At 42.9% G+C, this 57,671-nt stretch carries 58 protein-coding genes (1 of these 58 running past the window's edge); 26 read left to right on the forward strand and 32 right to left on the reverse strand.

The annotated features are described in order from the left end of the window. Positions 1-367: 367 nt before the first annotated feature. The 5 genes from FTT73_RS11370 to rplM all read right to left on the reverse strand — a co-directional run bounded on the left by FTT73_RS11370 (position 368) and on the right by rplM (position 3,292). Positions 368-1,015 carry a hypothetical protein gene (locus tag FTT73_RS11370; RefSeq protein ID WP_180078668.1) on the reverse strand — a complete coding sequence of 216 codons (648 nt, stop codon included), beginning with the start codon at positions 1,013-1,015 and terminating at the stop codon, positions 368-370. A gap of 19 nt (positions 1,016-1,034) precedes the next feature. Next, a complete protein-coding gene (locus tag FTT73_RS11375; protein ID WP_005098047.1) occupies positions 1,035-1,463 on the reverse strand; it encodes a ClpXP protease specificity-enhancing factor in 429 nt (142 codons plus the stop codon). Positions 1,464-1,472: 9 nt separating this feature from the next. Then, positions 1,473-2,126: a glutathione S-transferase N-terminal domain-containing protein gene (locus FTT73_RS11380; RefSeq protein ID WP_005098044.1), complete on the reverse strand. Its 654-nt coding sequence runs from the start codon at positions 2,124-2,126 to the stop codon at positions 1,473-1,475. Positions 2,127-2,463: 337 nt separating this feature from the next. Further along, entirely contained in the window at positions 2,464-2,850 is a 387-nt protein-coding gene (gene rpsI, locus FTT73_RS11385; RefSeq protein WP_005007735.1) for a 30S ribosomal protein S9, read from the reverse strand. 13 nt (positions 2,851-2,863) lie between these two features. After that, a complete protein-coding gene (gene rplM / locus FTT73_RS11390) occupies positions 2,864-3,292 on the reverse strand; it encodes a 50S ribosomal protein L13 (protein WP_004281682.1) in 429 nt (142 codons plus the stop codon). A 305-nt stretch (positions 3,293-3,597) separates the two neighbouring features. Between rplM and pdxA the strand changes: the two genes are divergently transcribed. From pdxA to FTT73_RS11405, 3 genes are read left to right on the forward strand one after another with little or no spacing between them, the layout of a single operon-like run. Continuing rightward, positions 3,598-4,566 carry a 4-hydroxythreonine-4-phosphate dehydrogenase PdxA gene (gene pdxA / locus FTT73_RS11395; RefSeq protein WP_180191451.1) on the forward strand — a complete coding sequence of 323 codons (969 nt, stop codon included), beginning with the start codon at positions 3,598-3,600 and terminating at the stop codon, positions 4,564-4,566. 33 nt (positions 4,567-4,599) lie between these two features. Continuing rightward, a complete protein-coding gene (gene rsmA, locus FTT73_RS11400; RefSeq protein WP_005169455.1) occupies positions 4,600-5,412 on the forward strand; it encodes a 16S rRNA (adenine(1518)-N(6)/adenine(1519)-N(6))-dimethyltransferase RsmA in 813 nt (270 codons plus the stop codon). 6 nt (positions 5,413-5,418) lie between these two features. Next, a complete protein-coding gene (locus FTT73_RS11405; protein WP_005169457.1) occupies positions 5,419-6,264 on the forward strand; it encodes a symmetrical bis(5'-nucleosyl)-tetraphosphatase in 846 nt (281 codons plus the stop codon). 52 nt (positions 6,265-6,316) lie between these two features. On the opposite strand, the gene FTT73_RS11410 is transcribed toward FTT73_RS11405, so the two are convergent. The 8 genes from FTT73_RS11410 to FTT73_RS16385 all read right to left on the reverse strand — a co-directional run bounded on the left by FTT73_RS11410 (position 6,317) and on the right by FTT73_RS16385 (position 11,229). Beyond that, complete coding sequence (locus tag FTT73_RS11410) at positions 6,317-6,763, reverse strand: DUF2147 domain-containing protein (protein ID WP_005098035.1); 447 nt, start codon at positions 6,761-6,763, stop codon at positions 6,317-6,319. A 148-nt stretch (positions 6,764-6,911) separates the two neighbouring features. Beyond that, positions 6,912-7,361 carry a DUF2147 domain-containing protein gene (locus tag FTT73_RS11415; protein WP_005098033.1) on the reverse strand — a complete coding sequence of 150 codons (450 nt, stop codon included), beginning with the start codon at positions 7,359-7,361 and terminating at the stop codon, positions 6,912-6,914. A 61-nt stretch (positions 7,362-7,422) separates the two neighbouring features. After that, on the reverse strand, positions 7,423-7,872 hold the full coding sequence (locus tag FTT73_RS11420) for a DUF2147 domain-containing protein (RefSeq protein ID WP_005098031.1): 450 nt from the start codon (positions 7,870-7,872) through the stop codon (positions 7,423-7,425). A gap of 183 nt (positions 7,873-8,055) precedes the next feature. Beyond that, entirely contained in the window at positions 8,056-8,502 is a 447-nt protein-coding gene (locus tag FTT73_RS11425; RefSeq protein WP_005098029.1) for a DUF2147 domain-containing protein, read from the reverse strand. 86 nt (positions 8,503-8,588) lie between these two features. Further along, a complete protein-coding gene (locus tag FTT73_RS11430; RefSeq protein WP_005098028.1) occupies positions 8,589-9,263 on the reverse strand; it encodes an LrgB family protein in 675 nt (224 codons plus the stop codon). Positions 9,264-9,272: 9 nt separating this feature from the next. Continuing rightward, complete coding sequence (locus tag FTT73_RS11435; protein ID WP_005098027.1) at positions 9,273-9,644, reverse strand: hypothetical protein; 372 nt, start codon at positions 9,642-9,644, stop codon at positions 9,273-9,275. Positions 9,645-9,679: 35 nt separating this feature from the next. Beyond that, on the reverse strand, positions 9,680-11,020 hold the full coding sequence (gene hflX, locus FTT73_RS11440; RefSeq protein ID WP_180191452.1) for a ribosome rescue GTPase HflX: 1,341 nt from the start codon (positions 11,018-11,020) through the stop codon (positions 9,680-9,682). 77 nt (positions 11,021-11,097) lie between these two features. Beyond that, on the reverse strand, positions 11,098-11,229 hold the full coding sequence (locus FTT73_RS16385; protein ID WP_005098021.1) for a hypothetical protein: 132 nt from the start codon (positions 11,227-11,229) through the stop codon (positions 11,098-11,100). A 189-nt stretch (positions 11,230-11,418) separates the two neighbouring features. On the opposite strand from FTT73_RS16385, the gene FTT73_RS11445 reads away from it, so the two are divergent. Beyond that, entirely contained in the window at positions 11,419-12,225 is an 807-nt protein-coding gene (locus FTT73_RS11445; RefSeq protein WP_100329182.1) for a 1-acyl-sn-glycerol-3-phosphate acyltransferase, read from the forward strand. 294 nt (positions 12,226-12,519) lie between these two features. Here the strand turns inward: FTT73_RS11445 and FTT73_RS11450 are convergent, their stop codons facing one another. Then, the gene (locus FTT73_RS11450) at positions 12,520-14,154 is read right to left on the reverse strand and encodes a phospholipase D family protein (RefSeq protein WP_100535391.1); all 1,635 of its coding nucleotides are present in this window, start codon (positions 14,152-14,154) and stop codon (positions 12,520-12,522) included. A 101-nt stretch (positions 14,155-14,255) separates the two neighbouring features. Between FTT73_RS11450 and FTT73_RS11455 the strand changes: the two genes are divergently transcribed. Then, complete coding sequence (locus FTT73_RS11455) at positions 14,256-15,266, forward strand: metallophosphoesterase (protein WP_159138925.1); 1,011 nt, start codon at positions 14,256-14,258, stop codon at positions 15,264-15,266. 24 nt (positions 15,267-15,290) lie between these two features. Here FTT73_RS11455 and FTT73_RS11460 read toward each other — a convergent pair whose 3' ends face one another. The 3 genes from FTT73_RS11460 to FTT73_RS11470 form a co-directional block, all read right to left on the reverse strand. Next, the gene (locus FTT73_RS11460) at positions 15,291-15,692 is read right to left on the reverse strand and encodes a hypothetical protein (RefSeq protein ID WP_100357973.1); all 402 of its coding nucleotides are present in this window, start codon (positions 15,690-15,692) and stop codon (positions 15,291-15,293) included. A gap of 130 nt (positions 15,693-15,822) precedes the next feature. Then, the gene (locus FTT73_RS11465; RefSeq protein WP_074383499.1) at positions 15,823-17,130 is read right to left on the reverse strand and encodes an MFS transporter; all 1,308 of its coding nucleotides are present in this window, start codon (positions 17,128-17,130) and stop codon (positions 15,823-15,825) included. Between the two features lie 142 nt (positions 17,131-17,272). Beyond that, complete coding sequence (locus tag FTT73_RS11470) at positions 17,273-17,917, reverse strand: hemolysin III family protein (RefSeq protein ID WP_180191453.1); 645 nt, start codon at positions 17,915-17,917, stop codon at positions 17,273-17,275. 103 nt (positions 17,918-18,020) lie between these two features. Here FTT73_RS11470 and FTT73_RS11475 point away from each other — a divergent pair, with 103 nt between their 5' ends. Together FTT73_RS11475 and FTT73_RS11480 are read left to right on the forward strand one after the other, a co-directional pair. Beyond that, entirely contained in the window at positions 18,021-19,244 is a 1,224-nt protein-coding gene (locus FTT73_RS11475; RefSeq protein ID WP_100329179.1) for an SAM-dependent methyltransferase, read from the forward strand. Beyond that, the gene (locus FTT73_RS11480) at positions 19,238-19,669 is read left to right on the forward strand and encodes a GNAT family N-acetyltransferase (RefSeq protein WP_005098012.1); all 432 of its coding nucleotides are present in this window, start codon (positions 19,238-19,240) and stop codon (positions 19,667-19,669) included. Before FTT73_RS11475 ends, FTT73_RS11480 begins: the two co-directional genes overlap by 7 nt. A gap of 70 nt (positions 19,670-19,739) precedes the next feature. Here the strand turns inward: FTT73_RS11480 and FTT73_RS11485 are convergent, their stop codons facing one another. The 4 genes from FTT73_RS11485 to FTT73_RS11500 form a co-directional block, all read right to left on the reverse strand. Further along, positions 19,740-20,081 carry a hypothetical protein gene (locus FTT73_RS11485; RefSeq protein WP_034608399.1) on the reverse strand — a complete coding sequence of 114 codons (342 nt, stop codon included), beginning with the start codon at positions 20,079-20,081 and terminating at the stop codon, positions 19,740-19,742. A 160-nt stretch (positions 20,082-20,241) separates the two neighbouring features. After that, a complete protein-coding gene (locus FTT73_RS11490; protein WP_180191454.1) occupies positions 20,242-22,377 on the reverse strand; it encodes a 3-hydroxyacyl-CoA dehydrogenase NAD-binding domain-containing protein in 2,136 nt (711 codons plus the stop codon). Positions 22,378-22,673: 296 nt separating this feature from the next. Beyond that, the gene (locus FTT73_RS11495; RefSeq protein WP_180191455.1) at positions 22,674-23,879 is read right to left on the reverse strand and encodes an acetyl-CoA C-acetyltransferase; all 1,206 of its coding nucleotides are present in this window, start codon (positions 23,877-23,879) and stop codon (positions 22,674-22,676) included. Positions 23,880-24,049: 170 nt separating this feature from the next. After that, positions 24,050-25,060, reverse strand: coding sequence for an AraC family transcriptional regulator (locus FTT73_RS11500; RefSeq protein WP_005169495.1), 1,011 nt, complete (start codon positions 25,058-25,060; stop codon positions 24,050-24,052). Between the two features lie 213 nt (positions 25,061-25,273). Between FTT73_RS11500 and FTT73_RS11505 the strand changes: the two genes are divergently transcribed. The 4 genes from FTT73_RS11505 to FTT73_RS11520 all read left to right on the forward strand — a co-directional run bounded on the left by FTT73_RS11505 (position 25,274) and on the right by FTT73_RS11520 (position 30,048). Further along, complete coding sequence (locus FTT73_RS11505; protein WP_180049519.1) at positions 25,274-26,395, forward strand: CaiB/BaiF CoA-transferase family protein; 1,122 nt, start codon at positions 25,274-25,276, stop codon at positions 26,393-26,395. A gap of 257 nt (positions 26,396-26,652) precedes the next feature. Next, complete coding sequence (locus FTT73_RS11510) at positions 26,653-28,296, forward strand: nitrite/sulfite reductase (RefSeq protein WP_005098006.1); 1,644 nt, start codon at positions 26,653-26,655, stop codon at positions 28,294-28,296. Further along, positions 28,289-28,774 (forward strand): DUF934 domain-containing protein, encoded by a 486-nt coding sequence (locus FTT73_RS11515; protein WP_005098005.1) that lies wholly within the window; start codon positions 28,289-28,291, stop codon positions 28,772-28,774. The genes FTT73_RS11510 and FTT73_RS11515 overlap by 8 nt, the downstream gene beginning before the upstream one ends. 287 nt (positions 28,775-29,061) lie before the next feature. Further along, positions 29,062-30,048 (forward strand): diaminopimelate dehydrogenase, encoded by a 987-nt coding sequence (locus FTT73_RS11520; protein ID WP_100535384.1) that lies wholly within the window; start codon positions 29,062-29,064, stop codon positions 30,046-30,048. Positions 30,049-30,222: 174 nt separating this feature from the next. On the opposite strand, the gene FTT73_RS11525 is transcribed toward FTT73_RS11520, so the two are convergent. Further along, positions 30,223-31,398 carry a thiolase family protein gene (locus FTT73_RS11525; RefSeq protein WP_159516686.1) on the reverse strand — a complete coding sequence of 392 codons (1,176 nt, stop codon included), beginning with the start codon at positions 31,396-31,398 and terminating at the stop codon, positions 30,223-30,225. 110 nt (positions 31,399-31,508) lie between these two features. Further along, entirely contained in the window at positions 31,509-32,030 is a 522-nt protein-coding gene (locus FTT73_RS11530; protein WP_180191456.1) for a GspH/FimT family pseudopilin, read from the reverse strand. Positions 32,031-32,405: 375 nt separating this feature from the next. Here FTT73_RS11530 and omp38 point away from each other — a divergent pair, with 375 nt between their 5' ends. Both omp38 and FTT73_RS11540 read left to right on the forward strand, forming a co-directional pair. Further along, entirely contained in the window at positions 32,406-33,464 is a 1,059-nt protein-coding gene (gene omp38, locus FTT73_RS11535; RefSeq protein WP_180078651.1) for an outer membrane protein Omp38, read from the forward strand. A gap of 100 nt (positions 33,465-33,564) precedes the next feature. Next, positions 33,565-34,098, forward strand: a complete 534-nt coding sequence (locus FTT73_RS11540) for a peptidase C39 (RefSeq protein WP_180078649.1) — start codon at positions 33,565-33,567, stop codon at positions 34,096-34,098. Between the two features lie 52 nt (positions 34,099-34,150). Here FTT73_RS11540 and FTT73_RS11545 read toward each other — a convergent pair whose 3' ends face one another. From FTT73_RS11545 to FTT73_RS11555, 3 genes are all read right to left on the reverse strand, one after another. Further along, entirely contained in the window at positions 34,151-35,614 is a 1,464-nt protein-coding gene (locus FTT73_RS11545) for an amino acid permease (protein ID WP_005097999.1), read from the reverse strand. Further along, positions 35,614-36,648, reverse strand: coding sequence for a methyltransferase (locus tag FTT73_RS11550; protein ID WP_180078647.1), 1,035 nt, complete (start codon positions 36,646-36,648; stop codon positions 35,614-35,616). Before FTT73_RS11550 ends, FTT73_RS11545 begins: the two co-directional genes overlap by 1 nt. A gap of 66 nt (positions 36,649-36,714) precedes the next feature. Then, positions 36,715-38,085 (reverse strand): uracil-xanthine permease family protein, encoded by a 1,371-nt coding sequence (locus FTT73_RS11555; RefSeq protein WP_005097996.1) that lies wholly within the window; start codon positions 38,083-38,085, stop codon positions 36,715-36,717. 174 nt (positions 38,086-38,259) lie between these two features. On the opposite strand from FTT73_RS11555, the gene typA reads away from it, so the two are divergent. Beyond that, positions 38,260-40,098 carry a translational GTPase TypA gene (typA, locus tag FTT73_RS11560; RefSeq protein WP_005097994.1) on the forward strand — a complete coding sequence of 613 codons (1,839 nt, stop codon included), beginning with the start codon at positions 38,260-38,262 and terminating at the stop codon, positions 40,096-40,098. Positions 40,099-40,281: 183 nt separating this feature from the next. After that, positions 40,282-40,722, forward strand: a complete 441-nt coding sequence (mscL, locus tag FTT73_RS11565) for a large conductance mechanosensitive channel protein MscL (RefSeq protein WP_005097993.1) — start codon at positions 40,282-40,284, stop codon at positions 40,720-40,722. A 100-nt stretch (positions 40,723-40,822) separates the two neighbouring features. Here the strand turns inward: mscL and FTT73_RS11570 are convergent, their stop codons facing one another. Both FTT73_RS11570 and mutM read right to left on the reverse strand, forming a co-directional pair. Continuing rightward, on the reverse strand, positions 40,823-41,107 hold the full coding sequence (locus tag FTT73_RS11570; protein ID WP_004281718.1) for a peptidylprolyl isomerase: 285 nt from the start codon (positions 41,105-41,107) through the stop codon (positions 40,823-40,825). Further along, positions 41,104-41,964 (reverse strand): bifunctional DNA-formamidopyrimidine glycosylase/DNA-(apurinic or apyrimidinic site) lyase, encoded by an 861-nt coding sequence (gene mutM, locus FTT73_RS11575; protein ID WP_159516689.1) that lies wholly within the window; start codon positions 41,962-41,964, stop codon positions 41,104-41,106. The genes FTT73_RS11570 and mutM overlap by 4 nt, the downstream gene beginning before the upstream one ends. Before the next feature lie 397 nt (positions 41,965-42,361). Between mutM and FTT73_RS11580 the strand changes: the two genes are divergently transcribed. The 3 genes from FTT73_RS11580 to FTT73_RS11590 all read left to right on the forward strand — a co-directional run bounded on the left by FTT73_RS11580 (position 42,362) and on the right by FTT73_RS11590 (position 45,819). Continuing rightward, positions 42,362-43,627, forward strand: a complete 1,266-nt coding sequence (locus FTT73_RS11580; protein WP_180075564.1) for a carbohydrate porin — start codon at positions 42,362-42,364, stop codon at positions 43,625-43,627. A 93-nt stretch (positions 43,628-43,720) separates the two neighbouring features. Further along, entirely contained in the window at positions 43,721-44,830 is a 1,110-nt protein-coding gene (locus FTT73_RS11585) for an NADH:flavin oxidoreductase/NADH oxidase (RefSeq protein ID WP_180191457.1), read from the forward strand. 62 nt (positions 44,831-44,892) lie between these two features. Next, on the forward strand, positions 44,893-45,819 hold the full coding sequence (locus tag FTT73_RS11590) for an AEC family transporter (protein ID WP_005097988.1): 927 nt from the start codon (positions 44,893-44,895) through the stop codon (positions 45,817-45,819). 1 nt (position 45,820) lies between these two features. On the opposite strand, the gene FTT73_RS11595 is transcribed toward FTT73_RS11590, so the two are convergent. Next, on the reverse strand, positions 45,821-46,063 hold the full coding sequence (locus FTT73_RS11595) for a hypothetical protein (RefSeq protein WP_180191458.1): 243 nt from the start codon (positions 46,061-46,063) through the stop codon (positions 45,821-45,823). Positions 46,064-46,078: 15 nt separating this feature from the next. Next, entirely contained in the window at positions 46,079-46,876 is a 798-nt protein-coding gene (locus FTT73_RS11600; RefSeq protein WP_005097985.1) for a tetratricopeptide repeat protein, read from the reverse strand. 434 nt (positions 46,877-47,310) lie between these two features. Here FTT73_RS11600 and FTT73_RS11605 point away from each other — a divergent pair, with 434 nt between their 5' ends. Then, positions 47,311-47,556 (forward strand): hypothetical protein, encoded by a 246-nt coding sequence (locus FTT73_RS11605; RefSeq protein ID WP_005169535.1) that lies wholly within the window; start codon positions 47,311-47,313, stop codon positions 47,554-47,556. A 52-nt stretch (positions 47,557-47,608) separates the two neighbouring features. On the opposite strand, the gene FTT73_RS11610 is transcribed toward FTT73_RS11605, so the two are convergent. Both FTT73_RS11610 and FTT73_RS11615 read right to left on the reverse strand, forming a co-directional pair. Beyond that, positions 47,609-48,334 carry a folate-binding protein YgfZ gene (locus FTT73_RS11610; protein ID WP_100357960.1) on the reverse strand — a complete coding sequence of 242 codons (726 nt, stop codon included), beginning with the start codon at positions 48,332-48,334 and terminating at the stop codon, positions 47,609-47,611. Positions 48,335-48,450: 116 nt separating this feature from the next. Further along, the gene (locus tag FTT73_RS11615) at positions 48,451-50,568 is read right to left on the reverse strand and encodes a multicopper oxidase family protein (RefSeq protein WP_180191459.1); all 2,118 of its coding nucleotides are present in this window, start codon (positions 50,566-50,568) and stop codon (positions 48,451-48,453) included. 785 nt (positions 50,569-51,353) lie between these two features. Here FTT73_RS11615 and acnD point away from each other — a divergent pair. The 7 genes from acnD to FTT73_RS11650 all read left to right on the forward strand — a co-directional run. Then, the gene (gene acnD, locus FTT73_RS11620; protein WP_180078637.1) at positions 51,354-53,972 is read left to right on the forward strand and encodes a Fe/S-dependent 2-methylisocitrate dehydratase AcnD; all 2,619 of its coding nucleotides are present in this window, start codon (positions 51,354-51,356) and stop codon (positions 53,970-53,972) included. 80 nt (positions 53,973-54,052) lie between these two features. Then, positions 54,053-55,486 carry a tetratricopeptide repeat protein gene (locus tag FTT73_RS11625; protein ID WP_180078635.1) on the forward strand — a complete coding sequence of 478 codons (1,434 nt, stop codon included), beginning with the start codon at positions 54,053-54,055 and terminating at the stop codon, positions 55,484-55,486. Between the two features lie 108 nt (positions 55,487-55,594). Next, on the forward strand, positions 55,595-55,738 hold the full coding sequence (locus FTT73_RS11630; protein ID WP_004645925.1) for a zinc ribbon-containing protein: 144 nt from the start codon (positions 55,595-55,597) through the stop codon (positions 55,736-55,738). A 272-nt stretch (positions 55,739-56,010) separates the two neighbouring features. Then, a complete protein-coding gene (locus FTT73_RS11635) occupies positions 56,011-56,388 on the forward strand; it encodes a hypothetical protein (protein ID WP_005169548.1) in 378 nt (125 codons plus the stop codon). Between the two features lie 150 nt (positions 56,389-56,538). Then, positions 56,539-56,760, forward strand: coding sequence for a hypothetical protein (locus FTT73_RS11640; RefSeq protein WP_180075569.1), 222 nt, complete (start codon positions 56,539-56,541; stop codon positions 56,758-56,760). Between the two features lie 113 nt (positions 56,761-56,873). After that, positions 56,874-57,134, forward strand: a complete 261-nt coding sequence (locus tag FTT73_RS11645; RefSeq protein ID WP_180078633.1) for a hypothetical protein — start codon at positions 56,874-56,876, stop codon at positions 57,132-57,134. A gap of 535 nt (positions 57,135-57,669) precedes the next feature. Continuing rightward, positions 57,670-57,671 carry a 2-nt sliver of a DUF6868 family protein gene (locus tag FTT73_RS11650; protein ID WP_180078631.1) on the forward strand. It continues 247 nt past the right edge of the window, so a 2-nt sliver of its 249-nt coding sequence is all that appears in the window; only part of the start codon is in view: it crosses the right edge, with 2 bases visible at positions 57,670-57,671; the stop codon falls past the right edge of the window.

A 57,671-nucleotide genomic window follows, 5' to 3' on the forward strand; every position in this document is an offset into this window, starting at 1 on the left:
CGAACTCAGAAGTGAAACCTCTTTGCGCTGATGGTAGTGTGGGGTTACCCATGTGAGAGTAAGTCATCGCCAGCTCATTATTCGAAACACCCCCAATTTAACAGTTGGGGGTGTTTTTTTGTGCGTGGGGTTTTTAAGAACTTTTAATAAGCAATATTGAAACTACTAGAGCTTCTCAAACTTATTGAAGTGCTTAAATATATTTATATTTCAAAGCTGATCAAAACTTTCTTAGGAGGGTTGTTCTTATAGCAGTGATAGGAGATCTTGAATCTTGGGTTTGCTCTAAAATAATTGATAGGCCGATCTTATAAATCTTGGCAAATAAAAAAACCAGCAAAATGCTGGTTTTTGATTGCAGTTCATTTTAACCAAATACGCGCATTACGGCTGCAATTAATACCCAAAGAATTGCAATGGCGATGATGGGTTCAACAATCTTTGCCCATTTTGGGGTTTCTACAAGAGCGACGTCTTCAACATCTTGATGCTGATGATTCTGGCTTACCATTTGATTAAACTCCTTCATTGATGCCTCCAATGATAGCTCTTCTTGTACAATTGGTTTAGAGCCTTTGAGTTCTGTTAGGTTGTTTGTTGTCCAAACCCAATCATCTGCTTGACCGGATAAATGTTCAATCTGGCCGGTGAGCAGTTCTTGAATGCTGTTAAGATTATGATTGCCGGTATCATGTAACTGTTTTAATTCAGTGAGCTGTAAATGGAAAATTTCCGAGGTGCTTTGTTCTAGTTGAGTTCGATCCAGAGCTGACTGGTTTTCCGAATGGGTGGCCAGATGACGCACGACTTCCAGTATATATAATTCATCAGGATGATTAATTTCGTTATAAATTTTTTGTGGATTGTTGCGCCACTCGGTAATCAGTTTGCCTAAAGTTAAGGCATTAATTTCAGTTATATATTTTCGTCTTTCTTCTTTCGTATGGTCTTTTAGAAGCTCAGGCTTTTGAGTTTCTATCTGTTCAACAAAATATTGTACTAAATCAAAAGCCATTCACTTGCTCCATTATTTTTTAATCTAATAACCTTAAAGTTGGTTTTTTCTTTGGCTGTTCAGGTTTTTCTTCAGTGCTTGATTTTAAAGCATCTTCATCGGTTTGTGTATGTTCATATTCACTTGGATCAAAGAATAAACCTTGGCCGTTTTCACGTGCGTAAATACCGAGTACGGCTGCCATAGGGACATAGATATCACGAGAGACACCACCAAAGCGAGCAGAGAAGCTAATTGCATCATTGCTCATATGTAGCGCATGTACCGCATGAGGCACAATATTCAGCACAATCTGCCCATCTTTAATAAACTGCTCAGGAACCATGGTATTTGGACGTGTCGCATCGACCAGCAAGTAGGGCGTCATATTGTTATCGCAAACCCACTCATAGATTGCGCGTGCCATATAGGGACGAGTAGGGCTAAGGTTGAATTCTTGTTCGGACATGATGTTTCTCTACAGGTTCTTGATTTGTGCTGAATAACGGTTTTTTTCCTGCAATGTCATAGATTTTACAAAGGCAGGACGACTGAAAATTCGCTGGCAATATAAATAAAATGGACGGCATTGCTGCTGCGGTAATTCTATGCCCATCTGTTTCAGGCGGATAAAAATTGGCGCCAACATGCAATCCAGAATACTGAATTGTTCAGACATAAAATAGGGAAAATGCTGGAATAGTGGCATCAATGAGGTCAGGATATCTTGTAACTGCTTCTGTGCCTGGTTTTTGGCTTTTTTATCTAGGGTGTCTGGATGACGTAACATGATATCGGCCAGTTGTAGCCAGTCATTTTCAAAGCGCCAGATGTATTGACGTTGCTCCGCGCGCGGCATCGGCGCATCGGCATACAGTTTATTCTGACGATAGCGATCATCTACATATTCAGAAATAATTGAAGTATTGAATAATTTGAGTTCATTTTCGATCAGCATCGGCAACTGATTATAAGGATTGAGACTGGCCAGATCCTCGTCATCTGTATCTACCAGAATCAGGTTGTATTTAATTTGCTTCTCGGCAAGCACATAGCGAATCCAATGGGAACGGAAGTCATCGGCATGACTATATAAGGTAATTCCTTGAAGAGGCGCGCTTTCGACTGACATAAATCCTGATGAAGTTCTAATGAATAGACTAGGATACTAAAATTCAACCTAAAAAGCACCAAGCATCAAAGATCAATCGGCTTGAGCCAAGGTAGATTATAAGAAAAATATCTGGAGAAAAACAGCATGCTTATTAAACTGCTCATCATCCTGCTATTTATTGTTATTGGCGTAGCAAATTATTATCTGAGTAAATCATTTTGGTGCCATGACGGAGTCTGGGGTAAAGATATACATGAACAATAACCGCAGAAATATCCTTCAATATTGAAAATGAATACTTATAAAAAAAGCCTTGGAATAATCCAAGGCTTTTTTGTCCGGTTCGGTAAACGAATTAACGTTTAGAGAACTGAGGACGTTTACGAGCTTTACGTAAACCAAGTTTCTTACGTTCAACTTCACGAGCATCACGAGTAACGAAACCAGCTTGACGAAGAGCAGGTTTTAAAGTCTCGTCAGAAGCGATCAATGCACGAGTAATACCGTGACGGATTGCGCCTGCTTGACCACCGATACCACCACCAGCAACAGTGATGTAAAGGTCATATTTCTCAGTTGCTTCAAGCAGCTCAAGAGGTTGGTTAACCACCATACGAGCAGTTTCACGACCGAAATACTGTTCAAGAGTACGGTTGTTAATTACGAGTTTACCAGTACCAGCTGATAGGAAAACACGTGCAGTTGCGGTCTTACGGCGACCTGTACCATAATTAGTAGCCATGTGCTGTTATCCCTTAGATGTCCAAAACTTGTGGCTGTTGAGCAGCGTGTGGATGCTCAGTACCTGCATACACTTTCATTTTCTTGATCATTGCATAACCAAGAGGACCTTTAGGTAACATACCTTTAACAGCTTTTTCTAGAACTGCTTCTGGTTTGTGAGCGATTAACTTTTCAAAGTTAGTCTCACGGATACCACCAGGGAAACCAGTGTGGCGATAGTATTTCTTATCTTGTGACTTTTTACCAGTCACAGTGATTTCTTCAGCATTGATTACAACGATATAATCGCCAGTGTCAACGTGAGGAGTATAAGAAGTCTTGTGCTTACCGCGTAAACGACGAGCGATTTCAGTCGCAAGGCGACCTAAAGTTTTGCCAGAAGCATCAACAACGTACCAGTCGTGTTGAACCTCAGCTGGCTTAGCGCTGAGAGTTTTCATTAAACCACTACCTATTATAGTTGGTTTGGACTATGGAATCTGTCCAAACTAAAGGAGACGCGATTCTAAACGAATACGTGAAGAATCACAAATGAAAATTGAAATTTCAAGCGCTGTATTTTATCTAATCTCCTGAAATAAGGAAAGGCATAAACCTGAATATCTCGCAAAAACGAGGACTATATTTGTAACCATCCTTTCAATCGTATCAAAATATTGATTTATAAGGACGCTTTGCAATGATCGCTGCAGCCTGGATATGATCGGGTTATAATATTTCTCAGCTTTGCCAAATTGAGAAGATGATGCTGCCTTTATATGTCACCAGCGGAGAACCTGCCGGAATTGGTCCTGATATTTGCCTGAGTCTGGCAGAACGTGTGGATGAACGTCCGATTATAGTATTGGCCGATCTGAATATGCTGAAAGCCCGTGCAGATCAATTGAAATTGTCTGTGGCGTTGATTGAATATACCGGACAGGACGCATCTTCAAAAAAAGGTCAGCTGTATGTTGAACATGTGCCACTCAATCGGCCTGTGGTATTAGGTGAATTGAACCCGAACAATGCCGCTTATGTATTAGAACAACTGCGACGATCTGCGGACTATGCCATGTCAGCTAAAAGTGTCGGCGTGGCAACTGCACCGGTGCAAAAGTCTGTGATGAATGAAGCTGGCATCCATTTCAGCGGTCATACCGAATATTATCAAGAATTTGCAGGCGTTGAGCGGGTGGTGATGATGCTGGCGACCAAGACTTTACGTGTGGCTTTAGCAACGACGCATCTTCCTTTACGTACCGTTGCCGATGCGATTAGCAAAGAGCGTTTGCATCAAGTCATTGATATCCTGATTCACGATCTGAAATCCAAATTTAAGATTGAACATCCGCATATTTTGGTTTGCGGTCTCAATCCGCATGCAGGCGAGGGTGGCTATTTGGGTATGGAAGAAATTGAAGTGATTAATCCGGTACTCGAAAGCTACCGTGCTCAAGGCATCAATATGAGTTTAAGCTTGCCCGCAGATACTTTATTTACCCCGGAAAACTTAAAAGATGCCGATGCGGTTCTGGCGATGTATCACGATCAGGGCTTACCTGTGTTAAAATCACAGGGCTTTGGTGAAGCCATTAATATTACCCTCGGCTTACCCTTTATTCGTACATCTGTAGATCATGGCACAGCACTCTCCCTTGCGGGTACGGGACTTGCGAAAAGTTCCAGCCTGCACGTTGCTGTCGATTTAGCCCTCGATCTGGCGCGCCACTGATTATTGTTCATCACTCACGTTGGAAATGTTTTTATGTATCAAATTAATGCCTTAAACCCAAAAGAAGAAGGGCATCAGGCTCGAAAACGATTTGGTCAAAACTTCTTACATGACCAACGTGTCATTGCCAAAATTGTACGCTCAGTCAACCCACGTCCAGGTCAGAACATTCTGGAAATTGGGCCGGGTCTGGCCGCATTGACCTCACCTTTGATTGGTGAATGTGATGCATTGACTGTGGTCGAACTTGACCGTGATTTGGCTGCGGGCCTGCCGGGTCGTGTACCACATCCAGAACGTTTAACCATTATTGAAGCCGATGCACTGCGCTTTGATTATTCAACATTATTTGAAGAAGGCCGTCCGCTGCGCGTGGTTGGTAACTTGCCCTATAATATTTCTACTCCCCTGCTTTTTCATCTTTTGGAATTTGGTGGCAAAGTGCAGGACATGCACTTCATGCTGCAAAAAGAAGTGGTTGATCGGATTACCGCATTACCAAATACTAAGGAATATGGCCGTTTGTCAGTCATGATCCAGTATTTCTGCAAACCGACTTTCCTGTTTGAAGTACCACCGGGATCTTTCAATCCGCCACCAAAAGTAACCTCGGCGGTATTTCGTTTAGAGCCTTATGCAGACAAGCCGATTGTGGCCAAAAATGAAAAAGCGCTGGCACGTCTGGTATCTCATGTCTTTACCCAGCGTCGTAAAACCTTGCGCAATAGCTTAAAAGGCATGCTGGTTGAAGATGGTTTTGAAAAAGCGGGTGTTGACCCGATGGCACGTCCAGAAACTCTGACCCTTGAACAGTTTGTTGCACTTTCAGATCAAATGGTGGCTTAAATAACGATGAACCGCACTGTTCGATATAATTATGTAATTGGCGATGTGCAAGGCTGTTTTGAGGCCTTGAAAGCTCTGCTCAAAGAAATCCGCTTCGATGCAGATCAGGACTTTATCTGGTTTGCTGGAGACTTGGTGGCACGAGGTGAAAACTCAATTGCTGCACTGCGGTTTATCAAGAAACTGGCCGAACAGGGATCGGCTGCAACAGTCTTGGGTAATCATGATTTGACTTTATTGGCCTATGCCCGCGGCATCAAGCCGATTAAAGAAAAAGACAATGTTCGTGATGTGATTGATGCCATCGACAGCGATGACCTGATTGACTGGCTGCGTAAACAGCCGCTGTGTCTATTTCCAAATGAGCAGACTATTCTGACCCATGCAGGGATTCCGAATATCTGGAATGCAGAAAAAACTGCTCAATTGGCACAAGAAGTTGAAGCCATCATTTCTAATGATGACTTCGATGTGCTGGATGATTTTTTGAAAGAGATGTTTGGGAAAGAACCCGCACTGTGGTCAGACCAGCTAAAGGGCCATGAGCGTATTCGCTGTATCGTGAATTATTTGACCCGGATGCGTCTCACTGATGCAGAGGGGCGTCTGGAATACAGCTTTAAAGATGCGCTAGATGATCCAATGCCGGAAGGCTTTAAACCCTGGTTTGAATTTGAGTCATTAGCAGCGCAAAGCCATCAGATTCTGTTTGGTCACTGGGCTGCCTTAAATGGTAAAACTATTTCGGACCGAATTCAAAATGTCGATGGTGGCTGTGTCTGGGGCAATCAACTCATGGCATTCCGTCTGGAAGATCAGCAGATGTTCGCGGTTGATAATCCGGTGATCTAAGTAAATCCAATAAAAAAAGCCACGTGATCACGTGGCTTTTTTAAACTATCTATTAGTCTGCACGTATCCAGGTCTGGTTACGACCAAGTACCGAAACACCTACACTGGCGCGCAGGGTTAAACGTTTGCCAGTGTTATTTAAACGCATTTTTGCGTCATAAATTTTACCTGCCAAAGGATCAATCACTTTACCTTTTTCATAGTTATTGGTGCCTTTAACATGTTTTAAGCCCTTGATAATTGTCATACCTAAAATGGGCTGATTGGTATAGGGAGCAGGGCAGGCATTACATTTTTCACGTGGTGTATAGCCCGGACGAGGGGTAACTTTCACAATTTTAGCAGAGTAAGTGTCGTTAGGCTCTTGGCTAATTACGATAATCGCTTTGGCAGCTCCCGTTTTATCATCAATTTGTTGCCAAGTTCCAGTAATATCTTCCGCCCAAAGGGTCATGCTAAACCCTGTGGTCAATGCGGCAAGTAATATTTTTTTTAACATAGAGAGTCATTCCAGAGAGTTTTTTGTCATCGCGCCCTCATGTTAGGAATTATGATTAAATAGTCAATAATTATCTGAATACTATAGAGTTAATGTACTAAAAAAAGCTGCCAAGTTGGCAGCTTTTATTAATATTGAGAATTGGATACTAATCCTGACGAATCCAGGTCTGGCTGCGGCCTAAAGCAGAAACGCCGACATAACCACGCAAGGTTAAACGTTTACCATTGGCATTCAGACGTACTCTGGCATCGTAAATTTTACCCGCCAACGGGTCGATCACACGGCCTTTTTCATAGTTATTGGTGCCTTCCACATGTTTTAAGCCAGTCAGTACATCCATGCCCAGAATAGGTTGATTGGTATAAGGCGCGGGACATTTATTACAGGTTTTCTGTGGGGTATAGCCCGGACGTGGCGTAACTTTGATAATTTTTCCGGCAAACGTACCGTTATCATTTTGGCGAATTTCAATCACTGCTTTTGGTGAACCGGTTTTGTCATCAATTTGTTGCCAGGTGCCTGTTAAGTCCTGTGCATACGCAGTGCCAGTCATCATGGCAGCGATGAATATTAATCCTAATTTAGATTGTTTCATTATATTTATCCTTTTTTTTATAGATGAAATAAAATATCTCCAACACAAATGTGCTGCTTTATTAATCCTGGCGAATCCAGGTTTGTGTACGGCCGATGGCAGATATCCCAATGTATCCACGTAGAGTCAGTCGTTTCCCATTGGCAGAAATCCGCCCTTTTAAATCATAAATTTTGCCAGTTAAAGGGTCGAGTATTTGACCATGTCCATAGTTATTCTTGCTGGTTGGTTTCAGCCCTTTAATGATCTCTAGTCCTAAAATCGGTTTGTCTGTATATGGGGGTGGGCACTTTATACATTTTTCCCGTGGCGTATAGCCTGGTCGCGGTGTAACTTTGTGAATGTTCCCAGTATAAGAACCATCTGCCTGAGTTTTCATTTCAATCAGTGCTTTAGGTGAGCCGGTTTTATCGTCAATCTGTTGCCAGAAACCCGATAACTCCTGCGCAAATGCCATGGAGCAGGTGACTATAGAGGCTGTAAATACACCTAAAATTGCAATTTTCTGCATACGATATCCTTATGACAACGCATCAAATTCCATTTGATACATATTATGTAAATTCTACTTATTATACTTTCATAATCCATGAGAAAAGCATATGTTCAATATTCATACAACTTAATGTATGAAAATGCAAGCTTCTCTCTGCTAAATTTTAAACTCATCACATTTTATTCAATAGAGTATGAATTAATCCTGTTTAATCCAGGTCTGGCTGCGACCCAGGGCCGAAACGCCTACATAGCCGCGTAAAGTCAGACGTTTACCATTACTGCTTAATTTTGCCTTGGTGCTATACACATTCCCGGATAATGGATCGAGTAGTTTGCCTTGAGCAAAGTTATTATTGCCGGTGTGCTTCAGGCCTGTCAGTACATCCAGTCCAAGAATCGGTTTATTGGTATAAGGTGCAGGACAAGAGACACAATTTTCTTTTGGGGTATAGCCCGGGCGCGGCGTGATTTTGGTAATTTTGGCCGTATAAGTGCCTGTAGCTGTTTCGCGAATTTCCAGGAATGCTTTAGGTGAACCGGTTTTATCATCGATATTGCGCCATGTCCCTGACAGATCCGAAGCTAAGGCCAGATGGCTGAAAGAGGTTAAAAGTAAAGCCGAGAATAATTGAACCTTTTTCATATTTCTGTTCCTTGAATAAAATTGTTTTATGTTTGTATATTAGGAACGATTAAAGCACAAAACAAACAATTAAAATGATTCACTAGTCACATTTTTTGCAAATAAAGTATAAAAGTAGGCAGCCAGATGGCAGTAAACACCGCATTGACTGCCATACCGAAAGCGGCATAACGTCCTGCAACACTGCCACGCTGCCAGGCCTGAGCTGTACCAATCGCATGTGCTGCCAATCCTAAGGCCAGTCCGGAAGCACGTTCATCATTGATATGCCGCAGGATAAACGGTGAAAATGCTGCGCCAATCACTCCGGAAAGAATCACAATCAGAATCACCATACTGATTGGAGCATCCAGCAAGGTGGCGATATTAATCGCAATGGGTGTCGTCACCGCCCGAGTCGCGAAAGCCATAATATCTGCGGAAGACATATGCAGCAGATATGCAAGTCCCATTGGTAGGGCGACAGCACTGATACTGGCAAAAACCAAGATACCGATAATCGCTTTTAGTGGTAAGTCATCATAGCGCATTGCAGCCAGTGGAATGGCCAGGGCGACGGTCACATAGCCAAGTAAATGATTGAAGAGCGGATTCACTTGATCCATGTAATTTTGATAAGGAATCCCGAGCACAAATAAAATTGCAAGCACAAAGAACATGCTAAATACGATGACAGGAATTTGCGGGATGATCCGGTTACAGGGTTTGGCAATCAGATAGGCCATCAGCGTGACCGCAAAGCCATATAAAATAGATAACATGCGGTACTCCTATAACCAGCGCTTGGCCATTTTGGCGTAAATCCATAAAGGAATCAGGGTGCTGAAAAACATGATGAACAAAAATGCCGGAATTTTCTGGCCCATATGGACCAGCATCATCAGTGCACCTGCACTGACAGGCAGGAAAGCAAAGGCGCTTTCCTTCATCAGCTTGTTATTGGTGTCTACGAGACGAGCGGGAAGTTTACCGAAATAGCGCCAGGTAAAAAGGGCAATCAATAAGCTGAGTAACCCTACCAGATTGCCCAATTCAGGATGATCCAGCTGGGTCATGAGCCAGACGGATGCTTCCCGAAAGACAATAATAAGTAACAGGGTGCCGATCCATGCTGGCCAGTCTATTCGTTTTATCCAGTTCATTCGTATGATCAATTATTAAGTTTACTTATCAAGTTTTACTCGATCTTTGACCGGATTTCAAACGCTTCCAGTGGACGTTGAAACTGCTGTGCCTGTTTTCCCAAAATTTCATCTAAAGGTAAATGCGCCTGTTTAATCAGCTGCTCCAGTTTTTGTGCTGCAATCCGAATATGTAAATGCAGCTGACCTTCATCATCATAATGTTCTGACTGGATTACATTTAAACCATAAAGCTGGTTGCGCAGCTTGCCGTAGGCGGGTTTCAGAATCAGGTCAAAGGATTGCAATTGTCCCATCAGGGCTTCATGTACCGCTTTATGCAGCAGGTCGATCCCTTCGCCACTATGTGCTGAAACATAGACACGTTCTGGCTCGCCCGGGCGTCGATAAATAATTTTGGCCTCATCGCCGCTACAGTCAATTTTATTGTAAACCTGCAGGATCGGAACATCGGCACCAATTTCTTTCAGGACTTTTTCAACCGCTTCAATCTGCTCCAGCATTTCTGGACTACTTGAATCGATGACATGCAGCAACAGGGTAGCTTCTACGGTTTCTTCCAGGGTCGCCTTAAAGGATTCAACCAGCGAGTGGGAAAGATTGCGAACAAAACCCACCGTATCTGCCAGTACCAGATTACCGATGCCATCCCATTCCAGACGTCTTAAAGTCGGGTCCAAGGTGGCAAAAAGCTGATCGGCTGCATAGACATCACTCTTGGCCAGCAGGTTAAACAGGGTCGATTTGCCGGCATTGGTATAACCGACCAAAGACACAGTGGGGACAGCTGCTTTTTGACGGGCAATACGACCTTGCATTCGGGTCTGGCGGACTTTATCAATTTTGGCTTTCAGTTGTCCCATGCGAATACGCAGTAAACGACGGTCAGTTTCAAGCAGGGTTTCACCCGGGCCACGCAAGCCAATGCCGCCTTTTTGGCTGTCGAGATTGCCACGGCTGCGAATTAAGCGGGATGATAAATGTTGCAGTTGTGCCAGTTCGACTTGCAGCTTGCCTTCATAGGTACGGGCACGCTGGGCGAAAATATCTAAAATCAGTTCGGTACGATCGACCACACGGCACTTGATGACCTGTTCCAGATTACGGGCCTGGGCCGGTGTCAGGGCATGATCAACAATGACCAGATTGGCGTCCAGTTCTTCTACGCGTTCGGCGATTTCTTCTGCTTTGCCTGACCCGATAAAAAATTTGGCATCCGGTTTGACGCGTTGAGCATGAATATGTTCCAGAATTTCGGCATCTGCAGATTGCGCCAGCAGATTAAACTCTTCAGCATCAAGGTCATCCAGCATTTGTACGCTGACACTCACCAGAATGACGCGTTCTTTCCCCCGATGTTGTTCTAAATATTCCACTCAGGCCAATCTCCACTTGAAAGCTTTAGTGTAGTTGAAAAAGAGCGAGGCAGATACTGAATTAGCGCGGCTTTGGTTTAAAGTGCGGTGACAAACAGTTGTGCAAGTGTTACCAGTACAGCGGCATAGATACAGGTACCACCCAAAATATATTTGAGCACTTGTAAAGGCTGAAGCTTTTCATTCGCAGGCTGGGTTTGATCTGGCATGGCAGCGATCCTTTTTGATCCAATATTCCGATGTTTTTATTCTAAATGATTCATTAATCCAATTAAAATTGAAGATATAGATCTTATTGGTCGGTTTTTATTATCAATGCATGTTGCGAATGAACAGTATAGAATGAGTTTAATTCGTGGATATTCCCTGTATCTAGCTTAGGATTTAGTGACGTTTTTATGAACCCAACTGTACAAGATCAAACATCTCACCGACATGGTTTGGCAAAATTCTGGCTTTATATGCGAAAAGTAACAGCTTCACTGGCTGTTATCAGTGAAGGGTTCTATTTGGTTTTCCGTCACGGTTTATACAAAAATCCGAACAATCCAACCAATACCCGTTATGTGCAACATTTTTGTCGACAGTTGTGCAAAGTATTCAATATAGAAGTCCAGGTGCACGGTGAAATTCCGCGCGAACCCGCTTTATGGGTGAGTAACCATGTGTCCTGGCTCGATATTGCAGTTTTAGGTTCAGGGGCACGCGTATTTTTTCTGGCCAAAGCAGAAATTGAAAACTGGCCAATTCTGGGTAAATTGGCCAAAGGTGGCGGCACTTTATTTATCAAACGTGGTTCTGGTGATTCGGTGCGTATCCGCGAACAGATTACCGGATTTTTAAAACAGAATATTCCCGTATTATTTTTTCCTGAAGCCACCACTTCAGATGGGCGAGCCATTAAAAAAGTACACGGCCGGATTTTGGGCGCTGCGATTGAGGCACAGCGTCCTGTGCAAATTTGCCTGATTTGTTATGTGAATCAGCAGGGTGAACTCGATGTGGTTGCGCCGTTTATCAATGACATCAGTTTTGCAGCCCATGTCAAAAAAGTACTGGAAATGCCACAAGTGATTGCACATTTAGTGGCTTTACCTGCAATCGCGACTGAGGGGCACACTGTTGAAAGCCTGACCCGTGTGGTACAGCAAACCATGCAGGCTGGCTTGGTGGAGTTGCAATCGCGTGTACTAGAAAAGACTTAATAAAAAACAACTGGATGAGAAATTTAGGCATTTGATATCTATTCTTGGGAATAGACGTGTATAGCCTCATCTTTGCTTTAAACATTTAAATGGCTTTGTGTTGGCAAAACTCTACTTTTGACAGACCCAAAGTAGGCAAAAGTCTTTATTATCCATACACGACGTCCTGTCGTGATAGATAATATGTGACATCCTTGCCACACTCATATCTCTGAAACTTGGGCAAATCCATGAGAAGAAGGCAGCGTTAAAGAAGAGGCTATTTTAAATAGTTCAACTCAAGCTGTTTGTCACTTACATAAACCCTTCGATCGGCAACCAGGACACCAGTTTGAGCCCAGCTTTTTGGTACCATCTTATTCCGGGTTCTTTGGTGAAGGTTTTAACCTCTCCATTGGCTTTCTTGATTTTCCAGTTAATATTCTGGTTGGCATCCAGCACCAGTTTATAGGCATATTTACTTAAGTTCTGATCCATGGTTTGGTGCACTGCCTGTGCTAAAGAGGGGCTATTCAGTAATACACCAATTTCAGTGTTGAGATAGGCAGAACGTGGATCAAAGTTAAAAGAACCAATAAACACCTGTTTTTGATCGATTGCCATCAGCTTGGCATGCAGGCTGGAGCGGCTTAAACCTTTCAGGCTGACTTTGGCTTTTTTGGAAATTTCCGCTGTATTGGCATTGAGATGATCGGCATCTGGCGCTGCAAGGAACTCATACAGCTGCACATCATTTTCCAATAAATCCTGACGATATTTGGCATAAAAGGCATGTACCACGGCAACATCATTGGCTTTAAACGAATTGGTCAAGACACGGACCTCGATATTTTCATCCGCCAGTTTCTTTAAACGATCTGCGCCAATTTTTTCCGGAACAAAATAGGCAGAGACAATATCAACACTTTGTTCAGGTTTTTCCAGATGTTGTAATAACTGGAAGTTGAGATGTTCTTCGGCTTTGGCCTTGGCCTTGATTTTGCTTGGAGGATCTTTGACCACTTCGGCTTCGACCCAATCCAGTTGAATGTTTTGTTCCAGCCATTGGTCAAAGGCTCTGGAACGATTGGCCAGATCCAGATAATTCTGTGTGGCCTGATCCTGACTGTGCTTTTCCAGTTGTTGCTTCAGGCTTGGAAAGCGTAAGCCATGATGGCGCGGATTGACAATTTGCTGCACCGGATAGGCATAATCATCATTCCAGTATTCATCGAAGGAATGAATGATTTCATCTGAGGCTGCACCGACCAGCATCACATCGACATCGGAAAACTGATAAATTTCACTGACATTATAATACTGGTTACTCATATTGCGTCCACCAATCAGGGCAATCTGGTTGTCGGCAATAAAACTTTTATTATGCATGCGGCGATTAATACGCTTTAAATCCAGCACCATGTCCATGGCACGATATTTTCGAAAACGGTAGGGATTATACAGTTTGACATCGATATTCTGATGCTGGTTTAAGGCCAGATAAATGCCTTCCATTTTCTTGGCATTATTGTCATCCATTAACAGACGCACTTTTACGCCACGATCTGCCGCCTGAATAATCGCATGCAGGGCAAGGGTGCCAATCCGGTCGTTGTCCCAAATATAATATTGTAGATCCAGACTACGCTCGGCCTTCTTAATCAGCTGGATACGCGCACCCAGTGCTTCGAGTGGGTCATAGAGCACACGATAGCCGGTCAGGCCGATGTTCTGTTCACGTAAAGGTTCAACAATTTGCGCCAAACTGGTTTGTGAGGTATCTGTTTCAAATGCCATCTGGCTAGGCTGCTCAGTTTGCTTGGGCAAAGTACTGCATGCAGGAAGACCCAAGATCATGCTACAGCTCAGTAAAATCCCAGCTTTATAGCGGTAAATTGATGAAAAGCTGGGAGATTTTGAATGAGCTTGAACGTGGGGAGCAGTGGCCATATAAGTCGAAGAATGAAAAATTAGAATTGAGTATAATTGCCAGCTATGAAAAGATAAATATAAAGCCAGTAATCAGCTTCTCGACTCGACAAGGCAAATCTATGTGGGATACCAGTTCCGTACTTTTTTATTTTTATTTAGGCATGGCCATTCTGGCCATCTGGGCTGTGTACCAGGCATGGTCGAGTCAATCTCGTACCGAGACCATTCATCCATTTAAAGCATTTTGTCATTTGTTGGCTTTTTACCTGTCCTATTTACTGGTTCCACTGGTGTTCTTCAGTATTTATGCCGGATGGAGCGGTTATTATTCCTTGCATGAAGCTGTTTTTGTATTTTTCATCAGCGCCGTCTTGAGTTATGCACGCTTTATCGAGCCGCATTTAATTCAAGTGAAAACGACACAATATCAGATCAATGCGGATAAACGCTTAAAGCAACCCGTCCGGATTGCCCTGATTGCAGATTTACATATCGGTCTGTTTTCTGGTCATGAACGGCAGTTGCGACAAATTGTGCATAAGTTAAATCATGTTCAACCCGATTTGGTGGTGGTGGCCGGAGACTGGACTTATGAGCCGGAAAATAAACTGGCACAAGAACTGGCAGTTTTAAAAGAAATTCATGCCCCAGTCTATTCCGTCAATGGCAATCATGACGAGCAATATCCGGGACCACCGATTCAGGAACTGTTGCGTTATGCACTGCAAGTCAATCAGGTCATGGATATTGAAGGGCAAATTGTCGAATTTGATGAATTTCGGCTCTTGGGTGTGGGCGATCTCTGGGCGGGTAAAGCCGATATGCGCAGTCTGCCAGATTTACCTCAGGACAAGCCTTGGGTCATTTTGTCGCATAATCCCGATACGGTGGATATGATTCCCAAATTGCCGACACGTCCTCTCATGCTGGCTGGACATACCCACGGCGGACAGGTGGAATTGCCTTGGCTGACCGATTATGTCATGAAAAAAGTATCAATTTTGGGGCACAAGAAGGGCATGTACCGTCATGAACATGCAGATGTGTTTGTCACGGTTGGCACCGGTTTGGTCGGCGTACCTTTTCGTTTTAGAGTACCACCCACCATTGATATTATTGAACTGATCTAAATGGAGATATTGTCCTGTTCAGCTTTAACTGATGATCCAGATCAGGATCAATAACAGCACTGCAATGGCTGCCAGAATCCAGATTTTATTTTCAATTTTTCGGGTTGGGACGTCTTCGCGTAATTGTCGTGCGGTGATTTCAGCTTCTGTGGGGGTATTCAGGCTCGGATGGGTCGGAATTTCAAGGGGAGGCGTTACCAGGTCAATCTCACCCGCATCATCACTAAAGCGCGGTCCTGTGCTTTCAGTTTTCATGACCACATCGTGCTCACGGACAATTTCCTCAATCACTTGCAGCGCCTGGATTTCATCCAAGGTCGTGTGCTCGGTGATATAGCGAACGGCCTCTATTTTTTTATCATCTTCCAGCAAAATAATAATATTGACCAACTGTTCCTGGGTTAGGGATTCAATAAGTTCCTGCATTGCCTTGCCTCATTGTCTGGTTGAGTCCATTTGATTGTTGAGCAAATTTAACGAGATAAGTAGCAGAGTTTTGTTGTGAAATCATAAAAAAGCCAGCATCGAATGCTGGCTTTTAAATCAAACTAAGACTTTAAATTTGATTATTTACATCATCATTCTTGGTTTCACGAATCAACAGAAATGCAATCAGTGACAGGATTGATGCTGCGGTCAGGTAATAACCGACTGCAGACAGACCATAAGTTGTTGCCAGTTTGGTGGCAATCAGCGGAGCAAAGGATGCACCAAAGATGCCTGCCAGGTTAAAGGTCAATGCAGAACCGGTATAACGTACTGAAGTCGGGAATATTTCAGACAATACAGTACCGATTGGCCCATAGGTTAAGCCCATGATCGCCAGACCAATACACAAGAACAGGAATACCACCAGCGTGCTGCCAGATTCCAGCATATCTGCAAAGAAAATCCCGAAGATGGCAGAGATAACACAGACTGCAATCGAGGTGGTTTTACGGCCAAATTTCTCGGCCAATACTGCAGAAAGTGGGATAAAGGCAGCAAAACATAGGGTTGCAACCAACTGCAATTGCAGGAATTCTTCACGAGAATAACCTAGCTGTTTAGTACCCCATTGCAATGCAAATACTGTGGTGAGGTAGAACACCACGAAGGTACAGATTGCAGCGATGGTGCCGAGTACCAGCATGCGAGAATGTTTTTTGAAGACTTGAACAAATGGAATGTTCACTTCTTTTTGTTTATCTAGCACCTTTTGGAATGCCGGGGTTTCATGCAGTTTTAAACGAATCCATAAACCGACAATCACCAGCAAGGCACTTGAGATAAATGGAATACGCCAGCCCCAAGCCATAAAGTCAGCCTCAGACATGAAAGCGCCCAACGTCAGGAAAGAACCTGTTGCCAGAATAAAGCCGATTGGAGCACCCAGTTGCGGGAACATGCCATACCAGGCACGTTTACCTTCAGGTGCATTCTCGGTGGCAAGAAGTACTGCACCTGACCATTCACCACCCAGCCCCAAGCCCTGACCTAAACGACAGAGTGCAAGCAAGAGTGGTGCAGCAATCCCGATTTGCGCATAAGTGGGCAAGAGGCCAATCGCAACGGTGGAAATACCCATGGTCAGCAAGGCAGCGACCAATGTGGCTTTTCGCCCGATCCGGTCACCCAAATGACCAAAGAGTGCCGCACCAATCGGGCGGGCAATAAAGGCAATGGCGAAAGTGGCAAGCGACTGAATGGTGGCAGTCATCGGATCTGTACTTGCAGGGAAGAACAGATATGGAAAAATAATGACAGCAGCAGTGGCATAGATATAAAAATCGAAGAACTCGATTGTAGTACCGACCAAGCTCGCGGTTAAAACGCGAAATTTTGAATTTTGTGCTGGCTGAGCAGCAGAATTAGACGACGCCATGAAGAACCTTACACTTACTAAAAATAAAAAAGCTTAGTTTTAAAAGCGTAATCTTTTTAAAAAAGGCGTAATTTTTTAAAAAAACAACTGCAATCTTCTCGCTTTAACTCGCTCAGGGTCACTGAAATGAAAAAGAAGATGATTAAATCACGTAAAGATAGATAGACAGAAAATGTGATCCTGCGCCTATCAATACAAATATGTGCCAGATAGCGTGGGTATATCTTACTCTTTTTAAAGCGTAAAACAATGCACCTACGGTATAAGCCAATCCGCCAATGATCAGAAAGGTCAAAGATTGAGCACTGAGATATTGTTGCATATCATCCATCACCAGCAGCGCCAGCCAGCCCATGACCAGATAAGCCACTAAAGAAATTTTCTGGAAACGATGAATGAAAACGAACTTGAACAGTGTACCAATGAGGGCGATCACCCAGAGTGCAATCAATAAATACTGGGCTTTGGCTGTTGGAATGGCAATTGACAGGAAAGGCGTATAGGTTCCGGCGATTAAATAATAAATTGCAGTATGATCAACTTTTTTATAAAAATAACGACGGTCTGCTGAGGTGGCCATGTGATAGAGCATCGACGCAGAGAACAGCAAGATCATGCTCAGCGCATAGACCCAAAGTCCAATCCATTGTCCAGTACTGAGATAAGACCCTTTAATAATCAAAAGAATACCAGCAATTACCGATAGTCCAGCACCCACAGCATGACTGATATAATTAATTCGTTCCTCAGTGTGATCATAATCTGGAACCAGCGGCGCATTCTGCATGATTGTCATTCTTCTTTAAAATATACATTTGTATAGTAATTCAATTTTGCTTTTAGGTTAAGAAGATTTAAACTTGAGGGGCAATTCATTTCAGGTTTTATCTATGTCAACGTTGGCAACTCTCTCAGACCAAGAACAGCAGTTTTTAGATGTATTTCAGCAAGCTGTTGAAAGTGATCAATTTGATCGTCTGATCTTAAGCCAGTATAAAGGTGAACTGCAGGATTTAGAGAAAATGACCTTGCGAGTCATTTCATTAAATGGGCAAAAAGTAATGAGCTGTCTGTATCGCCATAAAACTCAGGATGTCACCAAAAACTATCCTCTAGCGGATGCACTGGCGCAGGTGACGGCATTATTAGCATGTTGCAAGCAAGCCAATTTGCTGACGCTAGATGAAGAGTTACAGCTAAAAAAAAACAAGAAAAAAGCCATGTTGACCCGTACTAAAAACAAAAACTCGACGCTTCAGGCCAAGTCCGCTGAACAGGGTCATGACCGGATTAAACAACGTCATGTTGATCAGGACAGCATCTTTTTACAGCATCTCGGCATTAGCGATCATAATGCGCAGATCATTCCGAGCATGGCGCGTAAATGGAAACAGATTAATAAATTTGTCGAGATTTTTTCGGGTGCATTGGCGCAGCTCAAGCCACAAGTCGAAGGTCTGCGTGTGGTGGATTTTGGCTCCGGTAAAGGCTATCTGACCTGTGCTTTATATGACTATATGCAAAAACATGGTGAGACGCCGTGGGTTACAGGGGTGGAACTGAATCCGAAAATGGTCGAGTTCTGCCAAAAGGTCGCGCAACAATCTGGCTTTGATCAGCTCGACTTTTTTCAGGGCGATGTGCGTACTTATGCACCGAAACGCCTGGATGTAATGATCGCTTTGCATGCCTGTGATGTGGCAACGGATTTTGCGATTCACAGCGGTATTCGCCTGAATGCACAGATGATCATGTGTGCGCCATGTTGCCATAAGGAATTGCGCCCACAGTTACAGGCGCCAAAAGTGCTGAGTCCGATGCTGCAATTTGGTATTCATGCCGGTCAACAGGCAGAAATGCTGACCGATACCATTCGTGCGTTATTGCTGAAAGCCTATGGTTATGAAACCAAAGTTTTTGAGTTTGTGGCACTGGAACATACCAGTAAAAATAAAATGATTCTGGCGACGAAACGCAAAGATTACCAACAACCCGATCAGGAGGTCTTGAAACAGATTCAGGACTTGAAAGAAATGTACGCTATCCAAAAACATTCACTGGAATTGTTATTGAATAATCAGTGGGATCAGCAGGGGATTGGTTCTAAATGCTAAAGGATTCAGAGCTTAAAATTGTTTCGGGTGGTTGGGAGGATTTAGCGAAGCATGCCAAAACCATTCGCGAAGCCGTGTTTATTCAAGAGCAGAATATCGCTGCTGAAGAGGAATGGGATGAGCAAGATGCCATTTCCATCCATTTTGTGGTCTATGAAAAGGGGCATGCGATAGCCACTGCAAGATTGCTGGCGAATAACAGTATAGGTCGCGTTGCAGTGTTAAAGTCACATCGTGGTTTGAAGATCGGGCAGCAATTGATGCAGGCCATTATCGATTATGCCAAAGCAGATCATCGAAAAGATTTAAAACTGTCTTCGCAAGTACATGCCATCGGTTTTTATCAGGCATTGGGTTTTAAGGTTCAGGGCGAAGACTATCTGGATTGCGGCATCCCGCATATTGATATGTATTTAAAGCTTTAATTTTTTAGTTATTGAGATACAAAAAAGCGAGGCATTGACCTCGCTTTTTTACGCCCTTACTGAATCAAGATCAGTGGCCATGCGCTGAGCTATGCTCGGCACTCTCCATGTTGGCATGTTCTTCAGTTGACATATTATGTTCATTCGCTGTTGTATCGGAATGAGCCGTATTGGCAGTCGCACGTGCCTCACGATCTGCTTGAGCCTTCGCAATTGCTTCAGGAGACATGGTCGGTGCATTTTTAAAAGCATGCTGCTGGGTGGTTTGTTTATTTTGCTGGCTTGGCATGTAATCCGGTTCATTCGTCACCGCAAGCCAAAAAATAAACATGAATAATCCACCTAAAATACAGAAGATAATAAGTGCTTTCCAACCCCAAGGGGATTTTTCAGGTGAACTGTGATCAGTCATAGGTCTTACCCACGTGGATATCAAACTTATGTAACTTTATAACATAAATTGATCAAAAAGCAGATCAAAATCTGTCATTAGACGAGTGTATCCAGTGATTCAGCTAGATCCGGAAAATAAAAAGAGCAACTCAGTTCCTCTTTTTATTTAGAGCTCAAAATTATTGAATTGGCTGGCCTTCTGCTGCCCGGTCTTTCAGGAGTTGCGGTGCTTTGAAGCGTTCACCATACTTATTTTCGAGTACCTTGGCACGGGTCAGCGCCTTGGCCAGACCATACTGATTTAAGAATTGCACCGCGCCACCCGTCCAGGCTGCAAAGCCAATGCCAAAAATGGAACCGACATTGGCATCGACCACAGACTCCAGCACGCCTTCTTCCAGACAGCGCACGGTATCCAGTGCCTGCACAAACAGCAAACGATCTATCATTTCCTGTTCAGAAAGATCAACCTCTTTTTTCCAGTGGTTGAGACCCGTCCAGAGCTGCTTTTTACCATTTTCTGGATAATCATAAAAACCTGCCCCGGCAGCCTTACCTTTGCGGTTAAACTCATGAATCATACTGTGAATAACTTCATCTGCGGGTGATTTGGTGATGGTCTGACCTTGTGCTTCTAAGGCTTTGTATCTTTCATTGGCCACATGTTCGGAGAGGGTCAAGGACACTTCATCCTGAATGGCCAAAGGCCCGACTGGCATACCGGCTTTGAGTGCGGCCATTTCAATCCGTGCCGGATGCACGCCTTCTGCCAGCAGGCGCAAACCTTCTTGAACGAACGTACCAAAGACACGACTGGTAAAGAAGCCACGGCTGTCATTTACCACAATCGGTAATTTGCCAATCTGCTGGACAAAGTCAAAGGCTTTGGCCAGTGTTTCTGCTGAAGTATTTTGCCCCTTGATAATTTCGACCAGCTGCATTTTATCGACTGGACTAAAGAAATGCAGACCGATAAAGTTCTGATCATTTTTTGAAGCCTGAGCTAAATCTGTAATAGGCAGGGTCGAAGTATTCGATGCCATCACGCCATGACTGGCAAGATACTGTTCTGCTTCTTGTGTGACTTGAGCTTTCAGTGCGGGATTTTCAAACACCGCTTCAATGATCAGGTCACAACCGGCCAGATTTTGATTGGATGCAGTCGCTTGAATCAGGCTTAAAACCTGATCTCGTTGATCAGCAGATAAACGTCCTTGAGCTACTTTTTTATCCAGCAGTTTCTGGCTATAAGCTTTACCTTTTTCAGCCGCTTCAATCGAAATGTCTTTTAAAATAACCTGAATGCCTTTGCTGGCAGTCACATAAGCAATGCCTGCACCCATCATGCCTGCGCCCAGAATGCCAACTTTAGTGGCTTTCCATTTCGCAACCTTTTGGGGACGGCTGGCACCGGATTTGATCGCATTCAATCCATGCCAAAAAGTAGCGATCATATTTTTAGAAATCTGACCCGTGGCCAGATAAGTAAAGTAACGCGATTCAATGGTCAGCGCCGTATCGACATCGACCTGAGCACCTTCTACCGCTGCCGACATGATTGCTTCAGGTGCAGGATAGCAACCTTTGGTTTTATCACGCAGCATCGCTGGGGCAATCGCCAGCATCTGTGCAACTGCTGGCGTTGAAGGGCTACCACCCGGAATTTTGTAGCCTTTTACATCAAAAGGCTGTTGTGACTTCGGATTGGCTTTGATCCAGACAATGGCTTTGTCTAAGAGTTCATCGGTATTGTCTGCCACATCGTGAATCAGCCCTAAAGATCGGGCTTTCTCTACACCCAACTGTTTGCCTTCCATCAACAAGGGAAAGGCATTTTGCAGGCCGAGCAGGCGCACGCTACGGACAATACCACCGCCACCGGGTAGTAAACCCAGTGTGACTTCAGGCAGGCCAAACTTGCTTTTAGGGTCATTCAAGGCAATACGATGATGGGCACACAGAGCAATCTCCCAGCCACCGCCCAGTGCTGTGCCATTTAGTGCAGCCACAACCGGAATGCCGCGGGTTTCGATATAACGCATCTGTGCTTTCATCTCTTCAATCATGTTGAAGAATTCAGTCGCATGTTCAGGTGTAGCTTGAATCAGTTCATCCAGATCGCCACCGGCAAAGAAGGTTTTTTTCGCAGACCGGAAAATGATGCCAGTAATATTTTCATCAGCTTTGAGTTTTTCTACGGTTTCAGCCAAAGCGCTACGAAAATCTGCATTCATGGTATTGGCAGACTGGTTTGGAGAATCAAAGGTCAGAATGACGATATTATCTTCAGTTTTTTGATATTGAATTGCGCTCATAAATTTTTATCCAGATCATAATGGGATGAATTTGGCATTAATATCCTGATTAGATTTTAGAAATTTTCCTTATTCCGGAGCCTTTCCAAATTCATCTAAATTCTTGGTTTAAGCTTCAGTTCGACCTGCCTTACGAAATGTATTTCTCATTTAGCAAAAGTAGGCAAAACCATTGTCATACGCAAAATCTATTAATTTTGTAAAACAATGATCTTGCGCTAAAACCAAAGCAGTGCTTTGGTTTTGCTCAGGTTGCATATGACTAAAACGTGAATCAAACACTTTAAATATTTGAGTTAAACCAATTCAATAATGGTGGCGATGCCCATACCGCCACCGACACACAGTGTGGCTAGTCCACGTTTTTTGCCTTGGCGTTCTAACTCATCCAGTAAAGTTCCCAGAATCATCGCGCCTGTTGCGCCCAATGGATGACCCATAGCGATTGCACCACCATTCACATTCACTTTCGCTGGATCAACATTGAGTTCGCTAATAAATCGCATCACCACCGCAGCAAAAGCTTCATTGACTTCAAACAGGTCAATATCATCAATCGTCAAGCCAGCTTTAGCCAAAGCTTTACGTGCTGCCGGGGCAGGGCCGGTCAGCATAATGGTAGGATCAGCCCCGACCAGCGCCGTGGCCAGTACTTTGGCACGCGGTTTTAAACCTTGTTCTTTGACCGCTTGTTCCGATGCGATGAGAACCACGGCAGCACCATCGACGATTCCGGAAGAATTCCCGGCATGATGCACATGATTCACCGTGCCAACTTCAGGATATTTTTGTAGGGCGATGGCATCAAAGCCCATCTGTCCCATGGTCGCGAAACTAGGATTGAGTTTGCCTAAGCCTTCAGCAGTTGTGGTCGGTTTGATAAATTCGTCTTTGTCCAGAATCACCACACCGGCCTTGTCTTTGACCGGGATAACAGAAGCGTTGAAATAACCATTGGCTTGTGCGGCAGCGGCTTTCTTCTGGGATTGCTCGGCAAACTGGTCTACGTCGGTGCGGCTATAACCGTCAATCGTGGCAATCAAGTCCGCGCCAATACCTTGCGGAATAAAATCACAGGCCATATTGGTTTCAGGATCTAGTGCCCAAGGACCGCCATCGGAACCCATCGCTACGCGGGACATGGATTCGACGCCGCCTGCAACGACCAGATCTTCCCAGCCAGAACGGACTTTTTGTGCAGCCAGATTGACAGCTTCCAGACCGGAAGCACAGAAACGGTTGATTTGTACACCGGCGACATCATTGTCCCAACCCGCTGCGATCGCCGCGGTTTTGGCAATATCGGCGCCTTGATCACCAATCGGAGTGACACAACCCAGCACAATATCATCGACTTTTGATGTATCAAATTGATGACGTGCCTGAAGTTCGTTAAGCAAGCCAGTCAGTAATGAAATGGGTTTGACTTGATGTAAAGATCCATCTTTTTTACCTTTTCCGCGTGGCGTGCGAATGGCGTCGATAATATATGCCTCGCTCATAGCATGTCCCTTTTATTAATTTGCTGAAAATTATTCTAATGACTCGAGTGTAATACTTAAATTTTGAAGTGCAATGACGAGAACGGACCAGATCATTTGATGATTTTTGCCAATAAAAAAAGCCCAGGTCTGGAAACCTGGGCTGGAGAAGAGGATATCGAGAATTTTAATTAATGATAACCATGCAACTGGCGATATAGACCTGGGGTTACACCGGTCCATTTCTTGAAGGCACGATGGAAGGTACTGGTTTCACTGAAACCGACCTGCTGCGCGACATCTTCGAGGGTTAGATCTGGATTCAATAACAGATGAATCGCGGCATCACGGCGCAAGGCATCTTTCACACCTTGATAGCTTTTACCTTCGGCTGCCAGACGGCGGCGCAAGGTTTGAGGAGATAAATACAGCATTGACGCGACATCATTCAATGTCGGCATTTCTTCGCCAATCTGGCTCTTCAATACATCACGGATTCTTGAGGTCAGCGAGTTGGTATTTTTAAACTTCACCAAGAGCTGAGCAGGCGCAGCTTTCAAGAATTCCTCTAAGGTTTCTTCATTCTGACGGATCGGCAGGTCCAGATAGTCCGCAGCAAAAGTGATTTCGGTGCGTGGCATGTCGAACTGCATTACCGGCGCAAAGAACAGGGCATCATATTCGTCAGCATGGGCTGGACGTGGATAGCTAAAATGCACACGTTCCAGCGGTAAACGACGTTCAATCAGCCAAGATGCCAGACCATGCCAGATCATCAGCATACTTTCGGTAATAAAATGATCCGGATCCATTGCATTTGGAATGAGGGGCACCAGACGTGCTTCGTGTTTGTCACGTTCCAGGGTCACCGACCAGTCATCACCGAAGAGTTTATAGAACTGCGAGGAAAGTTCCAGTGCATCACCTAAGGTTTTGGCATGAATGATGAGCTGACACATGATGGCAAAAGTGCCCAATCGGCGTTGCTGTTTGTCAAAGCCAACATGCTCGTCCTGGGTCACCATCCATAACATTTTAATAAAGCGGGTATATTGTTCAGGTGAAATACGGGCTTTAGGTTGATGCAGCAGTTCTGCTTCAATTCCGACGTGAGACAATAAAGTATCGACATCCATGCCTAAGCGCTTGACGCCAGATAAGGCTGCATTGACGAAATGGATACTGATCGTATCACGACTCATGTTTAATCCTTCAGTCTCTTTAATGTTCACTAATATTTGACCTAAATGACGAAAAATAATAAAGCAATGGCAATTTACAAGAACACCTTTGCCATTTTCTTACATATTAGATTGCCGAAACTATCAAGGTAAATGGCTGAACATGACATTGTTTTTATGCATTTATGTTTCTATGATGCTGAAAAAAGCAATATAAGTAGAGCAAATACCCCAATGTCATATACCTTAAAAGGATTGAAAATTCTAGACTTTTCTACATTATTGCCGGGCCCATTCGCGACATTATATCTGGCTGATCTCGGCGCCGAGGTTGTGCATATTGAATCACCGACCCGCCCGGACCTGTTGCGATTAATGCCCCCCTTTGCCAATGGACAGGCCACTTCACAGAGTTATCTGAACCGAAACAAGCAATCGGTAGCACTGGATTTGAAAGATCCGACCAATATCGAACTGGTCAAATCCAAGATTGCAGATTATGACATTGTGATTGAGCAATTCCGTCCCGGCGTGATGCAACGGCTTGGGCTGGACTACTCAACCTTAAGCGAAATTAACCCCAAATTAATTTACTGTTCCATCACTGGCTATGGCCAAACCGGTACTTACAAAGCGAAAGCAGGACATGATATTAACTATCTGGCCTTGTCCGGTATTGCTGGACACAGTGGCCGGATTGAAAGTGGGCCACCTGCTTTAGGCATTCAGGTTGCCGATGTAGCCGGTGGTTCCATGCATGCCGTAATTGCGATTTTGGCGGCGGTGATCGAACGCCAGCGCAGCGGTAAAGGTCAATATATTGATATTTCCATGACCGATTGTGTGGTCACCATGAATAATCTGGCCGCATCTGCCAGTCTGGCCGGCAATCAGCATCAACGACCTGAGTCTGGCTATCTGAATGGCGGGACTTTCTATGACTATTATGCAACACAGGATGGACGTTATCTGTCGATTGGCAGTCTGGAACCTCAATTTATGCAGGGATTGGCACAGGCTTTAGAGCTGCCGATTATTCTAGAAAAAGGCAATTCTTTTGCTCCAGAAGATCATGCTGCGGTGAAACAGGCAATTCAAAATAGAATAAAGTCAAAACCATTAGCGGAATGGCAAACACTATTCGCAGCGCTGGATGTCTGTGTTGAGCCGGTGCTAAAACTTGAAGAAGCTTTGCATTCTGATTTAGCGCAACAGCGAGAATGGCTAGTACAGGTTCCATTAAAACCCGATAGTCAGCAGACCGAAGCACAACTGGCCTGTCCGATTAAATTTTCACGTTCAAAGATACGTTATGATTTTGTCGGTCAGTTTTTGGGTGAGAGTGAAAAATGGTAATATTTTTAATTATTTAAAAGACAAAAAAGGGTAAAAGATTGAAATATCACTATATGAAAATAACTGCTAATGATTGATGAATTAAAGCATTATTGCTTTAAAACTAAACTAAATGCGCTAAACCGTGATATCAGTGAAACTTTGGCAGGCTTATCAATAAAACAGCTATGAAATATGTATAAAAAGCATTTTATTGATAGGTTTAATCTCGCTATCCTTGCGTTCGATATAATAGAAACTACTAGCAGCTGTACGCCATGTATTTATATACTGATTTCGATCAGCAACTGATTAATGAACGTGTTGCACAGTTCCGTGATCAAACGGAACGTTATTTAGCCGGTAAACTCACCGAAGATGAGTATCGTCCGCTTCGTCTGCAAAATGGTCTGTATGTACAGCGTTATGCACCGATGTTACGTATTGCAGTGCCTTATGGTTTGATGAATTCAAAGCAACTGCGTAAAGTGGCTGATTTGGCTAAAGAATATGACCGTGGTTACGCGCATATTTCGACCCGTCAAAACATCCAGTTTAACTGGCCGGCACTGGAAAACGTACCTGATATGCTGGCTGAACTGGCGACCGTGCAAATGCATGCGATTCAGACCTCAGGCAACTGTATCCGTAATACCACGACGGATCAGTATGCCGGTGTAGTGGCTGGTGAAATTGCCGATCCGCGTCCGACCTGTGAATTGATCCGTCAATGGTCAACTTTCCATCCGGAATTTGCTTTCTTGCCACGTAAGTTCAAGATTGCAGTCTCTGCGCTTGAAGAAACCGACCGTGCAGCCACTGCATTTCACGATATCGGTGTATATATTGTGCGTAATGAAGCCGGCGAAATGGGCTATAAAATCAAAGTGGGTGGTGGTCTTGGCCGTACTCCAGTGATTGGCAGCTTTATCCGTGAGTTCCTGCCACGTGAAGACTTGATTGCTTATCTTGAAGCAGTGCTTCGTGTGTATAACTTGCATGGTCGTCGCGACAACAAATATAAAGCCCGTATCAAAATTTTGGTCAAAGCTTTAACGCCAGCGGTATTTGCTGAGAAAGTTGAAGCTGAATTTGCGCATACTGTTAAGACTTTGAAAATCGATGCAGACACCTTGGCAAAAATGGATGAAAACTTCACCCCATTTGATTATCAAGATTATGCAGATGAAGATTTTACTGAATTGTTTGCGCAATATCCAAAATTCAAACAGTGGTTCAATATCAATACCAATGCCCATAAAGTGAAAGGTTATCGTATTGTGACGATTTCACTGAAACGTGCCGGCATTGCACCGGGTGATGTCAGCACTGAAGAAATGAACCTGATTGCAGACCTTGCCGATCAGTACACTTTCGGTGAATTACGTACCACGCATGAACAAAATATCTCGCTGGTCGATGTGCCGCAAAAAGATTTGTTTGCTGTATGGCAAACCCTTGAACAAAACAATCTGGCACGCGCGCATATCGGTTTCTTGACCGACATCATCTGCTGCCCGGGCGGTGATTTCTGTTCATTGGCCAATGCAAAATCGATTCCGATTTCTGAAGCGATTTCACGCCGTTTTGATGATCTGGATACCATTTACAACTTGGGTAAACTGGACTTGAACATCTCTGGTTGTATGAATGCCTGTGGTCATCACCATGTCGGTAATATCGGGATCTTGGGTGTTGATAAAAAAGGCGCTGAATTCTACCAGATCACGCTTGGCGGTAATGCAGACCATGATGCCTCAATTGGCGACATTCTTGGGCCGTCATTTGCAGCAGATGTGGTGCCGGATATTGTAGAAGAAATTCTAAATACCTATCTTGATCTACGTCAGGACGCTGAAGAGTTTATCGATACTTATCGCCGTGTTGGCATCCAACCATTCAAGGAGCGTGCATATGCTTAATACCGCACTCGCAGTGCTCTCTAAAGATGGCACAGTGACAGAAAATACTTACCAGCTCATCGGTGAAGAGGGTGTTTTACCACAAGGTGATGTGGTTCTGACGGTAGATCAGTTAGATCAGCTTCGACATGTTTCAGGTAAAAAAGCATTGTACTTAACCGTTGATGCTTCACCTGAAAGCAATGAATTTCCGCTAGCTCAATTAGATGCAATCTTTATTGAATTCGCCGGTTTTAATGATGGCCGTGGCTATTCATTTGCGGCACTTTTACGCCGTCAAGGTTTCCAAGGCGAACTTCGTGCCACTGGTGATGTATTCAAAGATGTGTTGAACTACATGAAGCGTTCTGGTTTCGATACTTTCGTGATTAAAGAAGGTAAAGACATTCAGGAGGCGGCTGCCGGTTTAAATGATTTTAAAAATCCGTACCAAGCATCGACCGCGGTGAATCAGGCAAATTATCAAACAGGTGCCTAACCTGAAAGTTAAAAAGCTTGTCTGTAAATAAGTCTGTTTTTCTTATAAACAAAAAGCCTGCAATGCAGGCTTTTTGTTTGCTTTGGACGATAGATATGATTGTTTCTATACTATCCTGAATGCTTTAAATTGCTGCGAATTGCTGTAGCATAAGTATCTTTATGCTGAGAGTAACGCGAGCAGAGCGCTAATTTTCGAGTATGCAAAATCAATCAAGAGGGCGATTTTAATGGGATCGTCATCTGATTTATTTTTTTAATTTTTTCATGATGAAGTGACTTGTCTTTATGCAAAATTCTATCCGTATTGGTATTGCTGGTTATGGCAACTTGGGTCGTGGCGTTGAAACCGCCATTCAAAAGAATCCAGATTTACAACTTGTGGGTATTTTTACCCGTCGTGCGCCTGAAACGGTATCTCCTTGTTTCGCAGCAACCCAAGTGTTCCATATGGACTCACTGACAGATTTCCAAGATAAAATTGATGTGCTGATTTTATGTGGCGGTTCAAAAGACGACTTACCGCAACAAGGTCCGATCTTGGCCAGCCAGTTTAATATTGTCGATAGTTTTGACACCCACGCACGTATTCCTGAATATTATGCAGCGGTCGATGCACCTGCAACAGCCAGCAAGAAAACTGCGATGATCTCCATTGGTTGGGATCCAGGCATGTTCTCGATCAATCGCTTATTTGGTGAAGCTTTACTGCCAGACGGTGAAACCTATACTTTCTGGGGCAAAGGCTTAAGCCAGGGTCATTCAGATGCCATTCGTCGTGTAGAAGGTGTGAAAGCAGGGGTGCAATATACCATTCCTTCAACAGAAGCAATTGAGAAAGTACGTAGTGGTGTTCGTCCAGTATTAACGACCAAAGAAAAACATACCCGTGAGTGTTATGTGGTGCTTGCAGAGGGTGCAGATGCAGAAGCAGTGAAGCAAGCGATTGTGACCATGCCGGATTATTTTGCCGACTATGACACGACTGTGAATTTCATTGATGAAGTAACTTTAGCACAAGATCACCAGCGTATGCCGCATGGTGGTTTTGTGATTCGTAGTGGAAACACCAGTGATGCACATAAACAAGTGCTTGAGTTTTCATTAAAACTAGAAAGTAATCCAGAATTTACAGCCAGCGTTTTAGTTGCTTATGCACGTGCAACTTATCGTTTAAATCAAATGCAGCAGTATGGTGCAAAAACAGCATTTGATGTGGCACCGGGCTTGTTGTCAATGAAATCACCTGAGCAACTTCGTAAAGAAATTCTTTAAGTCTTATCATTTAAAGTACAGCTTTGAATATTTGACGATAAAAAGCCTCCAATCGGAGGCTTTTTGATTTCTAAAATTCCCCCTCCTTTATTAAAGGATGAGGAACGATGTTCCGCAAGAGGGGAGGATTTATAAAATCCCTCTAAATCTCTTTTTTAAAAGGGAGGCTTTTAATTAAAGCAACTCAATCGCCACAGCAGTCGCTTCACCGCCACCGATACAAAGTGCAGCAATACCACGTTTACCACCGGTACGTTTCAGCGCATGAATCAAAGTCAGGATAATACGTGAACCGGTTGAACCGACAGGATGACCCAGGGCACAGGCACCGCCATTAATATTGACTTTTTCAGGATCAAGCTTGAATTCATCCATTGGACACATGGTCACCATGGCAAAGGCTTCATTGATTTCCCAGAGGTCGACATCTTGAGCATTCCAGCCTGCTTTATCGAGAACCTTTTGAATTGCACCCACTGGCGCTATGGTAAATTCAGAAGGATGCTGTGAATTTGAAGCATAGGCAACAATTTTGGCCAAAGGATTTAAACCTTTTGCTGCGGCATGATCCGCTGAGCTAATCACCAGAGCTGATGCACCATCAGAAATTGAGCTGGCATTGGCAGCGGTAATGGTGCCGTCTTTGGCAAAGGCTGGACGCAGGGTTGGAATTTTATCAATATTGGCATTGAAGGGTTGTTCATCTTTATCAACAACCACATCACCTTTACGTGTTTTTACCGTAACTGCTACGATTTCATCAGAAAAATAGCCTTCATTCACAGCAGTTTGTGCACGTTTCAATGAGCGAATGGCGAAATCATCCATCTGTTCGCGAGTATAGCCTTTGGTATTTGCCATATCTTGGGCAAATGAACCCATCAAACGACCTGTCTCAGCATCTTCAAGACCATCTAGGAACATATGGTCTTTGATTTCACCATGCCCCATACGGAACCCGCCACGTGCCTTAGGCAGCACATAAGGTGCATTGGTCATTGATTCCATACCCCCTGCCACAACAATATGTGCAGAGCCGGCTTTAATCATATCGGCTGCTTGCATCACTGCTTTCATGCCAGAACCACATAGCTTATTAATGGTTACTGCCCCAGTCGAATCCGGAAGACCTGCCTGACGCATCGCTTGACGTGCAGGTCCCTGTTTTAAACCTGCAGGAAGAACACAACCCATAATGACTTCTTCAATATCTGCGGGTTGTAAACCTGCACGAGCAATTGCTTCTTTAATTGAAGCGGCACCAAGTTCAGGAGCAGTTACACTGGCAAGGCTGCCTTGAAAGCCACCCATGGCTGTACGTGCACCATTGACAATCACGATGTCGGTCATTGTTATATCTCCGTATAAGTTTTAATTAATTTCTCAAACATAAGCAGTATATTGAAAAAAAACTAGGATTGAAGGGTTAATCGCAGTCAATCTTAAACTGGATAGTTCTGTTAGCATGAGGAGAGGCTTTCTACCCGGATATGCCCCATTTTACTCAGTACAATACGCTGCTGGCTGGAGATTTGCGCCGAACAATAATAGAAACTGCCATTCGAACCAATCGGAAGGGCGGTACGTGCCTGATAAGTGACACTTGGTGAACTTAATGCGCCTCGCCAACTCAGGTTGCCATATTTAAGATTTAGAGCATCAATGTGTAAAATTTGTTCGCCCGCATCGACTTGCCGATTTTTATTTTTATCAATAAAGACCAGCATATTCTTATTCCATTGGTTAGATTGACAAGTCAGGGAATCCTGGCTTGGACAGATGACAATATTCTGATGAAACACTGCTGCCTGGCTGCGTGCATAGCGGTTAATCGCAGATAATTTGATTGGGATATTTTTGGCTTCCTGTTTGGAACGATACTCATGAAAGTAAGGTAAAGCAATACTGGCTAAAATTGCAATCACTGCAATACAGATAATTAACTCAACAATAGTGAACGCTCTTGTTATTTTTTTATACATAGAGTTACCTGATTTATATATTATTTTTATAAGAAACATGTTATTAATTATGCGTTTTTTATGCTTTGTTGAGCGTGTGATTTGGTCGTTACTCAAATTTCAAGAAAGCGATTAAAAAATAATTGGCAATCACAATAGGTCATTCAGAATAAAAAATTGAGTAAAAAATTACTGAATTACAACGGAAATTGTAAGTAATTTTGTCAATAATTTACTTGATTAAATTAATCAAGCACTTGGAAAAATAATAAAGTGTTTGTATGATGCCATGTGAATAGCTTAAGAATAAAACTGGGGTAATAAAAAGCCTATCTCAGGATGGCCTATTACGGGCTTGAGCTTGAACAACAATTGTTATCTCTGGAGGATAAATCCATGAAAATGAGTCGTATTGCTTTAGCTATGCTTGTAGCTGCACCTTTTGCTGTTGCAAATGCAGGCGTAACTGTTACTCCGTTGATGTTAGGTTATACATTCCAAGACACTCAGCACAACAATGGCGGTAATGATGGTGAGTTATTAGTTTCTAATCAAGGTGAAATGCAAGACGATTTATTCGTTGGTGCTGCGATTGGTGTAGAACTTACTCCTTGGTTAGGTTTTGAAGCTGAATACAGCCAAGTTAAAGGTGATGTTGACGGTGCTGAGCCTGGTGCAGAATATAAAGGCCAAAACATCGCAGGTAACTTCTACGCAACTTCTGATGTATTTACTGGTAACTATGACAGCAAGATCAAACCATATGCATTGTTAGGTGCTGGTCACTACAAATACAAATTTGATGGTGTAGATCGCGAAGGTCGTGGTAATGAAGAAGAAGGTACGCTAGGTAACGCTGGTATCGGTGCATTCTGGCACATCAACGATGCATTGGCACTACGTACTGAAGCTCGTGGTACTTACCACTTTGACGAAAAATTCTGGAACTATACAGCGCTTGCTGGTCTTAACGTAGTTCTAGGTGGTCGTCTGAAACCAGCTGCTCCAGTAGTAGAAGTTGCTCCAGTTGAGCCTGTAACTCCGGTTGCTCCAGCTCCACAAGAGTTGACTGAAGACCTGAACATGGAACTTCGTGTGTTCTTTGATACCAACAAATCAAACATCAAAGATCAATACAAACCAGAAATCGCAAAAGTTGCTGAGAAGCTAGTTGAATATCCAAACGCTACTGCTCGCATCGAAGGTCACACTGATAACACTGGTCCACGTGCACTGAACGAACGTTTATCTTTGGCTCGTGCTAACTCTGTTAAATCTTCACTTGTGAACGAATACAACGTAGATGCATCTCGTTTGTCTACTCAAGGTTTCGCTTGGGATCAACCGATTGCTGACAACAACACTAAAGAAGGTCGTGCTATGAACCGTCGTGTATTCGCGACGATCACTGGTAGCCGTACTGTACTAGTTGAAGGTCAACAACAAGCTCAATAATTAATTATTGAATTGTTAAAAAAGCGGCTCCTATGAGCCGCTTTTTTTATATCTGAATTTTGACTACACTGAGTCATTAAAGATGTAATTGAGTGATAACATGGGTGTTGAAATTCCTGAAGATTTACAAAATCTGGAAGCCAATAGCGGAATTTTCTCGATCTGGATGATTTTCCATCATTATGGAATTGACCTGCATATTCCGGACTTGGTTCAGCTCTGTCGTCACAATCCGGAAATGGGAGCCTCAACTATTGGCCTTGCAGTGGCTTTGCAGACGCTGGGACTGGATGTTGCTTTTTTTAGCGAATATGATGCAGATAAACAGCCAGTCGAGCTTGATTTTTATCAACAAGCACAGACACTTAAAATACCTGTTGAAGAGCGTGTGATCTCTTATGCAGAAATCCAGCAGCAGGTGGAAGCAGGCCGTTTCGTGATTGTTTTCTACGATACCTTAGAAGGGGTCGGTAATCATTCATTGATCTATGCAATAGATGAACATGAGATCAGTTTCTTTGACAGTTTTGATGCGATGCCGGCAGATGTATTCGAGCAGCAGCGTCAGGCAGAGGGGATCTGTCAGCAAGTGATTGTGATTGATGACCGTAATTTTGTCATGCGGCATAACTAATCTAAGAAATTAAAAAATCAGCCCGTAGGCTGATTTTTTAATTTCTGATGGTTTATTCCTGATCAAGTTTCATAGGTTGTACATCCATCTCTTGATAAGACACCAGTTTGGATTTTTTCTTCCATTTGTATCCGAACCAGATTGCTAGGAACAATGGAATACTGATATAGGTCGAGAGAACCCCCATCCATTGACCTGCCAGAACATCCTGATAGTTTTGACCAAGGACGACAATTGCACAGAGAATAAAAGCAAACCAAGGAGCAAAGGGGAAGAACTTGGCGCGATAAGCCAGATCTTCCAGTTTGTAGCCTTGAGCCAAGTAACCTTTGCGGAAGCGATAGTGTGAAATCGCAATCCCGAGCCAGACAATAAAGCCGCACATGCCCGACATATTGAGTAGCCAGTTAAAGACTTCCTGTTCACCGAAGAAGGTGGTCAGGAAACACAGTGCTGCGATTGCAGTGGTGGCATACAGGGCATTCATCGGTACACCACGTGGATCCAGACGGCCAAACAGTTTTGGCGCACTACCTTTACGTGCCATATCAAATAGCATGCGCGTAGAGGAATACATGCCTGAGTTACCCGCAGACAGAATGGCTGTCAAAATCACCGCATTCATAATGCTCGCAGCAAAGGCAAAGCCGGCCTTTTCATAGAGCAGGGTAAAAGGAGAAAGCGCAATATTGTCGGTCGCAGCCGCCTGTAATAAGCGTGGGTCATTGTAGGCAATTAATGTGCCGATAATGAAAATACACACGATATAAAATAACAGGATACGCCAGAAAATCTGCTTGATTGCCACCGGAATGGTTTTCTTTGGATCTTTCGATTCGCCCGCAGCCACCCCGACCATTTCGGTTCCTTGAAAGGAGAATCCGGCAATCATCGCCACGCCAATTAAGGCTTGGAAACCACCGACAAAAGGTGCGTCACCAATACTCCAGTTGGCAAATGCTTCTGCGCCTGGGGTCAGCATAATCTTCACGATCATCCAGATACCGATAATGATAAAGGCAATAATCGCGACAACTTTCACCAGAGAGAAGAAGAATTCAGATTCACCAAAGCCTTTAACTGTCAGGGCATTAATCCCAAAAATAATGGCCAGGAAAATTGCACTCCAATAAACACCAGGAATATCGGGAAACCAGAATTTCATGATGAACTGAACGGCAACCAGCTCAAAAGCTACGGTAATGGCCCAGTTGTACCAGTAGTTCCAGCCCAAGGCGAAACCAAAACCGCCCTCGACATATTTAGTGCCATAAGTGAAAAATGCACCCGAGGTGGGATTATGCGTGGCGAGTTCGCCCAAACTGGTCATCAAGAAATAAATCATGACACCAATCAGTGCATAAGCAAGTAGTGCTCCGCCTGGCCCGGCATTGGCAATGGTCGCACCCGAGGCCAGGAATAGACCTGTACCGATGGATCCGCCAATAGCGATCATATTCAGATGACGAGCACCCAGCTTACGCTGCAGCTGCATCGTATTTTGCGTTTCGCTCATCACGATTCCTTAACATTTTTTTGTGTGCTAGCGAACAGCACTTTAAAGCCTTGTTGATCCGCTTTCACTGTGCAGCGACCAAAGTTTTGTTCAATCAGGGTCGGGTAGTTTAAGAAACGGTTGGCCACGATCCAAAGCTCGCCACCTGATTTTAAATGACGACGCGAAGTTTTACACAAGGTTTCGCTGGCCGTGTAATCGGTCTCGATTCCCATATGAAAAGGCGGATTGCTGACAATGGCATGCAAGAACAAGGGTGCATCAGCAATGCCAGTGACCGCTTTAATTTCGATCTGTTCAGGGCTAAGCTGGTTTTCATCAAAGGTCATTTGGGTGGAGGCCAGCGCAAAGGCATCCACATCCATGGCAAAAATCCGGTTTTTCGGATTCAACTTTGCCAGATACGCACTAATTACACCTGCGCCACAACCAAAGTCAGCGATTTTACCCGAGGTGACTTGTGATAAATAAGGTAATAAGGTGGCAGTCCCAATATCTAAACGGTTTTGACTAAACACGCCTGGCAGGGCACAAATATTCAGGTCACCATTCGGGGTCGAGATGCTATAACGCTGTGCCCAGTCAGCAAGTGATTTTTTCTCGACCGTGTGGTCTAGAACCAGTTGCCAAAGCTGGCAATGACGTGCGCTATCCAGTTTGAGGGTTTTACCATAAGGCTGCAACTGTTTGGCTGCACGCTCTATCCCGCCTTTCTTTTCACCGACCAGGAAAATACTGCTGCCCGGTTTAAGTTGTGCTGCCACATTATGCAGTAAATAATTGAGCAGTTCTTTAGACTTGGGTACAAAAATAACCGCCTGATCAAACTCAGCTTCAGGCATCTCTGCGCCAAAGTGGACATCTGCTTGTTGCGACTGGAAATATTGAAAATCATTAAAATTCCATGTCCAGACAGCGGGATTGATAGAGGCATCGAATTCAGCGAGTAGATCATCTGTCGGTGCATTAATGAGTAAGATGCGACCCGACAAAAAATCATATTGTCTTAATAAAACTTCGCTTTTAGGATCCATAGGTATCTCTCCAATATAAAGAACACTGCCTAAGTCTGACCTAGACAGTGTTCTTTGGACATGAAATTACTTCTTTGTTTCAGGAAGTACAACATTCAGAATAAGGGCAGCAATACCGCCAGTGGCAACGCCTGAGCTAAAGATATTACGGAATAACTCAGGAAGATGCTCAAGAATTTGTGGAACTTGTGCAACACCTAAACCCAGTGCCAGTGAAATCGCAATAATCAGCAAGGCACGGCGGTCCAGATGTACGCCAGACAGAATATTAATGCCGGAAGCTGCTACTGCACCAAACATCACCATCACTGCACCACCCAGTACCGCTTGCGGAACCGCCTGGATAATCCCGGCAACCGCAGGCAGCAAACCCAGAATGATCAGTAAAGCAGCAATCCAGATGCCGACATAACGGCTCGCTACACCCGTCAACTGAATCACACCGTTATTTTGTGCAAATACCGAACTTGGGAAGGTGTTAAAAATACCGGCAAGGAATGAATTGGCGCCATTGACCAGTACACCGCCTTTAATGCGCTGCATCCATTTTGGCCCATCGACTGGCTGGTTAGAAAGCTTTGAGGTCGCCGTGATATCGCCAATCGCTTCTAAAGAGGTCACCAGATAAATGAATGCCATCGGAATAAACAGGCTCCAGGAGAAGCTTAAACCGAAATGCATTGGAGTTGGAATCTGTACCAGTGGGGCATCTTTTAAGCCGGAAAAATCCAGATGGCCCATAAAGCCGGCCAGAATATAACCACAAACCAGGGCAATCAAAATGGCAGAACTTTTTACCCAGGTAATCCGGATACGGTTCAGGATAATGATCAGCGCCAAGACTGTGCAGGACATGATCAGGTTGTCTGCATTGGCAAAAGTTTTATCGCTCATGGCCTGATAACCACCGCCCATACTGATTAGACCTTCTTTAATTAAGGTTAAACCAATCAGAAGGACGACAATCCCGGTCACCAAAGGGGTAATCAGTTTTTTTATCCAAGGCAGAATCTGGGACACGCCCATTTCAATAAATGCACCTGCAATCACCACACCAAAAATTGCTGCCATGACTGACTCAACTGGCGTACCGGCAGCAACCATGGCTGAACCAATACCAATAATTGGGCCGATAAAGTTAAAGCTGGTTCCCTGAACAATCAACAGACCGGCACCAAAAGGTCCGACTTTTTTAGACTGTAAAAAAGTCGCGATACCTGAGATCACCAGGGACATGGATAAAATCATGTTGGTGTCTTCTTTGGATACCCCAAGTGCCAGACAAATTAGCAAGCCAGGGGTCACGATCGGGACAATAATTGCCAATAAATGTTGGAATGCAGCTAAAAAAGCAATAAATGGTTTTGGACGATCATCCAGACCATATACCAGGTCGAGTTGATCTTTAGGAGGAGGAGATTGATTAAAATCAGACATGTGTCAATGCAAATTAAGGCAGGGTGGCGCTATTCTAATCGAGTTACACGCCTTTACAAAATCAAAAAAAGCCCATCTCCTTAAAAAAAGTTGAGGAGTGTGGTAACAGTGACTATAAAAGTTTTGTATTTTTCTGTATAATTTGCCCTCAAATTACATACGCATTGAATTTACATGTCAGATATTAAAACTCTCCGTAACATCGCCATTATTGCGCACGTCGATCATGGTAAAACCACTCTTGTAGACAAACTTTTGCAACAATCAGGTGCTCTCGGTGATCGCGCGGGTGAGATTGAGCGTGTCATGGATTCTGGCGCTATCGAAAGTGAACGTGGTATTACCATTCTTGCAAAAAACACTGCAATTAAATGGACGGATGCACGTACCAATACTGAATATCGCATTAACATCGTGGACACCCCGGGACACGCCGACTTCGGTGGTGAAGTTGAACGTGTAATGTCGATGGTTGACTGCGTACTTCTTCTTGTCGATTCACAAGAAGGCCCGATGCCACAAACACGTTTCGTAACGCAAAAAGCGTTCGCACGTGGTTTGAAGCCAATCGTAATTATTAACAAAGTTGATAAGCCAAGCGCACGTCCAGACTGGGTGATTGACCAGGTATTCGATTTGTTCGATAACTTAGGTGGTTCTGACGAACAGTTAGACTTCCCGGTCGTTTATGCATCTGGTCTTCGTGGTGTGGCGGGTCCTTCTCCAGAAGAACTTGCTGACGACATGACGCCATTGTTCCAAACAATTGTAGACATCGTTGAACCGCCAGCAGTTGACGTTGATGGTCCATTTCAAATGCAAGTGTCTTCACTTGACTATAACAGCTTCGTAGGCGTTATCGGTGTTGGTCGTATTCAACGTGGTTCAGTTAAATTGAACACGCAAGTGACTGTAATCGATAAAGAAGGCAAAACACGTAACGGTCGTATCTTAAAAATCATGGGTTATCATGGTTTAGATCGTGTGGACATCGAAGAAGCCAATGCAGGTGATATCGTTTGCGTAACAGGTATCGATGCATTGAACATTTCTGACACGATTTGTGATCCGAAAGCTGTTGAAGCGCTTCCACCGCTTTCTGTAGATGAACCTACAGTCACAATGACATTCCAGGTAAACAACTCACCGTTTGCTGGTAAAGAAGGTAAATTCGTAACTTCACGTAACATTCGTGAGCGTCTAGATCGCGAATTGATCCACAACGTCGCATTACGTGTTGAAGACACTGACAGTCCTGACCGTTTCAAAGTGTCTGGCCGTGGTGAACTTCACCTTTCAGTTTTAATTGAGAACATGCGCCGTGAAGGCTTCGAGATGGGTGTATCTCGTCCGCAAGTCATCTTGAAAGAAATTGACGGTCAAATGCAAGAACCGTACGAAAACGTGACGTTTGACGTTGAAGAACAGCACCAAGGTTCTGTAATGGAGCAAATGGGCAGCCGTAAAGGCGAGATGACCAATATGGAAGTTGACGGTAAAGGCCGTATCCGTATTGAAGCAACTGTTCCTTCACGTGGCTTGATCGGTTTCCGTTCTGAATTCATGACGATGACTTCAGGTACGGGTATCATGACATCAAGCTTCTCGCATTATGGTCCAATGAAACAAGGCCAAGTTGCGAAACGTCAAAACGGTGTGTTGATCTCTATGGTTCAAGGTACTTGCCTGGGCTATGCATTGTTCACATTACAAGACCGTGGTCGTCTATTCGCTAAGCCTCAGTTAGAAGTTTACGAAGGTATGATTATTGGTATTAACTCACGTTCTGACGACATGACTGTGAACCCGACTAAGGCAAAACAGTTAACCAACGTACGTGCATCTGGTACTGATGAAGCATTAACACTTGTTCCTGCAGTTGAATATACGCTTGAACAAGCGCTTGAATTCATTGAAGATGACGAACTAGTTGAAGTAACACCGAAGTCAATCCGTATCCGTAAGCGTTATTTGACTGAAAACGAACGTAAACGTAACCGTTCAGGTAAATAATCTGTAGATTATTGATCTAAGATTCCTAAAGCCGCAATCTTTTCAAAGGTTGCGGTTTTTTTGTATTAAAATTTTAACTAGAACAATAAAAATTATAAAAAACAGTATCTTATATGGAAATGCAATCACTTATAATTAATGTATAATTCATCACAAACTTTAAAATGAATTATTGGAGAAAAAATGAGTATTATTCAAGAATTTAAAGAGTTTGCTGTCAAAGGCAATGTGATGGACCTCGCGGTCGGTGTCATTATTGGTGGAGCATTTGGTAAAATTATTGATTCTTTTGTAAAAGATATCATCATGCCAATCGTTAGCTGGATTTTAGGTGGGGATGTTGACTATTCTAACTGGTTCCTGGTACTGGGTGATAATCCTAATAATGTCACTTCTTTGGCAAATGCACAGGCTGAAGGCCTGAATGTATTTGCTTATGGTAACTTCCTAACGATTCTGATTAATTTCCTGTTGTTGGCATGGGTGGTATTCTTACTGGTGAAAATGATGAATAAACTTCGTCGTAAACAGGCAGAAGAAGCACCTGCACCTGAAGCCACCCCTGAAGATATCGAATTATTGCGTGAAATTCGTGATGAATTGAAAAAACGTCCTGAAGCATAAGCGTTCTGACACAAATAAAAAACGGCGCCTCTTGTGCCGTTTTTTTAATCCTCCTAAATCCCCCCTTTTGTTAAAGGGAGGTGGGGAGAGATTTATAAGATTAAAAATCCATCCGGAACTTAATTTCTACCAAATGAAAACCAAACTGGCTTTTGACCGGACCATGTAAGACCCGTTCAGCAGCCGTAAACACCAGCTTATCAATGACAGGCACCAGTTGGCCTTTTTTCACTTCGCCCAGTTCTCCGCCACGCTTGGCAGAATTACAGGTTGAATATTGTTTGGCGATTTTATTAAAGTCAGCGCCACTCAAAATCTTCTTTTTAAGCTGCTCGGCAGTTTCTTTATCTTTAACCAGAATATGACGCACAATGGCTGTTTTCATGACTTTTCCCCTCGTACAGTTGCCAGTTTTTTGACAGGGAGTTGCATCTTTTTCAAAGGCTGACATTCTGGACAGAACACAGAAGCACGTTGTCCCAGTTTAATATTTTCAAGCGTGGTCTCACAGTTCACGCACATTTCCCCGGCACGACCATAGGCCAGCAGCGTTTGCTGAAAATAGCCATTTTCCCCCATGGCGTTGGTGTAATCCCGTAATGTCGACCCGCCTAAATCAATGGCCTGTTTTAATATGCGCTTGATTTCCAGCACTAATTTTTCGATCTGTGCCAAGCTTAAAGTCGAGGCGGGTTGTGCTGGATGAATGCCCATATTGAACAGACTTTCGGTTGCATAAATATTGCCGACACCTACCACCACATGGTTATCCATAATCGCAACTTTGGTGCCAACATTTTTATTTTTCAATTTTTCAAATAAATACTGAGAATTAAAATTTTCACTCAGGGGTTCTGGTCCCAGCGTATCAATCAGTTTGCTTTGTGACTGCGCATCCAGCCATAAAATACAGCCAAAACGACGCGGATCATGATAACGCAATTCAATATCATCAAACTGAATAATCAGATGATCATGTTTGCGTAATTCTTCAGTTGTTTCACACAAACGAAAGCTGCCAGACATGCCTAAATGCCAGAGCATGGTGTCGTGCTCAAACTCAGCCAGAATATATTTGGAACGGCGCGACAGGTTGAGTAATTTCTGCCCGACCAGCTTTTGTATATTTTCGGGAATGGGCCAGCGCAAACTTGACTGACGGATTTCAACCCGTTTTACACGTTGTTCTAACAAGGGTAATAAACTGGTTTTGGTGGTTTCTACTTCTGGTAATTCAGGCATAACACATCAGAGGCGAGGGAGATGCAGCTAATATTGGGCGAATTTACGGAGATTACAAGTCTTAATGGGGATGCAACCATTAGAAAATGACTGGGGATTTCATGTTTATTGGAGGTGTAAGAGCTTAAAGAATAAGCTGTTTTTTTGCATGTTTAGACCAAAAATTAAAGAAATAAAAGGAATGAAAAAATAAATAAATCCTAAGTTTTTGAAAAACATATAAATAATTTAACTATTTTGAAATAAAATTATATTTTTTGTATTAAGGCATAACTAAAAGTTTAATCAATAATAAAAAAAATAATAAGAATTTATAGGAAAAGTTATGTAAATTCATGCACCTAATAACAATTTTAAAAACCTTGCTTGTTTTTCTCTCCGAATGTTTAGGTTTTACATGAAATATTTAGGTTTCGCTTTATTGTCATTAATGGCTGCCATGACAACCGCGCAGGCAGAATCTGCATTTGATCCGCAAGGTCAATATTTACTGGGGGACTGGAATGGTCAACGTACAGAACTGGCTCAGCAAGGAATTAAATTTGAAGCCAATCTGCTAACTGATACAGCCTATCTTGCGGATGGTGGCCGGAATGCAGGCGCAGATCCATTAACTTCTGCCCAGTTATGGTTGGGAACTCAACTGGACCTGGAAAAACTGGCAGGATGGAACGGTGTCACGGTACGTGCTGCAATGAGTGCGCGCCAAGGCCAAAGTACGTCTATCCGTGATTTGCAAGATCCATCAGCGCCACAGATGGCCAATGCACAAGGTACGTTTGGGCGTGGCAATCAGGATAGCCGTCTGAGTGAACTTTCGATTGAAAAGAATTATAAAGAGCAAGGACTGAGTATTAAGGCTGGCCGTTTGGGTCTGGGCATGGACTTTAATGTGATGGCCTGTGACTTTGCCAGTACAGCATTTTGTGCTGCGCAGATGGGTAAATGGCAAGGCAATATCTGGATGAACACGCCAGTATCACAATGGGGTGCGCGTATAAAGCAGCAGCTAAACCCTGAACTTGCAGTACAAGTCGGTGTTTATGAGTTTAATCCGGACAATGGCAATGGTGCTAAAGAAGGTCAAGGCTGGAGTTTGGATACTAAGCATGCCGATGGCGTGACCATTCCAGCAGAAATTGTATGGACACCCAAATCACTCATCAATAACTTGCCGGGTAGCTACCGTGTGGGTGGGATGTACAATACTGCGGATGATCCAATCAATCAAAAAGATATTGTCACTGGCCAAGCTGAAGATCGTACCTTTGCAGGCTGGTTGGCCATCGAACAGCAATTAACTTCAACAGGTCAGGGGCGTCAGGGCCTGCATTCATTTGCCAATTTCACCTGGCATGACCGTGTAACCAATAAAGTCGATCATTCACAACAGCTTGGGGTGAAATATATTGGCCTGCTCGACAGTCAACCGAATGATATTTTGGGTCTGGCAGTTAACCGTGTGCACGTGAATAATCGCTTTGCAGATTCGCGTCCAGCATTCAATGCCGATGCAGAATACAATATCGAACTTAACTATAGCTATAATGCAACAAAATGGCTGATGCTACGTCCAAACCTGCAATATGTAGTCAATCCAGGGGCAACCAACAACGTAGATAATGCACTGCTACTTGGTTTAACCAGCCGCATCATCTTCTAAAAAGTGATCGTTCACGTTATAACTAAACAGGCTTTTTAAAGCCTGTTTTTTATTGCCCGATCATACTTCACATGAATAAAGAGGGATTGCCACGTGACATTATTATTTCAACCGCTAAAGTTTGGTTCATTATCACTCAGCAATAAAATTATTATTGCACCCATGTGTCAATATTCAGCCACAGATGAGGGTGAAATCACGTATTGGCATGAGCAGCAATGGGCGAATTATGCGCTCTCTGGCGCCGGACTCTGTATTGTCGAGGCGACTGCTGTACAACCAGAAGGTCGTATCAGTTATGCAGACCTGGGATTGTGGAATGATCAGCAAGCTGCCCAGATCAAAGCATTATTGGCCAAAGTTAAATCTATATCGCCAATGCCATTTGCTATCCAGCTTGCACATGCCGGACGTAAAGCCTCTACAGATAAACCATGGGCAGGTAGAGGCCAGTTTAAACCGGATGAGGCACATGGCTGGCAAACTGTTTCTGCCAGTGATCTTCCTTTTCAGGCAGACGAACATCCTCCTAAAGCGCTGAATCAGGCAGAGATTGATCAGGTCATTGCAGACTTTGCAGAAAGTGCCAAACGCGCAGTTGATGCAGGCTTTGACCTGATTGAACTACATGCAGCACATGGTTATCTGTTACATCAGTTTATGTCGCCACTTTCCAATAAGCGTGAGGATAAATATGGTGGTTCACTGGAAAACCGGATTCGCCTGACGCTGGAAGTATTGCAAGCCATGAAGGCAGCAGTTCCGGAAGATTATCCAATCGGAGTGCGTATTTCAGCGAGTGACTGGATGGAGCATGAGGATAGCTGGAATGTTGATTCTTCGGTTGAACTCTCTAAAGCCCTCGAAGCGATGGGCGCAGCTTATATTCATATTTCCAGTGCCGGTTTACATGTCAAACAGAACATTGATGTGAAACCGAACTATCAAGTACCTTTTGCAGATATCATCAAAAAAGCCGTCAATATTCCGGTAATTGCTGTAGGTTTAATTACCGAAGCAGAACAGGCAGAACATATTCTGCAAAAAGGGCAGGCCGATGCTATCGCTATTGCACGGGCGATTCTCTACGATCCACATTGGCCTTGGCATGCAGCTGCGGCACTTGAAGAAAAACTAAAGATTTCACCCCAATATCTTCGCAGTGCCCCGCATGGTCTAAACCATCTGTTTGAGCCTTTTTAACAATCTTTTCTAAGCAGGAAGGTCGTATAATAGTCACTCATTGCAAATGAGGACGCTGCATTATGATTTTTGCGGTCATTGTGCCCATTTTTTTATTGTTGGCACTGGGTTATCTGACTGTAAAAAGTCAAGTGTTAGATAAAGAGCAAGTGGGTACAGTCGGTGCTTTTGTCATTAAAGTGGCGTTGCCTCTGCTGTTTTTCCAGTCTCTCGCCTCTAAAGACCTGCATGAAATCTGGTATTTTGAATACTTTGCGGTGTATAGCAGCGTAACTTTACTGCTCTATGGTAGCGGTTTCTGGATGATGCGCCGTTATTTTCAGAATACGCATTCGCAGAGTGCAGTATTGTCACTGGGCGCCGCGATGTCGAATACCGGACTTATTGGTACGGCCGTGCTTAGTCTGTTAATCGGGCAGCAGGCCATGACTTATACTTCTCTGGTGGTCATCATTGAAAGTATGTTGCTGATTCCTTTGGTACTGGTCATGGCTGCGCTGGGAACACAGCATCAGGCAAATCTTGGCTCCATTTTTAAAAGTGTGGTGCTGACTTTAGTAACAAACCCCTTATTTATGGGGGTCGTACTGGGTATGGCCTGTGCGATTTTCCAGATTAAAATTCCGCTCTATATCGATCAGGTTTTTGCCTTGATCGGACAGACAGCATCGCCATTGGCCTTGTTTGCAATTGGTGGCGGTATTGTGGGAATGAGCCTGAAATACGTTAATCTGCAAAGTTTCTATCTGGTGTTTTCTAACAACATTATGATGCCGCTGCTGATGTATCTTGGCCTCAGTCAATTGACCAGTTTAAGTCAGGAAATGGTTCATGCGGGTACTTTGATTGCTGCCTTACCGATGCCAACAATCTTCGGTATGTTGGGACAGGCCTATGGTTTAAATGATCGAGCCTTAACACCACTGCTGATGAGCACCATCGCTGGTTTTATCGTGACCAGCGGCCTAATTGCCTTGTGGTGGGGATAGCTCATTCCAGGATTGATTCTCTCCTTATAAAAAGCCCCATATTGGCATTTTCTTTTTTAAATTTATGATTATATTTTACAAGTAGAAAAGTCAGCCGCAACTGTTTGAGGCATACGGTGTATTGTACCGCAAGATTAAAAATGATTGTTTTTGCGACAAATTTACCAGTGGATGCTGGCTGACGAGTTTTGCGATGAGAGTATGGCTCCGCAAGATACTTTTCTTGCGAAGCTCCGCTTTTCATTGGGGCGAAACCAAATTAACTCTTTTTGGCAGGTATTTTTTTCTGCTCCGCCATCATTTTGTCTACTGCTGCCAAAGACTCTTTAGCCTGCGGAATATTTTGCTGTGCCAATGCAGCAAAGATTTTTTTCGCTTCAGGCAAGTTTTGCTGCACGATACTGCCATTGGCAAACATATTGCCGACTGCCATCAGGGCAGGGATATAGCCTTTTTTAGCCAGATCCTGAATACTGCTTAAACCTTGCTGAATCGGTTTTTCATCTTTGTTTTTAAAACCAGAGCTGATGTCATATAAGGCTTTGGCGTGAATCGCTTGCATATTACCTTTTGTGATTAATGGTTGCAGCTTTTGTAGTCCGATTTTATTTGAGGCGGGGGTATTTTCAGCAAATAACAGCACAGCCAGATCTACACTGGCATCATCAAAGTTGGCTGCTGAGGCACGTTCCAGATACTGTTTGGCTTTGCTTAAATCCTGCTTTAGTCCTAATGTACCCGCCGCATAATTTTTGCCCAGTACATAATTGGCCACAGGGTAACCTTTGCTGGCTGCCTGTTCATAGAGCTGGATGGCTTTTTTCTCGTCTTTGGCAGTGCCCTGGCCGGTCTGGGTTAAATAGCCTAAGTTATATATGGCTTGGGCATTTCCCTGACTAGCCAATTGATTTAAAGCGTCATAGGCGCCTTTGAAATTATTGGCTTTCACCATGGCTTCAATTTTTACAAACTGGGGGTCGGCCTGATCTTTTACAGTATTTGCCAGAGTGAATTGCGCAGAAACTGCAAGAACGGTAGCGAGTATTAACTTTTTCATGGTTCCTATAACCTTATTATTGCTGGCACCTAAGTCCTTGGTGCGGTTTTAATCATTTTCACTTACATCATAAAAGGATTTTGTGCTTTGTAAATATACAATTTGTCATTAGAGTTCTTTCATAAATCATTTTTTAATTATTATAAATGAAATTCTATCTTCTTGTCGGAGACTTGCGCAGCATGCTCCTCATCCCGAAGGGAGAAGGGGGCGTTCAACATCTACATCTATTTAAATATGAATAAAGTTATCATTTCTTGAGTTAGGAAAGGGATTTACTCAAAATAAATCATCAAAGCAGGATATACCGATTTAATCAGATCACTGATCTGGATAACTTTCCTATCAATCATTCAGGTATTGAAAGGATTACTTTGCTTAAAGGAACTTCTCTGGTTAAATCTCGGTTTAAATCAGCCTCCCAGGATTGAACCATGTTTGTCAAAACGATTAAACGCCACTATGACAGAATTAACGTAGATGAAACGATTGCGGATGAAGACAAGATTGATGTACTGCTGATGAAGCTCGGTGCAGAATTTTTGATTAGTCAGGAAGACCGGGTTTACACCTTTCAAAAAGGTGAATTAACCACAAAATTTGATGCCAAACATGCTCGTGCTTATCACTTCAAAGATTATGTGGTGAAAGATATGAATAAGCTGTTTCATGGTTTCTAAAACAAAAAAAGCCAAGAGTTAAGTCTTGGCTTTTTTAGGGCCTAAACCGGAATTATTGCGGACGTGCTACATCACCGCTCAAAGCTTCAGGAAGTTTCAGAACCTCTAGACCCAACTCGGCCAATGCGTCAGGTTTGGCTACGACCAAGGCTTTATAGCCATCCTTCAGACTGATGCTATTCACGACTTCAACATTGTTGTTGAGCTGAGTGCCGACTACAGGTGCTTCACCCGTCGCTTGAATCAGATGCAGCCAATGTTTTGGCTTGGCTTTAAACCATAAGCGTGCAATGACTTCCTGACCTAAATAACAACCTTTGTCATAGTGAATGCTTTCACGTTGATGTAAGCGCAATTCCTGTGGTTGAAACAGGGTCGCAGTGGCCGCCTGAATCCAGGCCTGACCTGATTCAATGGCTTGCTGCTCCCAGGTCGCCACATCGGTTTCAGTCGCAACAAAGTCAGTATGAATATCATTGATCACAGGATAAACCGCACCGACCAGTTCCAGTTTCATTTTTGAAAAGGCACCAAATTTTTTAATATGATTCGCCAGTTCAGTGGCCTGATCGTCAGTACTTACAATTTCAAAGCTTTCCGGACTGAGCTTTTTAAGCCATAAGCCAAATTGAATACGGCCTTTCAAGCTACAGATCGCGGTATAACGTGTCTGGTTTTCAGCCAATGTTTCAGTATTCAAAGTCACCTGACCTTGAAGGAATTTTTGTGCATCAACACCATTCAGACTAAACAATGTAAAAGCAGGAGACGTTGCCATGATAAGCCCCAGTTTGAATACTATAAATCAATGCAGTTATTGTGCAGCAAGCATCAAATAGAGGCAAACAAAAAAGCCAACAATCTAAATCATCGGCTTTTATGGAATGATAATATTTAGTGGTGATGGCTAGCCGGCAATGGCGAATCACAAGGGAATTTACCGCCACAAATCCGAACATATTCCATCATGCCCTGATCTTCATGATCGAGAATATGACAATGCTGCACAAAATCACCTTCAAATTTCTTGTAATGGCTGCGGACAATTACCTGATATCCCTGTTTAACAAAGATTGTATCTTTAAACTGTCCTTTTAAGCCGCGGTATTGAATATCTTCCAGATTAGGATTTGGATCTACTGCCAGCGGAATATCGCTGACATCCTTACCCGTTGGATCCAGCACTTTTACAATCTGGAAGGGGTTCACATGGATATGATAAGGATGATTCAGGTTATTACTGCTAAGAATCCATTCATCAATTTGCCCAAATTCCAGTTTCCGTACATATGCACCTTCTACTGCATCCGCGCCGGTAAAGAGGTCACCAAAACTATAGATTCCCTCAATATCACTGTAACGGTAGCCAAACTTACCATTTGGACCAAAGCTGGCATCGAAGGTTGAGCGTTGTGGTGGACGGTTCTTTAAGCGATTTTCAATTTCAGTGGTCATCAGCGATGGGTGGTCGATAAAGGCAGAAAGCTTTAACTGTGAGAGCTGGGTCTGGATTTCTTTGTTTAAGCCAATTTTCTGTGCCTGAGCTTGTAAAAACTGGGCTGGCGTTTGCGCTTTTAATTTACTCGCTTTGACATTCACCCATCCCAGTAGTTGGGCATTTAACGTATTACCTGGAGCGAGTTGAGGGGTAATTTGTCCGGATGTAGGGATGGCATTGATTTCATCATCAATGTTCAAGTTGGTGTCAAAAATACAGTATCTATTCGTGCTTGGAAAGGCGACCATCGCATCGTGACGGTAACCGGGTTGAAATATCGAAATTCTACGTGTCTGTACATGATCCATGGTTAAACCATCCTGAGCAATGGTATAGACCGGCAAGCTGGTGAGCTGATCAAAATCTGCTTTTTTGTCTTCTTCCTGAAATTCAGAACAAGCTTTAATGGTTTGTTCAGCGGTAAATTTTTGTGATTTTGGCAGTTCCTTAATAATAAGACCAAGGGTGTCGCGAACACCACCATGAATCATACGCCAGCGCTTAAACTGGTTTTGCTCAACTTGAATCTCGCCATGTACTTTGCCATTAATCGAGGTGTAATAATGATTTGCTCCCCATGAATTAAAGGCATTCAGGCCTTGATAATCTTCCAGCGTACCGACTTCACCAGCATCACAATTATTGAGATTGGTTGTACCTGCCGGGTGAGTGCATCGATACTGAATTTGCTGAAACAGGAGGATATTTTCATTAGAATAGCTGTTCTTGCCTTTATCTTTCCACAGAATATCCATGTCTCCCATCGATGTGATTTTGCCATTCCTGACTTGAGGAATACGGCTGCCTTCTACGATTAATGGGCCAGCCATGCCGCTAGAGACCTGAATAGCCGTTGAACCATGTAGATGAGCGTGATACCAGTAAGTACCCGCAGGATGATTTGGTTCCATTTTGAATTGATAGTCAAATTTTTCCTGTGGTTTGAACTTCAGGAAAACATTGTCGCTATTGCCTTGCGGGCTGACCCAGAGGCCATGAGTGTGCAGATTGGTGGTATTAAAACAATGTGGGTCATTCGCATCGAGAATATGTTCTGGGCAGGTTGCTGTGGACTCCGTGGGCAGTTGGTTATTCAAATGCACAGAAAAGGTTTCTCCCTGTTTGACCCGAATCTGGGGCCCGACCAGCCGGTCTTCGACATATTCACCTGCTTTTTTCTTATTAAATAAACTGGGCTTGGTCACATAGCCACGGAGCACCAGTTGATCCCATGTTCCTTTTCTGGGGTTATACAACTTATCCGTTTTATACGCGATGATCAGTTCGTATTTGCCTTTGGCATTTTTCTGTAGCAATGGCGGATTACTGATCAGAGAATCCGGTGCAGTTGGAGCAGGTGGTGGCTGAGTCGGGTTGTTTGGGTTACTTGGATTTGACGGATTATTTGGATTTGAAGGGTTATAGGGGGTAGGAGGATTTTTAGCTCCATTCCAGTTTGATGCCAGTACGGCTATGACCGCTGCTATGACACCGATAATCGCAAGCTGTAACATCGTAATCACCTTTATCTACTTTTGTGATGAGTATTGTTGTTGTGAAGTAATTACTGTTTAGATTTACTTAATTGAGAGAAAAACTGTTATCACCAAATTAGGGGGAGGCAGATAAACGGTATGTCTAAAGTATTTTTTCTTTGGTGTTGAATGTGCTAATTTTTATGTAAATCTTTAATTATTCGATAATATTTATACATATTAAAATAGTTGTAAAATTTGTAAGAAAGTCTTACAAAAATTATGGAATTGAATCAGGACACAGCTTTTAAATGGTTCTATCGCTGAAATACGATGATTTTCGGAATTATTGTATAAGGATGTTTTGAAGATATGCTTAATATCCAGTTTTTATCAACAAGCCGCTTGCATATAAAGACCTAAATGTAAGAGAAGAGACTTATTTGGCTTTTAATAGTTGGCTTTTAATCGGTTATAGGGTCTATTCGCTGCTTAAAATACAGCTCATAAAAGTTGCATGAATATGAAATAAAGCCTGTTTATTGCGCCTATATGTTGATTGTTTTTTATGCTGTTGTGAGTGTCTCATACTAAAGAATGAGATGAATTTTCTACGATTTTTCAAAAAAATAGAAGTTTAGAGCCAAAATTCTAAAGGCCAGATAACAAATTTATTAAAATAGACCGATTTCTATAATTAAACTATTGAAAATTATAAGATTTGGGAAATGGACTTTCGGCAGCGTACAATGCCTTTATTAAAAAACAAGTCATCAATAAATTTTGATGTGCAAAAAAGAGTAATAAACGAGGGCAGGCAAGCTATGAACAACAACTACCGTAAACCGCTGCAATCCACCCAGCTGGAATATTATGACGTGCGTCAGGCCGTAGAAGATATTCAGCCAGGCGCATATGCCAAACTTCCTTATACCTCCAAAGTGCTTGCTGAGCAGCTGGTTCGTCGTTGTGATCCTGCCATTTTAGAACAGTCTTTGCGCCAGCTGATTGAGCGTAAACAGGAACATGATTTTCCATGGTATCCGGCACGTGTGGTCTGTCACGACATCTTGGGACAAACAGCTTTGGTCGATCTTGCCGGCTTACGTGATGCGATTGCAGATCAAGGGGGTGATCCTTCTAAAGTCAATCCAGTGGTACCGACCCAGCTGATTGTCGATCACTCGCTCGCAGTGGAATTTGGCGGTTTTGATCCGGATGCCTTTGAGAAAAACCGCGCGATTGAAGACCGTCGTAATGAAGATCGTTTCCATTTTATTGAATGGACCAAAACTGCCTTTGAAAATGTCGATGTGATTCCTGCCGGTAATGGCATCATGCACCAGATCAACCTGGAGAAAATGTCTCCGGTGATTCAAAACCGTGACGGTCTGGCATTCCCGGATACCTGTGTCGGTACAGATTCGCATACGCCACATACAGATGCATTGGGCGTGATCTCGATTGGTGTTGGCGGCTTGGAAGCTGAAAACGTGATGCTGGGCCGTGCATCGTGGATGCGTCTGCCAGATATTATCGGTGTGGAGTTTGTTGGTCAGCGTCAGCCGGGCATTACCGCAACTGACATCGTCTTGGCATTAACCGAATTCCTGCGTAAGGAACGTGTGGTTGGCGCATATTTAGAATTCTTCGGTGAAGGCGCAGACAGCATGTCAGTCGGTGATCGTGCCACGATTTCTAATATGACCCCGGAATATGGTGCAACGGCAGCCATGTTCTATATCGATCAGAACACGATTGATTATCTGACTTTGACCGGCCGTGAACCTGAGCAAGTCAAACTGGTCGAAACTTATGCCAAAGAGATCGGGCTTTGGGCATCGGATATGACTCAGGCGGAATATCCACGTGTATTGCGTTTTGATCTTTCAACAGTAACCCGTAACATTGCTGGCCCATCCAATCCGCATGCTCGTGTCTCGACATCTGACTTAAAAGAAAAAGGCATTGCAGGCAATCTAGATGCTGCACGTGCGCAAGAAGCTGAAGGTTTAATACCGGATGGGGCTGTGATTATCGCGGCGATTACGTCTTGTACCAATACCTCAAACCCGCGAAATACTGTGGCGGCAGGTTTGCTGGCGCGTAAGGCCAATGAATTGGGCTTGATCCGTAAACCTTGGGTGAAATCATCTTTTGCACCGGGTTCTAAAGCAGCAGCGTTATATCTTGAAGAAGCTGGCGTACTCAAAGATTTAGAAAAACTGGGCTTTGGTATCGTGGCTTATGCCTGCACCACTTGTAACGGCATGTCGGGCGCACTAGATCCAAAAATTCAGCAAGAAATTATTGACCGTGACCTGTATGCCACAGCGGTATTGTCGGGCAACCGTAATTTCGATGGCCGTATCCATCCTTATGCGAAGCAGGCTTTTCTGGCATCTCCACCACTGGTGGTGGCGTATGCGATTGCCGGTACGATTCGTTTTGATATCGAAACGGATTCACTTGGTAATGACAAAGAGGGCAACCCGATTTATCTAAAAGACATCTGGCCATCGGATGAAGAAATTGATGCACTGGTGAAAGAAGCAGTGAAGCCGGAACAGTTCCGTCAAATCTATATTCCGATGTTTGATTTGGGTGTGAATGAAAAGGCAGCAAGCCCGCTATATCACTGGCGTCCGCAAAGTACCTATATCCGCCGTCCGCCGTATTGGGAAGGTGCCCTCGCTGCACCGCGTACCTTGGCCAATATGCGCCCGCTGGCGATTCTGGGTGATAACATTACCACTGATCACTTGTCACCATCCAATGCGATTGTGCTCGACAGTGCTTCAGGGGAATACCTGAAAAAAATGGGCGTGCCTGAGGAAGACTTTAACTCTTATGCAACGCATCGTGGTGATCACCTGACCACGCAACGTGCAACTTTTGCCAACCCGAAACTGTTTAATGAAATGGTGGTGCGTTCTGATGGCAGCATCAAGCAGGGTTCGAAAGCACGTGTGGAGCCTGAAGGCGAAGTGATGCGGATGTGGGAAGCGATTGAAACCTACATGAACCGTAAACAACCGTTGATTATTATTGCCGGTAAGGATTATGGTCAGGGGTCAAGCCGTGACTGGGCAGCGAAAGGTGTACGTCTGGCTGGTGTGGAAGCGATTGTGGCAGAAGGTTTTGAGCGTATTCATCGTACCAATCTGGTCGGTATGGGCGTGTTGCCGCTTGAGTTTAAGCCGGGTACAGATCGTAAAACGTTGAAGTTGGATGGCACGGAGCTGTATAGCGTGATTGGTAATATCGCGCCACGTTCGACACTAACTTTAGTAATTGAGCGTTCAACCGATGATGGTAAAAACCAGATTATTGAAGTGCCAGTCACCTGTCGTCTGGATACTGAAGAAGAAGTGCATGTGTATGAAGCAGGTGGGGTATTGCAGCGCTTTGCACAGGATTTTTTGGAAGGCCTAGTACATTGATGGTTTAAGTGAAAACTTATTGAAATATATTATGAAAAAACTTACTTTAGGGTAAGTTTTTTTATTTTAAAATTTATAAAATGTCTCATAAAATTAGTGATCTAAAATTAGCGAGTGAATTCACAGAGGAAATATATGAAGATTATTGTGTAGCTTTAGAATTTCTTAATCATAATCCAGATTATAGTCTTCTTAAATTTAGGCTCATTATAGAAAATACTATCAATGAAATAGCTAAGAGTAAAAAAATTGAGTTTGATACAGAAATTATTTTTAACCAAATTGAAGAATTATATGATATTCAAATTATTAATAAAGATTTGAGAGATAATCTACATTTAGTAAGAAAATTATGTAATAGCGGAGTGCATAAAAATAGCAATAGCAAATATGATAAAGATGAAAATGATTTTTATGAAAAAAGTAAGGAATTGCTTATTCAAAAATCACATGAGGTTAGGCAGAAACTGATAGTAATTTTTGTGGATACTCTAAATATTTTAAAACGTTGTCTCTATATAAGTATTAAAGATATTCAACTTACAAATATTAAGCAGCTAGAATTTAAAGATATTTTGTTCCAAGCAACTACAGAATTGGATTATAAAAAGAAGTTAATAGCAGGTGTTGCTTGTGAAACAATTATAAAGGAACAGTCATTTGATAAAGGTTTAGTCGTAAGTTCAGCATTTAGTGCACATACTGATTCATTAAATGAAATTGCAATTAACTTTTATGATGCAGCATGTAAAATTTCTGCAGATTTAGATAAAAATATTTATATTTTTAAAGGTGATAAAGAAAAAGCTATTAATAAATGTGCAGCCTTAGAGGCTCTATATAGATATGCAAATAGTCTTTTAACTACACAAGATATAGAAGAAAACCCCAATTCAATCGCTTGGAAAAGATTGGAAGCTGCTGCTTTTAGAGGCTATTCACCTGCCCAAGGATTATATGGAGCTTATTTATACAAATTGAAAAAGTATGAGGATTCTCTTAAATATTTGATTGAAGCCCAAGCAAAAGATGATGTTATGGCTTTAAGGTTTTTATTTTATTACTACTCTGATGTTGATACAGGTGTCTTTGACAAGGAATTGGCCATAGACTACTTAGAAAAGGCAATTGATTTAGGATGTCCAGATTCATTAGCAACATTAGGTATGGAATATCATAAAGGCATTTTATTGACTAAAGATGATGAAAAGGCAGAACGGTATTTAAAAGAATCAATACATTTAGGAAGTGCTTTAGGGCGAAATTATTACATGATTGAGTTTAATGATTTAAAAGGTTTCTTAGCTTCAGGGCTTAAAGCCTTTGCAGATGCCTTGGATAAAGCTGCAAATAAAAACAAAAAGCAGCCGATTAGGAATATAAGCCAAAAAGTTAAGCCTAATGATCCATGTACTTGTTTATCAGGTAAAAAATATAAAAAATGTTGTTATTTACATGGAGATATCAAGGTAAAGGAATCATTACAGGAATTTGTCAGAACCCAAATTTCATAAAATTTGGGTTAGCCCAAACGACATCATCATTTACAAAAATGGACAATAGACATTCATCACCAGAGGGTTATACTAGACAGACCATTTCTAAAACCATGGAGAACAAAGATGGTTACTGCTGGCGAAAAACCCGGAACAGGCTTCTATTTTTGTGTTCAATGCGGACACCGCACCTACTTAGAAATTGGTACTGATCGTTTACCACCGTGTACCAAATGCCAAGGCAATCAATTTAACAATAAGAATGCCTAAGCAAAACAACTCAAACAGTTACCCTCTGTTTTGAATGAAAGCCCTATTACTCCATAGGGCTTTTTGCTGTTTATTAGCTAACCTTTTAGGTAGCAATCAAAAGATCAGGGTGAAAAAGCCAATCATATATTTATAAAACTTATTAATTTAAAGTAAAACCTAATAAATTCAAAAAATTATTTGAAATTTAAATATAAACGGTATAGCTTGTCTGCTTTAAAAAATTAGCTAACCACTTTTAAATTAAGGTTAGATATTTCCGGGGTGAAACAATGAAAAAATTTGCAGCTTTAGTACTAGGCAGTGCAATCTTATTTACTTCAGGCTGTGCCACGATGTTTAATGGTTCAACCCAAACTGTGAATATCCGTAGTAATGATGAATTGGCTAAGTTATATGTCAATGAAGAATATATGGGACAGCGTAATACTGTCTATACTTTCAAAAAGAAAGAAAACTATGTGATTAAGGCAGAGAAGCAAGGCTGTCAAACCAACACCGTTATTCCACAGAAAACATTTGATCCAACAACTTTATTAGGTATTTTCCTGGATTGGGGACTTATTTCTATTCTGGTTGTAGATGGTGCTGCTACTGGAGCATGGCAAAAATTTAGCCAGACAAGCTATGTCGTTGATCCTAATTGCTAATTAATTCAATTAGATTGAAAAAAATATCCCATCATTGAGTGGGATATTTTTTTGTAAATTTACATCTTTTTTGAACCTTGATTTTGATTGAAAATTAACCAAATCATCTCCATATAAAAGCCTAGATTCACCGTATTTAAGGCTGCCGAATTGCAACATTATCTTGATCTTAATCACGACTCAGGTGTTGCCAATTACGAGATTGGTAACGAATTTATTCGCGTGCAATTTAAGAAAACCTCGAAAGTTTATACCTACAGTTATAGCAGTGCCGGTGATCAGCATGTGGAAAACATGAAACAGCTTGCCCGATATGGCGATGGCCTGAACGCCTATATCAACCAACATACTCGTCAGCTTTTTGTACGCTAAAACTGGTCTGCTTCTTGCTTCAATCAAAGTCCTAATCGGCAAATATTTAATAACAGCTAAATATCTGCCTTGAAATAGTGCATGTGCACATATTGGAAAGAGGGCAAACACATATGGAAATCACAGAGTACGCACCCGAATCAGGAAAATTAGATAAAAAAGCCCATTTCTACTCCGCATGGCCATTAATTCTGATCCTGTTTGGAGGTGCAATTGGTTTGCTCTACGGCGTGATGGCATATTTACTGAATCTGAAAATCTATAGCTCTGAACTGACGAGACTCAATAAAGTTCTGGCCAATCTGCTCTGCGGGATGACCGCAATCAGTATCTGGTGGTTTAGCGCACAATGGATTCAGGCTGCTTTGTTTTAATAAATAGTCATAATGTCTTGAAGATAAATTGCAATAAAGGCCATTTTTATAGAATAAAAAAGCGTAAAAAATGAATAATAGAATTTATTTCCCTAAATTTAGTTTAATAATGAAATAAATTTTCAAAAAATCTAAAAATTAAAAAAACATAGGAAATTAATCCCGTCCATCTTTGCCTAATATAGCTCTCAAGGGTGTGATGGGATCGGAAAGAGTAGCATGCTGTGAGCGGCGCAAAACGCGAGTGCAGTACGAACCCAAAAGGTCTCGATCCGGCTTAGGACGCTATAGACCACAAGTTTATAGGCTATAAGATCAAGTCTTACAAAGATTGATAGTTGAAGTAAACCATTAGACGTTTTCCCAACACCCTAAAAAATTCTCCAGCAGTGCAAATATGATAAATCATTAAAATAACAATAAATCAAAAGCTTAAACCAAGATTCAATTCAAGCATGATACAAATCAGCCCTTCATTTTCCCAGATCAAATCTGTTATTTTTAAAGCATCAGCTGCGCCCAGTGGGGAATTGTGAT

The sequence above is a fragment of the Acinetobacter sp. YH01006 genome (assembly GCF_013420445.1).
Classification (GTDB): domain Bacteria; phylum Pseudomonadota; class Gammaproteobacteria; order Pseudomonadales; family Moraxellaceae; genus Acinetobacter; species Acinetobacter pseudolwoffii.

Excerpts from the sequence above, each read along its gene's own strand:
- FTT73_RS11380 (WP_005098044.1), bottom strand. The coding sequence starts at position 2,126 with ATGTCAGTCGAAAGCGCGCCTCTTCAAGGAATTACCTTATATAGTCAT.
- FTT73_RS11600 (WP_005097985.1), bottom strand. The coding sequence starts at position 46,876 with ATGAAAAAGTTAATACTCGCTACCGTTCTTGCAGTTTCTGCGCAATTC.
- FTT73_RS11625 (WP_180078635.1), top strand. The coding sequence starts at position 54,053 with ATGTCTCATAAAATTAGTGATCTAAAATTAGCGAGTGAATTCACAGAG.
- FTT73_RS16385 (WP_005098021.1), bottom strand. The coding sequence starts at position 11,229 with ATGCCAGATCAAACCCAGCCTGCGAATGAAAAGCTTCAGCCTTTACAA.
- FTT73_RS11570 (WP_004281718.1), bottom strand. The coding sequence starts at position 41,107 with ATGAAAACAGCCATTGTGCGTCATATTCTGGTTAAAGATAAAGAAACT.
- FTT73_RS11545 (WP_005097999.1), bottom strand. The coding sequence starts at position 35,614 with ATGAGCGAAACGCAAAATACGATGCAGCTGCAGCGTAAGCTGGGTGCT.
- FTT73_RS11595 (WP_180191458.1), bottom strand. The coding sequence starts at position 46,063 with ATGAAAAGCGGAGCTTCGCAAGAAAAGTATCTTGCGGAGCCATACTCT.
- FTT73_RS11645 (WP_180078633.1), top strand. The coding sequence starts at position 56,874 with ATGGAAATCACAGAGTACGCACCCGAATCAGGAAAATTAGATAAAAAA.
- FTT73_RS11505 (WP_180049519.1), top strand. The coding sequence starts at position 25,274 with ATGTCATATACCTTAAAAGGATTGAAAATTCTAGACTTTTCTACATTA.
- mscL (WP_005097993.1), top strand. The coding sequence starts at position 40,282 with ATGAGTATTATTCAAGAATTTAAAGAGTTTGCTGTCAAAGGCAATGTG.
- FTT73_RS11415 (WP_005098033.1), bottom strand. The coding sequence starts at position 7,361 with ATGAAACAATCTAAATTAGGATTAATATTCATCGCTGCCATGATGACT.
- FTT73_RS11500 (WP_005169495.1), bottom strand. The coding sequence starts at position 25,060 with ATGAGTCGTGATACGATCAGTATCCATTTCGTCAATGCAGCCTTATCT.
- mutM (WP_159516689.1), bottom strand. The coding sequence starts at position 41,964 with ATGCCTGAATTACCAGAAGTAGAAACCACCAAAACCAGTTTATTACCC.
- FTT73_RS11445 (WP_100329182.1), top strand. The coding sequence starts at position 11,419 with ATGAACCCAACTGTACAAGATCAAACATCTCACCGACATGGTTTGGCA.
- FTT73_RS11460 (WP_100357973.1), bottom strand. The coding sequence starts at position 15,692 with ATGCAGGAACTTATTGAATCCCTAACCCAGGAACAGTTGGTCAATATT.
- pdxA (WP_180191451.1), top strand. The coding sequence starts at position 3,598 with ATGCTGCCTTTATATGTCACCAGCGGAGAACCTGCCGGAATTGGTCCT.
- FTT73_RS11450 (WP_100535391.1), bottom strand. The coding sequence starts at position 14,154 with ATGGCCACTGCTCCCCACGTTCAAGCTCATTCAAAATCTCCCAGCTTT.
- FTT73_RS11630 (WP_004645925.1), top strand. The coding sequence starts at position 55,595 with ATGGTTACTGCTGGCGAAAAACCCGGAACAGGCTTCTATTTTTGTGTT.
- FTT73_RS11455 (WP_159138925.1), top strand. The coding sequence starts at position 14,256 with ATGTGGGATACCAGTTCCGTACTTTTTTATTTTTATTTAGGCATGGCC.
- FTT73_RS11480 (WP_005098012.1), top strand. The coding sequence starts at position 19,238 with ATGCTAAAGGATTCAGAGCTTAAAATTGTTTCGGGTGGTTGGGAGGAT.
- FTT73_RS11510 (WP_005098006.1), top strand. The coding sequence starts at position 26,653 with ATGTATTTATATACTGATTTCGATCAGCAACTGATTAATGAACGTGTT.
- FTT73_RS11495 (WP_180191455.1), bottom strand. The coding sequence starts at position 23,879 with ATGAGCGAGGCATATATTATCGACGCCATTCGCACGCCACGCGGAAAA.
- FTT73_RS11490 (WP_180191454.1), bottom strand. The coding sequence starts at position 22,377 with ATGAGCGCAATTCAATATCAAAAAACTGAAGATAATATCGTCATTCTG.
- FTT73_RS11530 (WP_180191456.1), bottom strand. The coding sequence starts at position 32,030 with ATGTATAAAAAAATAACAAGAGCGTTCACTATTGTTGAGTTAATTATC.
- FTT73_RS11475 (WP_100329179.1), top strand. The coding sequence starts at position 18,021 with ATGTCAACGTTGGCAACTCTCTCAGACCAAGAACAGCAGTTTTTAGAT.
- FTT73_RS11615 (WP_180191459.1), bottom strand. The coding sequence starts at position 50,568 with ATGTTACAGCTTGCGATTATCGGTGTCATAGCAGCGGTCATAGCCGTA.
- FTT73_RS11515 (WP_005098005.1), top strand. The coding sequence starts at position 28,289 with ATGCTTAATACCGCACTCGCAGTGCTCTCTAAAGATGGCACAGTGACA.
- FTT73_RS11370 (WP_180078668.1), bottom strand. The coding sequence starts at position 1,015 with ATGGCTTTTGATTTAGTACAATATTTTGTTGAACAGATAGAAACTCAA.
- FTT73_RS11375 (WP_005098047.1), bottom strand. The coding sequence starts at position 1,463 with ATGTCCGAACAAGAATTCAACCTTAGCCCTACTCGTCCCTATATGGCA.
- FTT73_RS11430 (WP_005098028.1), bottom strand. The coding sequence starts at position 9,263 with ATGTTATCTATTTTATATGGCTTTGCGGTCACGCTGATGGCCTATCTG.
- FTT73_RS11540 (WP_180078649.1), top strand. The coding sequence starts at position 33,565 with ATGGGTGTTGAAATTCCTGAAGATTTACAAAATCTGGAAGCCAATAGC.
- FTT73_RS11525 (WP_159516686.1), bottom strand. The coding sequence starts at position 31,398 with ATGACCGACATCGTGATTGTCAATGGTGCACGTACAGCCATGGGTGGC.
- rpsI (WP_005007735.1), bottom strand. The coding sequence starts at position 2,850 with ATGGCTACTAATTATGGTACAGGTCGCCGTAAGACCGCAACTGCACGT.
- FTT73_RS11520 (WP_100535384.1), top strand. The coding sequence starts at position 29,062 with ATGCAAAATTCTATCCGTATTGGTATTGCTGGTTATGGCAACTTGGGT.
- FTT73_RS11410 (WP_005098035.1), bottom strand. The coding sequence starts at position 6,763 with ATGTTAAAAAAAATATTACTTGCCGCATTGACCACAGGGTTTAGCATG.
- FTT73_RS11420 (WP_005098031.1), bottom strand. The coding sequence starts at position 7,872 with ATGCAGAAAATTGCAATTTTAGGTGTATTTACAGCCTCTATAGTCACC.
- FTT73_RS11590 (WP_005097988.1), top strand. The coding sequence starts at position 44,893 with ATGATTTTTGCGGTCATTGTGCCCATTTTTTTATTGTTGGCACTGGGT.
- FTT73_RS11435 (WP_005098027.1), bottom strand. The coding sequence starts at position 9,644 with ATGAACTGGATAAAACGAATAGACTGGCCAGCATGGATCGGCACCCTG.
- FTT73_RS11610 (WP_100357960.1), bottom strand. The coding sequence starts at position 48,334 with ATGGCAACGTCTCCTGCTTTTACATTGTTTAGTCTGAATGGTGTTGAT.
- FTT73_RS11425 (WP_005098029.1), bottom strand. The coding sequence starts at position 8,502 with ATGAAAAAGGTTCAATTATTCTCGGCTTTACTTTTAACCTCTTTCAGC.
- FTT73_RS11465 (WP_074383499.1), bottom strand. The coding sequence starts at position 17,130 with ATGGCGTCGTCTAATTCTGCTGCTCAGCCAGCACAAAATTCAAAATTT.
- FTT73_RS11470 (WP_180191453.1), bottom strand. The coding sequence starts at position 17,917 with ATGCAGAATGCGCCGCTGGTTCCAGATTATGATCACACTGAGGAACGA.
- FTT73_RS11635 (WP_005169548.1), top strand. The coding sequence starts at position 56,011 with ATGAAAAAATTTGCAGCTTTAGTACTAGGCAGTGCAATCTTATTTACT.
- FTT73_RS11485 (WP_034608399.1), bottom strand. The coding sequence starts at position 20,081 with ATGACTGATCACAGTTCACCTGAAAAATCCCCTTGGGGTTGGAAAGCA.
- omp38 (WP_180078651.1), top strand. The coding sequence starts at position 32,406 with ATGAAAATGAGTCGTATTGCTTTAGCTATGCTTGTAGCTGCACCTTTT.
- typA (WP_005097994.1), top strand. The coding sequence starts at position 38,260 with ATGTCAGATATTAAAACTCTCCGTAACATCGCCATTATTGCGCACGTC.
- rsmA (WP_005169455.1), top strand. The coding sequence starts at position 4,600 with ATGTATCAAATTAATGCCTTAAACCCAAAAGAAGAAGGGCATCAGGCT.
- rplM (WP_004281682.1), bottom strand. The coding sequence starts at position 3,292 with ATGAAAACTCTCAGCGCTAAGCCAGCTGAGGTTCAACACGACTGGTAC.
- FTT73_RS11580 (WP_180075564.1), top strand. The coding sequence starts at position 42,362 with ATGAAATATTTAGGTTTCGCTTTATTGTCATTAATGGCTGCCATGACA.
- acnD (WP_180078637.1), top strand. The coding sequence starts at position 51,354 with ATGAACAACAACTACCGTAAACCGCTGCAATCCACCCAGCTGGAATAT.
- FTT73_RS11405 (WP_005169457.1), top strand. The coding sequence starts at position 5,419 with ATGAACCGCACTGTTCGATATAATTATGTAATTGGCGATGTGCAAGGC.
- FTT73_RS11555 (WP_005097996.1), bottom strand. The coding sequence starts at position 38,085 with ATGTCTGATTTTAATCAATCTCCTCCTCCTAAAGATCAACTCGACCTG.
- FTT73_RS11605 (WP_005169535.1), top strand. The coding sequence starts at position 47,311 with ATGTTTGTCAAAACGATTAAACGCCACTATGACAGAATTAACGTAGAT.
- FTT73_RS11550 (WP_180078647.1), bottom strand. The coding sequence starts at position 36,648 with ATGGATCCTAAAAGCGAAGTTTTATTAAGACAATATGATTTTTTGTCG.